Origin of the sequence: Rhodococcus sp. NPDC056516 (assembly GCF_042794655.1) — a bacterium.
Taxonomy (GTDB): Bacteria; Actinomycetota; Actinomycetes; order Mycobacteriales; family Mycobacteriaceae; genus Rhodococcus_F.
Genome location: NZ_JBHTTG010000009.1, coordinates 115,344 through 166,472 on the forward strand (window position 1 = coordinate 115,344; position 51,129 = coordinate 166,472).

At 62.4% G+C, this 51,129-nt stretch carries 47 protein-coding genes and 1 pseudogene; 25 read left to right on the forward strand and 23 right to left on the reverse strand.

What is annotated here, in order from left to right; translation table 11 throughout:
• Positions 1 to 49 precede the first annotated feature (49 nt).
• From ACFQ6Y_RS25985 to ACFQ6Y_RS26005, 5 genes are all read right to left on the reverse strand, one after another.
• Positions 50 to 1,414: a lipase family protein gene (locus ACFQ6Y_RS25985; RefSeq protein WP_378638885.1), complete on the reverse strand. Its 1,365-nt coding sequence runs from the start codon at positions 1,412 to 1,414 to the stop codon at positions 50 to 52.
• A gap of 64 nt (positions 1,415 to 1,478) precedes the next feature.
• Positions 1,479 to 1,928, reverse strand: a complete 450-nt coding sequence (locus tag ACFQ6Y_RS25990) for a GNAT family N-acetyltransferase (protein WP_378638889.1) — start codon at positions 1,926 to 1,928, stop codon at positions 1,479 to 1,481.
• Positions 1,929 to 1,946: 18 nt separating this feature from the next.
• Positions 1,947 to 2,390: a GNAT family N-acetyltransferase gene (locus ACFQ6Y_RS25995; RefSeq protein ID WP_378638893.1), complete on the reverse strand. Its 444-nt coding sequence runs from the start codon at positions 2,388 to 2,390 to the stop codon at positions 1,947 to 1,949.
• Between the two features lie 207 nt (positions 2,391 to 2,597).
• Positions 2,598 to 3,719: a DUF475 domain-containing protein gene (locus ACFQ6Y_RS26000; protein ID WP_003941145.1), complete on the reverse strand. Its 1,122-nt coding sequence runs from the start codon at positions 3,717 to 3,719 to the stop codon at positions 2,598 to 2,600.
• 137 nt (positions 3,720 to 3,856) lie between these two features.
• Positions 3,857 to 4,432, reverse strand: a complete 576-nt coding sequence (locus tag ACFQ6Y_RS26005) for a TerD family protein (RefSeq protein WP_003941199.1) — start codon at positions 4,430 to 4,432, stop codon at positions 3,857 to 3,859.
• Positions 4,433 to 4,675: 243 nt separating this feature from the next.
• Between ACFQ6Y_RS26005 and ACFQ6Y_RS26010 the strand changes: the two genes are divergently transcribed.
• The 9 genes from ACFQ6Y_RS26010 (at position 4,676) to ACFQ6Y_RS26050 (ending at position 14,929) form a co-directional block, all read left to right on the forward strand.
• Complete coding sequence (locus ACFQ6Y_RS26010) at positions 4,676 to 5,821, forward strand: hypothetical protein (protein WP_378638899.1); 1,146 nt, start codon at positions 4,676 to 4,678, stop codon at positions 5,819 to 5,821.
• Positions 5,822 to 5,913: 92 nt separating this feature from the next.
• Positions 5,914 to 7,071 (forward strand): HpcH/HpaI aldolase/citrate lyase family protein, encoded by a 1,158-nt coding sequence (locus tag ACFQ6Y_RS26015; protein WP_230816763.1) that lies wholly within the window; start codon positions 5,914 to 5,916, stop codon positions 7,069 to 7,071.
• The gene (locus ACFQ6Y_RS26020; RefSeq protein ID WP_378638903.1) at positions 7,068 to 8,357 is read left to right on the forward strand and encodes a phosphoribosyltransferase family protein; all 1,290 of its coding nucleotides are present in this window, start codon (positions 7,068 to 7,070) and stop codon (positions 8,355 to 8,357) included. The genes ACFQ6Y_RS26015 and ACFQ6Y_RS26020 overlap by 4 nt, the downstream gene beginning before the upstream one ends.
• Positions 8,354 to 9,463, forward strand: a complete 1,110-nt coding sequence (locus tag ACFQ6Y_RS26025) for a cysteine protease StiP family protein (protein WP_378638906.1) — start codon at positions 8,354 to 8,356, stop codon at positions 9,461 to 9,463. Before ACFQ6Y_RS26020 ends, ACFQ6Y_RS26025 begins: the two co-directional genes overlap by 4 nt.
• 56 nt (positions 9,464 to 9,519) lie before the next feature.
• Positions 9,520 to 10,317 (forward strand): HAD family hydrolase, encoded by a 798-nt coding sequence (locus ACFQ6Y_RS26030; protein WP_378639558.1) that lies wholly within the window; start codon positions 9,520 to 9,522, stop codon positions 10,315 to 10,317.
• 27 nt (positions 10,318 to 10,344) lie between these two features.
• Positions 10,345 to 11,739 carry a TerD family protein gene (locus ACFQ6Y_RS26035; RefSeq protein WP_378638909.1) on the forward strand — a complete coding sequence of 465 codons (1,395 nt, stop codon included), beginning with the start codon at positions 10,345 to 10,347 and terminating at the stop codon, positions 11,737 to 11,739.
• A gap of 159 nt (positions 11,740 to 11,898) precedes the next feature.
• Positions 11,899 to 12,792: an SGNH/GDSL hydrolase family protein gene (locus ACFQ6Y_RS26040; protein ID WP_378638914.1), complete on the forward strand. Its 894-nt coding sequence runs from the start codon at positions 11,899 to 11,901 to the stop codon at positions 12,790 to 12,792.
• Between the two features lie 40 nt (positions 12,793 to 12,832).
• Entirely contained in the window at positions 12,833 to 14,389 is a 1,557-nt protein-coding gene (locus ACFQ6Y_RS26045) for a TerD family protein (protein WP_378638918.1), read from the forward strand.
• An 84-nt stretch (positions 14,390 to 14,473) separates the two neighbouring features.
• Positions 14,474 to 14,929, forward strand: a complete 456-nt coding sequence (locus ACFQ6Y_RS26050; protein ID WP_003941110.1) for a tellurite resistance TerB family protein — start codon at positions 14,474 to 14,476, stop codon at positions 14,927 to 14,929.
• Positions 14,930 to 14,985: 56 nt separating this feature from the next.
• Here the strand turns inward: ACFQ6Y_RS26050 and ACFQ6Y_RS26055 are convergent, their stop codons facing one another.
• Positions 14,986 to 15,507 (reverse strand): 2-oxo-4-hydroxy-4-carboxy-5-ureidoimidazoline decarboxylase, encoded by a 522-nt coding sequence (locus ACFQ6Y_RS26055; RefSeq protein WP_378638923.1) that lies wholly within the window; start codon positions 15,505 to 15,507, stop codon positions 14,986 to 14,988.
• Between the two features lie 362 nt (positions 15,508 to 15,869).
• Between ACFQ6Y_RS26055 and ACFQ6Y_RS26060 the strand changes: the two genes are divergently transcribed.
• The 3 genes from ACFQ6Y_RS26060 (at position 15,870) to ACFQ6Y_RS26070 (ending at position 19,104) form a co-directional block, all read left to right on the forward strand.
• The gene (locus tag ACFQ6Y_RS26060; protein ID WP_378638926.1) at positions 15,870 to 16,202 is read left to right on the forward strand and encodes a hypothetical protein; all 333 of its coding nucleotides are present in this window, start codon (positions 15,870 to 15,872) and stop codon (positions 16,200 to 16,202) included.
• 271 nt (positions 16,203 to 16,473) lie between these two features.
• The gene (locus tag ACFQ6Y_RS26065) at positions 16,474 to 17,124 is read left to right on the forward strand and encodes a hypothetical protein (protein ID WP_378638930.1); all 651 of its coding nucleotides are present in this window, start codon (positions 16,474 to 16,476) and stop codon (positions 17,122 to 17,124) included.
• A gap of 849 nt (positions 17,125 to 17,973) precedes the next feature.
• Complete coding sequence (locus tag ACFQ6Y_RS26070; protein WP_378638933.1) at positions 17,974 to 19,104, forward strand: lipase family protein; 1,131 nt, start codon at positions 17,974 to 17,976, stop codon at positions 19,102 to 19,104.
• A gap of 262 nt (positions 19,105 to 19,366) precedes the next feature.
• Here ACFQ6Y_RS26070 and ACFQ6Y_RS26075 read toward each other — a convergent pair whose 3' ends face one another.
• The 6 genes from ACFQ6Y_RS26075 to ACFQ6Y_RS26100 all read right to left on the reverse strand — a co-directional run bounded on the left by ACFQ6Y_RS26075 (position 19,367) and on the right by ACFQ6Y_RS26100 (position 29,269).
• Positions 19,367 to 20,881, reverse strand: a complete 1,515-nt coding sequence (locus ACFQ6Y_RS26075) for a M28 family peptidase (RefSeq protein WP_378638936.1) — start codon at positions 20,879 to 20,881, stop codon at positions 19,367 to 19,369.
• Between the two features lie 161 nt (positions 20,882 to 21,042).
• Positions 21,043 to 22,389, reverse strand: coding sequence for an MFS transporter (locus ACFQ6Y_RS26080; RefSeq protein ID WP_378638939.1), 1,347 nt, complete (start codon positions 22,387 to 22,389; stop codon positions 21,043 to 21,045).
• Positions 22,390 to 22,451: 62 nt separating this feature from the next.
• Positions 22,452 to 24,215, reverse strand: coding sequence for a sulfatase (locus ACFQ6Y_RS26085; RefSeq protein ID WP_378638943.1), 1,764 nt, complete (start codon positions 24,213 to 24,215; stop codon positions 22,452 to 22,454).
• 110 nt (positions 24,216 to 24,325) lie between these two features.
• The gene (locus ACFQ6Y_RS26090; RefSeq protein ID WP_378638946.1) at positions 24,326 to 26,584 is read right to left on the reverse strand and encodes a glycoside hydrolase family 3 C-terminal domain-containing protein; all 2,259 of its coding nucleotides are present in this window, start codon (positions 26,582 to 26,584) and stop codon (positions 24,326 to 24,328) included.
• Positions 26,585 to 26,631: 47 nt separating this feature from the next.
• Positions 26,632 to 27,924, reverse strand: a complete 1,293-nt coding sequence (locus ACFQ6Y_RS26095) for an MFS transporter (RefSeq protein ID WP_378638949.1) — start codon at positions 27,922 to 27,924, stop codon at positions 26,632 to 26,634.
• Positions 27,925 to 28,036: 112 nt separating this feature from the next.
• Positions 28,037 to 29,269 carry a glycoside hydrolase family 1 protein gene (locus ACFQ6Y_RS26100; protein WP_378638952.1) on the reverse strand — a complete coding sequence of 411 codons (1,233 nt, stop codon included), beginning with the start codon at positions 29,267 to 29,269 and terminating at the stop codon, positions 28,037 to 28,039.
• A gap of 379 nt (positions 29,270 to 29,648) precedes the next feature.
• Between ACFQ6Y_RS26100 and ACFQ6Y_RS26105 the strand changes: the two genes are divergently transcribed.
• Positions 29,649 to 29,828, forward strand: coding sequence for a hypothetical protein (locus ACFQ6Y_RS26105; protein ID WP_378638956.1), 180 nt, complete (start codon positions 29,649 to 29,651; stop codon positions 29,826 to 29,828).
• Between the two features lie 60 nt (positions 29,829 to 29,888).
• Here ACFQ6Y_RS26105 and ACFQ6Y_RS26110 read toward each other — a convergent pair whose 3' ends face one another.
• Entirely contained in the window at positions 29,889 to 30,554 is a 666-nt protein-coding gene (locus tag ACFQ6Y_RS26110; protein WP_378638959.1) for a TetR/AcrR family transcriptional regulator, read from the reverse strand.
• A gap of 210 nt (positions 30,555 to 30,764) precedes the next feature.
• On the opposite strand from ACFQ6Y_RS26110, the gene ACFQ6Y_RS26115 reads away from it, so the two are divergent.
• Positions 30,765 to 31,256, forward strand: coding sequence for an AsnC family transcriptional regulator (locus tag ACFQ6Y_RS26115; RefSeq protein ID WP_378638962.1), 492 nt, complete (start codon positions 30,765 to 30,767; stop codon positions 31,254 to 31,256).
• A 29-nt stretch (positions 31,257 to 31,285) separates the two neighbouring features.
• Complete coding sequence (locus ACFQ6Y_RS26120) at positions 31,286 to 31,462, forward strand: hypothetical protein (RefSeq protein ID WP_378638965.1); 177 nt, start codon at positions 31,286 to 31,288, stop codon at positions 31,460 to 31,462.
• A gap of 423 nt (positions 31,463 to 31,885) precedes the next feature.
• Here the strand turns inward: ACFQ6Y_RS26120 and ACFQ6Y_RS26125 are convergent, their stop codons facing one another.
• From ACFQ6Y_RS26125 to ACFQ6Y_RS26165, 9 genes and pseudogenes are all read right to left on the reverse strand, one after another.
• Positions 31,886 to 32,035, reverse strand: coding sequence for a hypothetical protein (locus ACFQ6Y_RS26125; protein ID WP_378639609.1), 150 nt, complete (start codon positions 32,033 to 32,035; stop codon positions 31,886 to 31,888).
• A gap of 12 nt (positions 32,036 to 32,047) precedes the next feature.
• Positions 32,048 to 32,239: pseudogene (locus ACFQ6Y_RS26130) on the reverse strand (DUF202 domain-containing protein); the annotation flags it as partial.
• Entirely contained in the window at positions 32,236 to 32,625 is a 390-nt protein-coding gene (locus tag ACFQ6Y_RS26135) for a YidH family protein (protein ID WP_378638968.1), read from the reverse strand. The gene ACFQ6Y_RS26135 and the pseudogene ACFQ6Y_RS26130, both read right to left, overlap by 4 nt.
• Positions 32,626 to 32,805: 180 nt before the next feature.
• On the reverse strand, positions 32,806 to 33,441 hold the full coding sequence (locus ACFQ6Y_RS26140; RefSeq protein ID WP_378638970.1) for a PadR family transcriptional regulator: 636 nt from the start codon (positions 33,439 to 33,441) through the stop codon (positions 32,806 to 32,808).
• A gap of 48 nt (positions 33,442 to 33,489) precedes the next feature.
• The gene (locus tag ACFQ6Y_RS26145) at positions 33,490 to 34,518 is read right to left on the reverse strand and encodes a formylglycine-generating enzyme family protein (RefSeq protein ID WP_378638973.1); all 1,029 of its coding nucleotides are present in this window, start codon (positions 34,516 to 34,518) and stop codon (positions 33,490 to 33,492) included.
• A gap of 140 nt (positions 34,519 to 34,658) precedes the next feature.
• On the reverse strand, positions 34,659 to 35,399 hold the full coding sequence (gene ppgK, locus ACFQ6Y_RS26150) for a polyphosphate--glucose phosphotransferase (protein WP_378638978.1): 741 nt from the start codon (positions 35,397 to 35,399) through the stop codon (positions 34,659 to 34,661).
• A gap of 216 nt (positions 35,400 to 35,615) precedes the next feature.
• Complete coding sequence (locus ACFQ6Y_RS26155; RefSeq protein ID WP_378638981.1) at positions 35,616 to 35,921, reverse strand: NAD(P)H-dependent oxidoreductase; 306 nt, start codon at positions 35,919 to 35,921, stop codon at positions 35,616 to 35,618.
• 91 nt (positions 35,922 to 36,012) lie between these two features.
• On the reverse strand, positions 36,013 to 37,992 hold the full coding sequence (locus ACFQ6Y_RS26160; protein WP_378638985.1) for an amino acid permease: 1,980 nt from the start codon (positions 37,990 to 37,992) through the stop codon (positions 36,013 to 36,015).
• 4 nt (positions 37,993 to 37,996) lie between these two features.
• Complete coding sequence (locus ACFQ6Y_RS26165) at positions 37,997 to 38,815, reverse strand: polysaccharide deacetylase family protein (RefSeq protein WP_378638988.1); 819 nt, start codon at positions 38,813 to 38,815, stop codon at positions 37,997 to 37,999.
• A 122-nt stretch (positions 38,816 to 38,937) separates the two neighbouring features.
• Between ACFQ6Y_RS26165 and ACFQ6Y_RS26170 the strand changes: the two genes are divergently transcribed.
• From ACFQ6Y_RS26170 to ACFQ6Y_RS26180, 3 genes are all read left to right on the forward strand, one after another.
• Positions 38,938 to 40,467: an LCP family protein gene (locus ACFQ6Y_RS26170; protein WP_378638991.1), complete on the forward strand. Its 1,530-nt coding sequence runs from the start codon at positions 38,938 to 38,940 to the stop codon at positions 40,465 to 40,467.
• A 133-nt stretch (positions 40,468 to 40,600) separates the two neighbouring features.
• Positions 40,601 to 40,807: a hypothetical protein gene (locus tag ACFQ6Y_RS26175; RefSeq protein WP_378638994.1), complete on the forward strand. Its 207-nt coding sequence runs from the start codon at positions 40,601 to 40,603 to the stop codon at positions 40,805 to 40,807.
• Between the two features lie 26 nt (positions 40,808 to 40,833).
• Positions 40,834 to 41,664 (forward strand): crotonase/enoyl-CoA hydratase family protein, encoded by an 831-nt coding sequence (locus tag ACFQ6Y_RS26180; RefSeq protein WP_378638997.1) that lies wholly within the window; start codon positions 40,834 to 40,836, stop codon positions 41,662 to 41,664.
• Between the two features lie 182 nt (positions 41,665 to 41,846).
• Here the strand turns inward: ACFQ6Y_RS26180 and ACFQ6Y_RS26185 are convergent, their stop codons facing one another.
• Positions 41,847 to 42,338 (reverse strand): inorganic diphosphatase, encoded by a 492-nt coding sequence (locus tag ACFQ6Y_RS26185; protein ID WP_378546204.1) that lies wholly within the window; start codon positions 42,336 to 42,338, stop codon positions 41,847 to 41,849.
• A gap of 103 nt (positions 42,339 to 42,441) precedes the next feature.
• Here ACFQ6Y_RS26185 and dacB point away from each other — a divergent pair, with 103 nt between their 5' ends.
• From dacB to ACFQ6Y_RS26220, 7 genes are all read left to right on the forward strand, one after another.
• Complete coding sequence (dacB, locus tag ACFQ6Y_RS26190; protein WP_378639000.1) at positions 42,442 to 43,851, forward strand: D-alanyl-D-alanine carboxypeptidase/D-alanyl-D-alanine-endopeptidase; 1,410 nt, start codon at positions 42,442 to 42,444, stop codon at positions 43,849 to 43,851.
• On the forward strand, positions 43,851 to 44,924 hold the full coding sequence (locus tag ACFQ6Y_RS26195) for a zinc-dependent metalloprotease (protein ID WP_378639565.1): 1,074 nt from the start codon (positions 43,851 to 43,853) through the stop codon (positions 44,922 to 44,924). Before dacB ends, ACFQ6Y_RS26195 begins: the two co-directional genes overlap by 1 nt.
• A complete protein-coding gene (gene tilS, locus ACFQ6Y_RS26200; RefSeq protein ID WP_378639004.1) occupies positions 44,925 to 45,902 on the forward strand; it encodes a tRNA lysidine(34) synthetase TilS in 978 nt (325 codons plus the stop codon).
• A 3-nt stretch (positions 45,903 to 45,905) separates the two neighbouring features.
• On the forward strand, positions 45,906 to 46,460 hold the full coding sequence (gene hpt, locus ACFQ6Y_RS26205) for a hypoxanthine phosphoribosyltransferase (RefSeq protein ID WP_019746778.1): 555 nt from the start codon (positions 45,906 to 45,908) through the stop codon (positions 46,458 to 46,460).
• A gap of 122 nt (positions 46,461 to 46,582) precedes the next feature.
• Positions 46,583 to 47,245, forward strand: a complete 663-nt coding sequence (locus ACFQ6Y_RS26210; protein ID WP_378639007.1) for a DUF4190 domain-containing protein — start codon at positions 46,583 to 46,585, stop codon at positions 47,243 to 47,245.
• Positions 47,246 to 47,267: 22 nt separating this feature from the next.
• Positions 47,268 to 49,586, forward strand: coding sequence for a PQQ-binding-like beta-propeller repeat protein (locus tag ACFQ6Y_RS26215; RefSeq protein WP_378639010.1), 2,319 nt, complete (start codon positions 47,268 to 47,270; stop codon positions 49,584 to 49,586).
• A gap of 46 nt (positions 49,587 to 49,632) precedes the next feature.
• A partial coding sequence (locus tag ACFQ6Y_RS26220) for a hypothetical protein (RefSeq protein WP_378639014.1) occupies positions 49,633 to 51,129 on the forward strand: 1,497 nt, incomplete at its 3' end.

Consider the following 51,129-nt stretch of genomic DNA (forward strand, 5'->3'; position numbering starts at 1 on the left):
TCGATGGCGCACCAGGACGACAAAGGTATCTGTTGGCGGGATCGCTTCGCTAGCGCGCCGCATGTTCCTGCGGCGCAAGAGAGTTCCCCGGTGCGATGTTCGCGCAGTTGGACGGTGCAGGCTTACCGTTCAATCGGTCGTCGACCCAAGCGAGCGCACCGGGGAGCCAGAGCATGGCGCCGAGGAAGTGGCTGATGGTGTCGTACTGGTCGTACTGAATCGCCAGGCCGGCGTCGCAGTACTTGCGTGCGAGGCTGCGGACGTCGCCCGTGATCATGACGCCGTCTCCTGCGCCGACGTCGGGGCCGCCGGGTTGGGTGCCCTCGATGGTGCCGTTGGCTGCTTGCGCGATGAACATCGGAATGGTCGGTATCGCCGCGGTGCCCATGTTGATCTTGTTCACGACATCGACGTACTCGGGAACCGTATTGGGATCGGCGTACTCGGGTTTGACCAGATCCTGCCAGGTCAGTCCGGGATACTGCGCCAGCACATTGCCGATGGACGCGTCTTCGAGTCGAGCCATGACGTCGCGTCCACGGTCGCTGAGATACTTCCCGAAATCGATGTCGTACGAACGCGCAACGCCGACGACTGCCATGCCGACAACGCCGCCCCACCCGATGCTTCCGCTTGCGTAGCGAAGGTTGTTGGCCGGATTGACCAGCACGCCGCCCTGCGCGGCGCCGATCAAGTTGTCGTTGATCTCCGGTGCATACGCGGGAGCGAGGATCGAAGCCCAGTTGGTGGCGATGGCTCCGCCGGAGTACCCCATCAGCGCGATCTCGGCGTCGTCGGTGATTCCGGTTTCCGGGACATCTCGAGCGGCACGCAGAGCGTCGAGCGTCATCATCCCGTATTCGGGTCCGGCAGCGAAGTTCGCATCCGGGCCCTCGGTGTCCGGGACGACGATCGTGTAGCCCAGTGCGAAGAGCGGCCCGAACAGAGCCGCTTCGATGCTCGTGAAGGTTCCGCCGATGTTGAAGTTGCGCCCGCTGGGAGTCCAGTCACCGATCGGGGTGTTACCCGCGATGGCCCGCGACGGACTGTCGTCGGGGTTCAGCGAATCGTAAAAAGACTGGTACGAAACAACTTTGTTCGGTTGGGCGTTGGCCGGGCGCAAGATCGAAGTGACGTTGGCGGACGGCTGGCCGAGGGCATCGGTCGAGCGATAGAGAACCTGGACTGCCTGTATCGGGGTCGGGATGTTGAGCACGGTGTACGGCACGGTGCGGGTCTCGAGGACTGCACCCGGGGCATACGACGAGAGGGGTGCCGCGCCGTCGTAGCTGTAGAAACCGTCATCGGGGGACTTGGCAAGGGCCGGCTGCGCGAGCGCTACCGGTGCGCCGACGCCTGTCAGTGCAAGCGCGAGTACTCCGACAACTGCGCGAGATAAGACCCTTGACGACATACTCGTCCTCCACATTGGTGTGCCACGCCCCACCCTGAGATCGCGGTGTGACGACCACCATATATTACTCGCGAGTAATGTGGGGATCGGGCAGATCGGGCGCCGTCTCGAGGTCTCGCCGCAGGAAGATCTCGGAGGATTCGCCCGGGAGCAACAAGACTCCGGCGTCGGTGTATCCCATTGTGCGATAGAAGTTCTGGGCTGATTCGTCGGCGAGGGTGGAGGTGAGAACCTGTGAGTGTCCCGCACGGTTCATCTGTTTTTCCCAATATGTGACCAAGGCGCGCCCGGTGCCCTGGCTGCGGTGAGAAGACAGGACGGTCAGCATGTTCATGAACGGAATTTCGTCCCAGAACAAGCCCCAGCGCAGCCACCCGACTGCTTCACCATTGTGCTCAGCGAGGAGCACCCGACCGCGTTTAACCACGGACGTGAGTTCCTCAGCTGCGACGTGCGAGTCATGCTCACGTAAGAACGGCAAGTCTGTCTGTGCTGCGACGCGAATGTTCACCACACAAGTCAGTATCGCCGTTCAGTCGGCGACGGCGACCTTCGGCTTCGACAAGTACACAACTCCGGGGATGTGGTTGGGCTCCGTCCGCAACTGCACGTAGCCCGCCCGGGTGTACAAGCGAATGTTCCGGACGCTCCTACTTCCCGTGAACAACTCGAAACTGGTGATGTGCGCCGGAGCATTCTGTTCCACGTGCTGCAGGAGGCGCCGGCCGAGGCCTTTACCCGCCAAGTCCGGTGCCACCATGAGACGTCCTATCTGCCAGACAGTTCCGTCCGCTGTGCCTCGAACGGCCCCGACGAGCCGGCCGCCGCGTCGTGCGGTCCAGACAGTTGACTCCTCAATCCAGGAGGACCGTGGGAAGGTCCTCCTGGAGTGGGGGTATGTCCATGCTGTTATTGGAAATTGCTTCCGAAACCCAGCAACAGCGTTGTAGAACAAGGATTTCCGCGGCATCCTCATCCGTTGCGCGTTCTATGACTATCTCGTCCATGGTTTCCTTTACGAATCGGTTCTTCGCACCCGCAGGGCAATTGTTCAGCCGCAGGCTGAATGTGGCGCGCGGCTGAACAATTGGCGCGCGGCTGTGAATGCAGAGGGTTTCAATTCAGGCAGAACAAACAAAACGCCCGCGACCAATTGGTCGCGGGCGTTTCGTGAAAAAGAACGTCAGACAGTTGCCGGAGTGTTCTCGTCCAACTTCGGATCTGCATTCGCGATTCGCTTGTTGCGAATGAGGCTGCTGATGAAAGCAGCGCCGATCAAGAAGACACCGACGAGGCCGGTGATGATCTCGTTGATGTGAACGCCGATGGACACCATCAAGATGACAGCCAGAGCGCCGATGGCCCAGTGGGCACCGTGCTCGAGGTAGACGTAATCGGAGAGCGTGCCCTTGCGGACCAGGAAGACCGTGATGGAACGGACGAACATTGCGCCGACGAAGCCGAGGCCGAGGGCGATGATGATCGGGTCCGCCGTGATGGCGAATGCGCCGATGACGCCGTCGAAGGAGAAGGACGCGTCGAGGACCTCGAGGTAGAGGAACAGGAAGAAGCCGGCCTTGCCGGTTGCCTTTGCGAGCTGCGTGGGTCCGCCGGACTTGGCGGTTTCTTCCTCTTCGCCTTCTTCCGGCAGATTGAACAGTTCGCCCAAACCGTTGACCGCGATGTAGGTGATCATGCCCAGAACGCCCGAGATCATGACGGTCGAGACCTTGTCGTCAGCGGCGAGGAACGAACCACTCAGTACCAGGACGATGCCGGCCACGACGACCGAAAGCTGATCGAGCTTGCCGATGCGAGCGAGGGGCTTCTCCAGCCAGGACAGCCAGGTGATTTCACGCTCTTCGAAGATGAAGCCGAGGAAGAGCATCAGCAGGAACATGCCACCGAAGGCAGCGATCTGCGGGTGAGCGTCGGTGAGGATGGTTTCGTAGCTCGGCTCGCCGTTGGCGAAGTACGCGGCGTCGTCAGCAGGCGGGTTGAGCGCGAGGTCGAGCGCAGCTACGGGTCCGAGCCCGGAAGCAGCCCAGACGATCACGAGCGGGAACACCAGGCGCATACCGAAGACAGCGATGATGACGCCGATGGTGAGGAAGATCTTCTGCCAGAATTCACTCATTCTTTGCAGAACAGTGGCGTTGATGACGGCGTTGTCGAACGAAAGCGAGATTTCCAGAATCGACAGGATGATGACGAGGAACAGTGCCTCAGGTCCGCCGTAGATGAACGCAACGATCATCGCGAGGATCGAAATTGCGATGGATAAACCGAATATTCGCAGTACCACGGAGCGTGGCCCTTTCTAGTTGGTCAATGCAGAGTGGTTACTGCAAGCGGTCTCTCACCGCATCCGAACGTGAAAACGGGGAGGGTTCCACAGACTACTGCGGAACCTTCCCCGAGTCAGCTCGTCGAGAGCGAAGATCAGACGTTGACGCCGTAATCGCGCGCGATGCCCGCGAGGCCGGACGCGTAGCCCTGGCCGATTGCGCGGAACTTCCACTCTGCACCGTTGCGGTACAGCTCACCGAAGACCATGGCGGTCTCGGTGGAAGCGTCCTCGGAGAGGTCGTAGCGAGCGAGCTCGTTGCCGTTCGACTTGTCGACGACGCGGATGTACGCGTTGCGGACCTGGCCGAAGGACTGCGAGCGAGCTTCTGCGTCGTAGATCGAGACGGGGAAGACAACGCTTTCGACCTCGGCGGGAACCGCTGCGAGGTTCACGTCGATCTGCTCGTCGTCGCCTTCGCCTTCGCCGTCCGTGTTGTCACCCTTGTGCTCGATCGAGCCGTCGGGCGAACGGAGGTTGTTGAAGAAGATGAAGTGCTGGTCGGAGAGGACCTTCTTGTTCGAGCCTGCGCCGATTGCGCTGGCGTCGAGGTCGAAAGCAGCTCCGGTGGTGGAACGCGCGTCCCAGCCCAGGCCGACGACCACTGCAGTCAGGTTCGGGGCCTCCTTCGTGAGAGAGACATTGCCGCCTTTGGTCAAGCTGACGCCCATTCAGGGGTCCTTTCAAGAGGAGAGACAAGGCCCACTACGACGCGAAGTCGTCTTGGGAGTGTGTTTACCTCCACCACCCTAACCGCAGTTCCGGTGTGTTCGCCGTAACAGCAGAATTACGAACCGAGAAGCGAAGTGCTGGACCCGTAGGATTCAATCGTGGTGGGAAGATGGTCGGAGCGCTTCAATCGGGGGGCAAGAGTGGGGGAGTCGGTCAGTCGTGCGCGGGAGGCGCAGACGGCCATGGTTTCGGCGTTCCTCGACATGGACAAGCGGCAGACAATCGCGTCGGCAGCAGTCGATGCTTCCGCCGAGCTGTACCCCGAGCGAGGGCTGCGCGCGGAGTGGGAACCCGTTCGTGACCGGTGCTACCAGGCAGCGTCGGACTACCTCGACACATCCGAGCGATACGGCAACGACCAGGTACTCCACCAGAACCCGAACGGAGCTCGGGCCGCATTCGAGAAGTCGGTAGCCGAACTCGTCGAAGCGGCACAGGGCGTCGACGCCTTCTACAACGGGAATCGCGCGCACCTCGAGCAGGCGACGGTCACGATGTCCGCCATACCCGTTCTCGGCCAACAGGCCCGAACCCTGGCAAACGCCGTCCGGGAAAAACTTGCCGCTACCGATAAGCGATATCGCGAGTACCCGTCGGTGGCGACGGCCTCCGAACACCTCGACGATGCGGTTGCAGCGCTCGACAATGCGCGCACCTCCGGTCGTGCCGACGCCGTCCGCACCCGGGCCGAGAGTGTCCGCGAAGCGGTATCGGCGCTCGAGGAAGCGCTGGCAGAAGCCCCGTCGACCCAGCACCGTGCCGAGATGACGATCACCTCGGTCTCCACCAGGTTGTCGGCAGTCCGGACGCGAGTGGACCGACTCGACCCGGCGTACTCGGCATTGCTCCGCGAGTTCAACGCCGCGAGTTCTGCTGACCTCGTCGACAACAGCAGTCGCAGCCGAGCGCATATCGATCAGGCCGACATCGATCTCAAGGAAGCGAAGCAGTCGCTGGCTGCGGGAAACCCAGAACATGCACTGGCTTTGATGGCCGAAGCCCGAGTGCACCTCGCCGACGCCGAAGCGTGCGCCGACGCCGTGACGGACCGTCTCGCTACTCTGCGTGCAGTTCGGGCAGATCCGAGCCAAAAGGAACGTGAGGTTCGTTTCCGGTTGAAAGACGCCCAGATGTTCGCTGTTAACCAAGGGTTGGTGGCGGAGTGGGGCTCCGTACTCGATGCTCAACTAGCAAGGATCGAGCGAGCGAGTGCGTCACTGTCGGGAACTCATCCGGACTACTGGTCGTATGTATTACAGCTGGACTCGGTATCGACGTTCATCACCGAAGTTGTCGAGAAAATGCGGGCGCGAGCCGGCAAGAACTGAATGGTCGGGCCGATCGGGGGATCGGAGTTGCTCGACGCGTTGTCACAGGGGGTCGTTTCATGGACTTGATTGCGGTTACAGAGAGAAGAGAAATGCAGCACTTTCAACATCTCGAGGACGACGTGCGGGAGCAACTGTTCCTGCACGCGCCTCGATCGTTCGCGGATTCCGACGAGAGGGATCTGCTCGCGATTGCTCTGGGTGCAACTCTCTACGTTCCTGCCACCCGGGCCGGGTTGGCCGACATCGTGTCCAAGCGTGCGTCCGAGGGCGTCAGCTCGATGGTGCTCGATCTCGAAGACGCCGTCGCCGATCACGAGGTCGAATCGGCGCGAGCAAACGCGGTCGAAGCTCTCGACAAGATCGCGTCCACCGACGCCGTCGGAATGCTGCTGTTCGTTCGGGTTCGTGAAGTCGCGGACATCCACAAGGTCGCGGCATCGTTGACCGAGGGGCGCGCCGCCCTCACCGGGTTCGTCATCCCCAAGTTCGGCAGCGAGTCCGGCCCCGTGTTCCTCGACGCCGTCGCGGATGCGTCAGAGTTGCTGGGTAAGCATCTCTACGCGATGCCGGTGCTCGAATCACCCGCGCTCGTTCACCGTGATACGCGTGATCTCGAATTGCGCACCATCAGTGGGATTCTCGCGCAGCACCGCGATCGAATCCTTGCCGTCCGTATCGGCGCCACCGACATGTGCAGCACCTTCGGCATCCGTCGCGACCGCGATCTGACCATCTACGACGTGCGCGTGGTGGTCGACGTCATCGCCGACATCGTCAACTACCTCGGCCGCGCCGACGGTTCGGGTTTTGTCATCACCGGGCCCGTATGGGAGTACTTCGCCGATCACGAACGCATGTTCCGGCCGATGCTGCGCGCCACTCCGTTCGAGGAACACGACGCCGTCCGGTTCCGTCAGCATCTCGTCAGCCGCGACCTCGACGGTCTGCTCCGCGAGATCGCGCTGGACCGCGCCAACGGTATCCAGGGCAAGACGGTCATCCACCCGTCGCACGTCGCGGCGGTCAATGCGCTGTCCGCGGTCACGCACGAGGAATATCACGATGCCCTCGACATTCTCGGTGCCGACGCCGGTGGAGTTCAGGCCTCCGGCTACCGGAACAAGATGAACGAGATGAAGCCGCATCGCAATTGGGCGCGGCAGACCGCGCTCCGCGCTCACGTGTTCGGTGTGACCAACAAGGGGATCACGTTTGTCGAGTTGCTGACGGCGTTGGTCGATCGATGACAGAGCTTGTCCAGTCCAAGGATGTTCCCTGGGCTACAGCAGAATTCGGCTTGGACCTCGTTCACGGTGATTCGTCACTCGGGCATTCGGTGCCCGATCTGGTGATCCCGGGTCTTCGACGGAATCCGCGCCGGGCGCACCTGCTGGTGTCCACCGTGCTGGGTAAGCACGTGCCCACCGAGCCGTCCGTGGTCATCGGTGCGGCCGACGACCTCGGGGACTTGGTGCGAACCACCCTCGGTGACGGTGTGGACGTCGTCGTTCTCGGGTTTGCCGAAACTGCAACAGGTTTGGGTCACTGCGTCGCAGCTCGCCTCCACGCTCACTGCTACCTGCACTCCACGCGCCGAGACGTACCCGGTGCTACGACGCTCGCCGGGTTCGAGGAGGGGCACTCGCACGCCACGAGTCATTTGATGCAGCCCACGTCCGCCGAACTGTTCGAGAACGACCTGCCGCTGGTCCTCGTCGACGACGAGATCTCCACCGGCGCCACCGCGATCGACGCCATTCGGGCGCTGCATGGTCAATGCCCACGAAGCCGCTACGTCGTGGCCTCGCTGGTTGACATGAGAACCGAGGAGCACCGTGCCGTCAGTGAGGCGGCAGCCGCGGAGTTGGGCGTGCGGATCGATTACGTCTCTCTCGCTTCGGGTTCGACGGTCCTACCCGACGGCCTGACCGAGCGTGTCACGGCGCTGGATGCTCCGGACCTCAACCCGATCGGTGACCGGCGCGGCACATTGTCTCGCCTGGATCTGCCGTGGCCGGCACAGGTCCCCGACGGTGGCCGGCACGGATTTCTCCATGGCGACACCGAGGCATTCGAGTCCGCCGTCGAGGCGGCGGTGTCCATCCTCGGGTCGTCGATCGACCCGTCGCGTGCAGTGATCGTGATCGGTCACGAAGAGTTGATGTACCTGCCATTGCGGATCGCAGCGGGCTTGGAAGGCGCTGGGCGAGCAGTTCGGTACCAGACCACGACTCGCTCACCCGCCTACGTCGTCGACGTGCCGGGATACCCGCTGCGCCGCGGGTTCACGTTTCCGGCACCGGAACTGGGTGAGATCGAGCCTCGATACGTGTACAACGCGCAGTGGCCTGACGCGGCGGTCGACGCGGTTGCGTTGCTCGTGGTGGACGAACCGGCCGACACCGATCGGTTGACCGCGACGGATGGAGTGATCGAGGTGCTGCGAAACTCCGGCACCGACGTCCTGGTCGCCACCGTTCGCGGGGCCGATCCGTCGGCGCTGCGAGATTTCAGAGCAGGAGAATCGACATGAACGAACCATTGGTCGGACCCGATTTCGGTTCGTACGCGCCGGGTGAAGTGAAGTGGCTGCTCAAAGATCTTTCGCACGTGGATCTCGAAGCGGATGTATCCGTGCGCGAGAAGCGTATTCAGTCGGGTGAGGCTCATTATGCCGAATCTCTTCCCATCGAGTACCAACCCGATCAGGCATACCGGGATCTTTTCGAGACGGTGCTCGCCGAGAGCGCTCCACGGTTGGCGCGCGCTGTCGGGACCGTGATGGACCTGGTCTTGGCCGAGCGGGGGAGTGACATCACGCTGGTCTCACTCGCGCGGGCCGGAACACCGATCGGGATTCTGATGCGGCGCTGGGCCCAGCAGACCCGCGGGTTGACGTTGCCGCATTACGCGGTGTCCATCGTCCGTGGCAAAGGAATCGATTCCGTCGCACTCGATTATCTTGCGCACCATCACGACTCGGAGAACGTCGTCTTCGTCGACGGCTGGACGGGCAAGGGCGCCATCGCCCGCGAACTCGACGCAGCGTTGACGGAGTACCACGAGGCAGGCGGAGCGAAGTTCGACTCCGATCTGGCTGTTCTCGCCGACCCCGGACACTGCGTGCGAACGTACGGGACCCGTGACGACTTCCTGATCGCGTCGGCGTGCCTCAATTCGACGGTGTCCGGCTTGGTCTCACGAACCGTCCTCAACGACACCCTCATCGGGCCCGGCGATTTCCACGGCGCCAAGTTCTATGCCGACCTCGCCGACGTCGACGTCTCCAACAGGTTGCTCGACGTGGTCTCGGCCGAGTTCGATTCGGTTCGCGGCGACGCAGCGGATTCTCTTGCTGCAGTGCTCGATTCCGATCGGACGCCGACCTGGGCCGGTTGGGAGTCGGTGGAGAAGGTGCAGGCCGAGTACGGGATCTCGACGGTCAACTTCGTCAAACCCGGTGTCGGAGAAACAACCAGGGTGCTGCTGCGCCGGCTTCCCTGGAAGGTTCTGGTGCGCGAACTCGAAGCCCCGGAACACGCACACATCCGGTTGTTGGCACAGGCCCGTGGGGTCCCGGTCGAGGTCGTCCCGGATCTCGCCTACTCGTGTGTCGGCCTGATCAAGGACATCACGTGAGCCGTGTGGACACCGCTGCGTCCCAGGTCCTGATCGCCACGGATCTGGACCGCACGATGATCTATTCGCAGGCCGCGATCGGCGGCGATCCCAGTGGCTCCGACCTGGATTCGGCACCGAGCCCGCTGTGTGTCGAGTACTACAACGGCGGTCCGCTCTCGCACATGAGCGTCGAATCGATCGAACTGCTGATTACGCTCAGCTCGCGGGTTCCGGTAATTCCGACAACGACCAGGACCATTGCGCAGTTCCAGCGGATCGATCTTCCGGGCGGACCGTGGAAGTACGCGATCACGAGCAACGGCGGAAACATCCTCGTAGACGGCGAAGCTGATCGCGACTGGCGAAACGAGATCGACCGTTCGACCCGTAAGTCCGGCGCCGAGTTGCCGCAGGTTCAGGCGGAACTGGAATCGCGGATCGACTCGAGCTGGGTCAGCTCCATTCGTGTTGCCGACGACCTGTTTCCATACCTGGTCGTCGATCTGGCTGTGATGCCGAGTGATTTCGAAACCGAATGGAATGGGTGGTGCGTGACGCGGGGCTGGAACGTCTCGCGTCAAGGCCGCAAGATCTACACGATGCCCGACGCGGTCTCGAAGTCACGAGCGCTGGCAGAGGTGCGCCGCAGACTGGTCGAGTCGGGTGATCTGGATCAGTCCGCCGTCGTGATCTCGGCTGGTGACGGCGCATTGGATGCGGACATGCTCGAATACTCCGATTTCGCGATCAGGCCCAGGCACGGTGAGCTGGAAGAACTGAATTGGCAACGGCCGACCGTTACTGTGACAGAAAGGTCCGGTATCGCAGCGAGCGCGGAGATCTTGCGGTGGTTCTCTTCCGCGCTCGGGTAATACACGCTCTCTATGAAGGGGATTTAGTTGTCTGTATCGCTTGCCAAAGGGCAGAACGGCCCGCTGGACGTCTCGGATGTAGTTGTCTCGGTTCAGCTGGCTGCGGCCGCTGACCTGTCTGCACTCCTCGTGACGAGCAACGGAAAAGTTCGTTCCGACGCCGACTTCGTCTTCTTCAACCAGCCCACCGGACCCGGCGTGCAGTTGGTTCCCAACCTGGGTGGCATTGCCTCACTCCGAGTCTCACTCGCCGGCGTACCCGCCGATATCGAGCAGGTTCGCGCCGTCATCACGCTCGACGACGCTTCGTCGAACTTCGGGCGCACTGCTGCACCGACCGCTCGGGTCTCCGATGCGGCCGGGAACGTGTTGTACGAGTACGTGATCGACGGCCTCACCACCGAGTCCATCGTCATCGCGCTCGAGGTGTACCGACGCCAGGGTGCGTGGAAGGTGCGCGCCGTCGGCCAGGGGTACGCGGGTGGATTTGCCGCGCTGGTCACCGATCACGGTGTGTCCGTCGACGATGCGCCCGCGCCGCCGCCGCCCACTCCGGTCGCGGCTCCGGCTCCGATCACCCCGCCCTCGTCTGTCGCTCCTACTCCGCCGGCGTACAACCAGCCGCCGCCGCAGCAGCCTTCGTACAACGCGCCGCCGGTTCCGCCGGCCCCGCCCGCGTACAACCAGCCGCCTGCCTACAACCAGGGACCGACGCCGCCGGCCTACCCGCCGGCGCAGCAGCCTGCGTACAACCAGCAGCCGACTTACAACCAGGCACCCCCGGCGCCTCCCGTGCAGAACCAGCCGCCGGCGCAGCAGCCCGAGGTGAGCCTGGTCAAGGGACGTCCCGTCAGCCTGACCAAGGGCCAGAAGGTCACGCTCCGCAAGGAGGGCGGCGTCGCGCTCACCATGATCCAGATGGGTCTGGGTTGGGATCCGATCAAGAAGAGCGGCCTGTTCGGAAGCCGGACGGCCGACGTCGACCTCGACGCTTCTGCTCTCCTCTACGCCGACGGCAATCTCGTCGACGTCTGCTACTACGGTCAGCTGACGTCCAAGGACGGCTCCGTCCGTCACATGGGTGACAACCTGACCGGCGACGGCGACGGAGACGACGAGGTCATGCTCGTCGATCTGCAGCGAGTCCCGGCTCACGTGACCACCGTGATCTTCACCGTGACCTCGTACCGCGGACACACGTTCGAGCAGGTCTCGAATGCTTTCTGCCGTCTCGTGGACAGCACCACCAACTCCGAGCTCGCCCGGTACACGCTCCAGGGCGGCATGGCTTTCACCGGAATGGTGATGGCAAAGGTGTACCGCGTGAACGGTGAATGGAAGCTGCAGGCCATCGGTGAAGGCATCCAGGCCAAGCACGCAGGAGAAGCTGCGCCGCAGCTGGGCCGCTTCCTCACTGCTTGAGTCGAAACTGCATAAGCTCTGACGAATCCGGTTCGGCGGTAGGTGATTTCGATCGCCATCTGCCGAACCGGACATCGTTGTCCACTCTGTGCGTTAACCTCAGGCGGCATGTCGAGCCGTCAGTCGAGCGGCCGAGCGCGAGAGGACTTGGCACAGTAGATGATCATTCGAGGGAAACGTCTCGGTCGGGCGGCGGCTGTCGCAGGCGTTGTGCTGGCGCTCGTGAGCACCGGGATCGCGCAGGCTTCGGTACCGCAGTCGGAAACGCTGTCAGGTGTTTCCGGCGCCGGGATCAAGTACGTCGCCCTCGGTGACTCCCGCGCCTCCGGCCCAAGGCTGGAACCGATGTACCCCGACGCCTGTTCGCGTTCGTACGAGAACTTCGCGGGCAAGATCTCGCGGGCACTCGAGGTCGCCGAGTTCGCCGACGTCTCCTGCAGTGCGGCCCGCGCCGAGAACATCATCGACACCCCGCAACTGATTCCGAACTACTGGCCGGTCCAGCTCGATGCCGTCCACCCGGACACCGACCTGATCACCATCTCGATCGGCGGCAACGATTCCAACAGCATTTTCCTCGGCCCTCTGTGCGTCGCTCCGGGACCAGGAACCGATCGTGGATGTCGATACGACCCGCTCGCGAATTCCGTCGCCCAATCCGGAATCGACCGGGCTGCCGGAGAATTGGATCGCATCCTGACCGCGGTCACGCAGCGCGCGCCGAACGCTCGCATCTACCTGATCGGAGAGGGCGGCATGATTTCCTCTCGCGGATGCTGGCCGAACATCCCGTTCTCCGACGCCGACGCAGCCTGGTTCATGGACTATTTCGCGCGCTACAACACGAAGTTCGACGAGGTCGCTCACGCCCACGGTGTGCGCACTGTCGACATTGCGGCGGCGAGCATCGCCGGCGGACACGACGCATGTGCGAGTGCAGATCAGCGTTGGTTCGAGGGCCTGTTCTCGGAGTCCACGGCGCAGCGCTTGCACTTCACGAACGCCGGGATGACCGCGGTGGCCGATCTAGTGGTGGCGGACGTGCAAGGCTGACCGAGAGAGCCCGGTCATGGCATAGTTCGCTGCTGTGGGTATGACTTTTGTTCCCGGACAGAACGCGCCGCTGCAGGCGCCCGTGGTGACGTTTCGAGCCGAGAGCCAGACGCCGTTCGACGTGTCGGCGCTGGTAGCGGACGCGAACCTGCGGGCATTGACGTCCGCGGACTTCGTTTTCTACAACCAACCGTCCACCGCTGGAGTGCAACTCGACGAGAGTGGCATCCGGGTGGAGCTCGATCGACTTCACCCCGATGCGGCAGCGGTGTTGTGCATCGTGAGCGTGGATCCGGCAGCGACGGCCGCGGGAGCCTTTCGCACGGCGGGGCTCTCCGCCACCCTGAGCGATCAATCCGGTTCGGTCCTGGCCGAATTCGCGATCCCCACCGCAGGTACCGAGACAGCGGTCATCTGCTGGGAGCTGTATCGAAAGTCCGGTGCCTGGAAGATTCGGGCCGTAGGGCAGGGCTATGCGGGTGGTCTGGCGGAACTGATCTCGGTGCACGGCGTCGAGGTGGACGACGAGCCGGCACAACCAGCTCCGACAGCCGCGCCCGCGTGGGACTCCGCCGTGGAGCCGTTGGAGGTGGGCCGCGGCCTCGAGCGTGCGTGGATGATCTTCGAGGACGCCTCGCGATCTGCCGCTTCCTTCGTCTCCAGCAGCGAGTACGCGCTGGCTCGATTGGACGAAGATCTGACCGCTGCCGTCGCAGATCCGTCGTTGCGGAACTCGGCAGCGGGAGTGGCGGCGCGCGATGCCGCACAGAAGCGTCACGACGACCTCGTCTCACTCGCGCGGGACAACCATGCCCGCGACAGCGCTCAGCTTGCACACGAACTCGGCGTGATCGACGGCGTCCTCCCACGGTCGATGGCGTCGTGGAAGTCGGTGTCTTGGGCGGGTACAACTGATCCGGCCCAGATCACGGCCGTCAGCGACGGAATGCGTCTTGGCGAGCTGTCGGCTCCGGACCGCGGCACGCTCACCGTTCCATACTGCGTCCCGTTGCCGCTGCGCCGGCCGATCTGGGTGGACAGTACGTCGAGCAAAGCAGCGCTCGGTCTGATCAGTGCCGTCACCGTGCGCGTCATGGCCGCAGGCCCGATGCCGCTACTCGACGTCGTCGATCTGACCGGCTCGCTCACACCATTGACCGATCGACTGGCACCGATGCTCGCGGGGCCGGTCATCACCGCTCACACCGAGATCTCGGCGCGCTTGCGGGCACTGGCCGAGGCCGTCGACATGGGCGAACTCGCGCGAATGAGTGGCGTCGCCGATGGCCCGAGTTCCCTTCGCCTGTTGATTCTCAGCGATTTCCCGCACGGATACTCCGCCGAAGACGCACAAACCGTCATGTTCCTCGCCGAACGCGGGCCGGCAATCGGTTTGTCGATACTGATTGTCGGAGAGGACGAGTCGAACTTCGCGGAAGAATCCGTCGCCGCACTGTCCGAGGGGTGCCAACATCTTTCGGCAGCAGGGCAGACCGAGGTTCACGATCCCTGGACCCGCACGCAATGGCACTTCACCCCGGACGTGCTCGACCCGATCTCCGAGTCGCGAATTCTGGCAGTGTTCGACCGCACCTAGTGGCCGATGGCGGATTGCCGAGCGCACAGGCAGAGTGGTGGTACGACCACGCGCGGTGTGTGGCGGCAATACTCGAGGAGACTCATGGCATTCTGGGATCAGTTGAAGGCTAAGGCTCAGGAGATGAACGGCCAGCTCAAGACAAAGACCAGCCAGTTCCAGAACAAGGAATTCAAGAACGCGAGCATGGCAATGTGCGCGTTGATCGCCGCCGCAGACGGTTCGATCGATCCGTCGGAGCGTCAGAAGACCGCCGCGCTGATCATGAGCAACGAGTCGCTCGCGGTCTTCCCGCCGGACGAGCTTCGTGAGCAGTTCGACTGGTACTGCAGCAAGCTGTCCTCCGACTACGAGTTCGGAAAGGTCGAGGCAACCGCGACCATCGCCAAGCTCAAGTCGAAGCAGGATCAGGCTCGCGCGGTCATCCAGATCGGCATCATCATCGGCGGCGCGGACGGCAACTTCGACGAGCACGAGCGCGGCGTCGTACGCGACATGTGTTTTGCCGTCGGAATCTCTCCGGCCGAGTTCGATCTCTGATCGATTCAGAGTATGAAAGCGGGTGCAGCGCGAAAGCGCCGCACCCGCTTTTCTTTTCAGTACTCGGGATAACCGTCCTCGGGCCCGAGCATGCGCTCGATCCTCGTCCGCGTGATCTTGGCGAGCTCGTCGACGCAGACCTTGCGCTCGACGGAGCGTTCGTTGGACATGCGCTGGCCGATGTTCTCGAGCAGGTCGTCGGCGTCATGGCCGTGCGAACACCACAGATACCGGAAGCCGAAGTTTCGCTCGTACTCCTCGCCGGCGCGATAGATGGTTGCCATGACGGCGTCGTCCGGAACCCAGATCGAACATTGCTCGAGGTGGGACGGCACGCTGTTCTTGCGCACGCCGACCGGTGGATGGCACTGCAGGGCGCGCTCGACGTCCTCGTCCGAGAGGTTGAGAATCGAGTCCTCGGCTCGCGAGAGGATCTCCGCATGATCGGCGAACGGACGTCCGTCGCTGACCCATCCGGCCCACGTCAGCGAGCAGCAGCACTCGAACAGTGCGTGAACCGCCTTCTGTCGCGGTAGTTCGTTGAAGCGCTCCAACCCGATCGATTGATGTAGCAGCATGTGACCTCCCGGCCCGTTGTGCCTTCAGGCGCGCTCGACATGCCGCACGGTAACCACATGCGCGGCCACTTCGATAATCCGCCGCTTCACCTGGGAAAGGAAGGTTTGCTCACCGAGTTTTCAGGTTCTTAACGCGGCGTAACGAGCTGACCCACACATCGAAGGAGCCTCACCGGTGAAAACCGGTGAGTCTCCAGACCGGGAGCCTCTGGACGGAAAAGACCCGGATCATGACTGACTTCTTCTCCGGCCGGCCCGTGTCAAACCAAGGCGCTCTGATCGCTCGCGCTCGCGCTCGCTCTCGCCACCGGCGCCTTCGTACTTTGTTTCGGTCGACGTTGAGTAGTTGTACGGATTCGCGGGTGTCGCTGCGCGTGCAGGCTCAGGATGTGACCATCTGGCGGAAGATCGGCGTGTTGTTCCTTGCATTGGTCTGGACGCTCGTGGCGGCGGCCTTGGTGTTGTTCGGCCTGTGGGGATCGATCGACGCGAGCTGTGACGGACCTGCGGAACGCGACATGGCCGGTGGCGGATGGCTGGTGATCGCGACGTTGTCCGTATGGTCTGGGGCATTCGTCGTGTGCGCGCTTCGTCTCCGCACCGTGACTGCGGCCGTGCTCGCGACGCTGTCGGTCGTGTCGTCGACACTGGTCGTGGTCAACATGCTCGCCACTGCCTCGGGCCTTTGTTGGTGAATGTCTATTCGCCTTCCTGGTCGTCCACGCGTTCGGATTTTTCGATGATCGCGTGCATAGAAAGAATGCTTATACCCAGCATGATCACCCATTCGAGCTTTCCGAATAGAACCGCGTCAAGAAGTGCAGAAGTGTTGCGGGAAAACAATTTCGGGCTCGGGTCGCATAGGTGATCAAGTGCCCCACCGATTCTTTATCCCAGTTCCGCCCGTTCTGGACAGGCTTTCGGGTTCCGCTCATTAGCCACCGTGGTCTTGGACATACTGAGGTCGTGACGAGCCGAGGAGTGGTCCGTAGTTGGGACGTGGGGGGTATGCAGGGCGTGATCGACTCCGCAGACACGCCGGGCGGTAGCTGGACTTCATGGACATCTGTAGTGGTCCACGGGTTCCCGGGTATGGTCGAAGGTCAGGAAGTCGAGTTCGAGTGGAATCAACTCGACGAGCCGGCAGACGGTTACGACTTTCACACCGTGCAGGCGTGGACAGTCGGCGAGGACCACACGCCGCCGGGACCGCCCGGTTTCAGGGCTTGGGATATCGATCCCGACGGCACCGTTCACGAGGTCACCGATCTAGACATCACCGACCTCGACGATACGATCGCGCCCCCGATCGGCACCCCAGCGATCGGTGTCGTCACCACGTGGAATGGTGAGGAAGGCTGGGGAGTCATCGACTCCGCGGACACTCCGGGCGGTTGTTGGACCTTCTACAGCGCCCTACACCCCGACGAAGTCATCAACGCTCGGCCGGGCGACAGTTTCAGCATCGGCGGAGGGATCAGCGCTCTCGTCGTCGGAGAGCAGGTCGACTTCGAATGGGAGCCGGTCATCGACCAGGACGGATACAAATTTCGTTCGATCAAGGTCAGGCCGCGGCGGGATATCCCCCCGTGGCGCGTCGAACGAATCGGTAGGTAGCTCGACATCGACGGCACGTCGACGACCACCTGCCCTGCCTCGAACGCCGCGAAGCGCTCGCCAACCGCAGCCTTGAGCACCCTCGCATCAAAGTCTTACCTCACTCGCTCCACGTCGACGGACCGATCATGCTCGAGGTAGCCCGCAAACACCACCTCGAAGGCATCGTCGCAAACGGCCATGGCCCTTCTGCTCGATCTCGACAACACTGTCGTCGATCGAGATGGGGCTTTCACGAATTGGGCGTCAAATCTATTGCGCGCCTGAGGTGGTGATTCCACAGACATGAATGAGTTCAGACAGTACGTAATCCCTTCTCGCCGTTAGGTCCAGATCGCATGCGCATCAGCCACCAACGATGTCATCATCGTCCTAGCCGTCCTCCAGCCCGGAATCTGCCGTGAGTGCACATCCCTCACGAACGCGACATAAACCCAACCCGACCACGCAGAAACGTAAGTAAATCGGCGACCCACAACATTTTTGGCGTCACCGGGTTTAACCTCACTGCACCAGATCGCCCGCGCGATGTCCTTGTGGATCGGCGATGGCGGTGCGCTTGGTCATGCCTCTTCGTGCGCATTCGAGCCCGAAGACACCTATCAATCGTGCACCGTGCCACATCAATGCCCTCACGACGCATTTCCAGCCAAACCTTGTGTGCTCGAGCCCGAATAATTCTCGGTACGCACACGGCTCACCTCGGCTTTAAGTTCTTCGTCGCGCACGGTCCGCTGGCCCCTCGACTGCAGGAGCGGCACCGAAGATAGTCGAACCGGTGTACCGGCACCTCCGGTTCGCGCAGAATGGTAGTCGGCGTACACGCGGATGAACCCGGGGAGCGATGCGATGATCCGACAACGACTCGGTCAAGCATTGATGGTGATCGCGCTCGCCTCCGCGGCCGTCTCGACCGCGCCCGTCCACGCGCAGGAATCGTCGCCAATCACGACGCCGGGCACAGTGACCGCGGCAACCTCCCTGCCGCACTCCTTTTGGATCCCCGGCGCCGTCAACGGATCAAAGCTCACCTATTGGTCTACGGGTCCGCTGAACCGGCCCGCGTTGAGTACGGGCGCGCTCTTCCTGCCCCCTGGTGATCCACCCGAAGGCGGCTGGCCGGTCATCTCGTGGGCTCACGGCACTGTAGGTATTTCCGACCAGTGCGCTCCCACCGTGACCGGGACCGTCGGCAGTCCATACCTCACGAACTGGCTCTCGCAGGGCTACGCGATCGTCGCGACCGACTACGTGGGACTCGGCACGCCGGGAACCCACGCGTACCTGGACGGACCCTCGGCGGCGCACAGCGTGATCGACATGGTGCGCGCCGCGCGTGCGGTCGAACCGTCGCTCTCACCGCGGTGGGTGGCACTCGGACAGTCTCAGGGCGGTCAGGCCGCGATGGTCACGGCAGCGATCGCCACACGGTACGCACCCGAACTGGACTACCGGGGCGCGGTCGCGACCGGGGCGCCGTCCAATCTGGAAAACCTTGCACCACTCGTGGGGCCGGACTTTCCCCGCTTGCCACTGACCGGCAGCACCGCGTTCGTCTCGTACCTCTTGACCGGGCTCCGGGCGGCGCGACCCGATCTCGACATCGATCGCTACCTGACACCACGCGGCACGGATGCCCTGGCCAGAGCCGAAACCAACTGCTACCAGGACATGGCATCGGACCTCGGCGACACAGCGATCGGCGATCTGGTGAACCGGCCCCTCGACGATCCCGCGGTGCTGGCTGCTGCTCGCGGCATGCTGGAGATCCCGACGACCGGGTACGACCGGCCAGTGTTCCTCGGGCAGGGGCTGACGGACGAGATGGTGCCGGCGCCGCTGGCACTGAAACTCGCGGCCGAACTCGCCGCCAACCGCCAGCCAGTCACATTCCGCACATATCCGACGGGGCATATCGAGACGATGCGGGCAGCGCTCCCCGAAAGCCTCGCCTTCGCCTCGAACCTCTTGCAGCCGTAGGTGAATTCATGCGGTTGTCGAAACGATCAACTTGTGGAAGCGCTCGGCTGGGGTCTCCAGTCGAGCGTCTGAAGTCTTGCGGTTCGTTCAGATGAAAGTGTCGGTTGTGTCGTGGAAATGCGGGGTAATCGCCGAATAATCTGCCAGCCGTGTACCGAGATGACACCTCTTCGCAGATCTCACGGATTCCGAAATCCCGGTATTCCTCGGACGCGAGAAGTTCGGTCGCGACGACCACCAACGCTCCCGGTGAGCTTTTCGATCAGGTGCTTTGCATTGCGGTGGCGTCCGTCGGCAGTTCGGGCGAGACAGCGAAGAATGCTCCGCCTGTGACCTTGCTGGGCGTTTCCGCAGGTTGGTCACCCGCAGCACGCGTCTTCCTCGCGGCACCGGCGATCGCCGTGGATAAGGGGTTCGCCGCGCGGAGGTCGGAGCCTTTCGCGCTCATCAGAGCATCGAGCAGGGACCGTTGCGCAGCTGCCATGGCGGCAAGTGCGTGGCGGGGTACCTTTTCGACGGTGTCTTCGGGAGAGTGATACCAGGACGGGGCCAGTGTCACGTTGTAGCTCGGCACGTGAGGCGGTAGGTGGCTGATGGTGGACGCTGGCCCCAGGACAGGCTCGGTTGGGACGCCGAAAGCCGCCATGTGCTCCGTGATGTGCGATCGCAGCAGCTCGTTCTCTGCAGCGATCACTCCGTGGACTACGGAATTGCCGGACGCTGCCTGATCGACGTCGGCGGCCAAATGGTCGAGCCAGTTGAACGCAATGGTTCGTAGGAGGAGGTCGTCCTGGTGCCTCTCCACGAAGTGGTAGAGGTCGAAGTCGCCGGTGTCGTGTGCACCGCTGGCGAGGAAAACCATCGTCTTGGCACGCTTCTCGACCGGTAGGGCCGTGTAGTGGCGCATGAGCCCGAGGAGAACCGCGTCGCCTGTAGCGTTGTCGACGGCACCGTCGAAAGTGCTGTCGTAGTGTGCAGCGACGATGACGACTTCGTCTGACAGGCCGGGCAGTATTCCGACGACGTCATCGACGATGGCGCGCAGCCGGTGCTCGCCGGGGCCGAGCGAACCACCCGTCACGACGAGTTCCCCTCCCTTGGGCACGTCGGTGAGCACGTTGCTGAGCTCGATCTCGATTCCGGCGTTGGCCGCGTCCGCGAGGCGGTCGAAATCCATTTGCCCGACGGTGAAGGCGGGAATGCTTCCGAGTTGCGCGGCCCTTTTGTGGGTAGGGAAGTTTTGTGCGAAGTGCATGAGCATTACGGCGTTGCCGGGCGCTCCGGCACGCCGGACGTATCCCGCAGCTCCTTTGTTGACGGCGGCGTTGTAGAGTCCGGCGCCGCTGACCGAGCTGCCGTCCGTGGCGGAGAAGTTGCCGATGTAATTGACGTCGACGAGGAGGATCTTGCCGGTGATGTCGATGTCGGCCAGATCCGGGGTTTCCGTGCGAGCGTCGATGTAGACGGCTTCGCCGCTGACGGTGCCCGGTGCGGAGTACCAGATAGGAATGGAGTTTGCCTGCCACGGCACCTCGTCACTGGGTCCGGACACGGGGTGGGCGGTCAGCGACCACTCCTGCGGGTAGTAGAGATTGAAGGGCCAGCTCTCGACCGTCGTGTCGAGGCCGTGCAGTTCGAACTGCTCCCGGAAGAACGAAGCCGTGCGTTCCGCGGCAGGCGATCCGTTCCTCCTCCATCCGAACCCGGTAATGGTGTGAACATCGGCTATTAGCGACTGCTCGCTGAGCGGATCGTGTCCGTGCTTGTTGCCGTTCATCCTGTTTTCCTTACATACGACGAGTTGCTGAGTGGGCGGCCGAAAGACATTTTGATCGGCAATGTCCATCAGGCGGAAGCCGTTCCTCTGGTCACATCAGAGCAGGGGCCGCAGGCCCTTTCGGCTACGACACCGTCTCCTACCGGCCACGAAGAGTCCCGTTAGATCTCTTGGAGGGCATCCCGCCTGCGTTGCTCCAGTGTTTCTGTATTTCTGGCCACGTCACGGGGGTAGCAGAAGTAGAGGCTGGAAAGCACGGCGGCATTGACAAGCATGAGGACTACCAAGACCCAGAAGAAGACCGTCTGGATACCAAGGGTGGCGGCAAGAATCCCGGCGCCAAGTGAGAAAGTGACCCACCCGATGGTCTCGAAAACATTGAGGAAAATAGCGAAGGCCTGGTTTCGTAATTCCGGGGGGACCACGGCGGCGACAATAGGCCGGTTCGCCGGCGGGTTGGCGCCCTGGCAGAAGCCCAGTAAAACCATGAATATTGCGTACACCGCAATGCCGTCGTAGCGGATCTGGGTCGCGAAGAACGCGACAATGGCGAAGAAAATCTGGGCTCCCTGTAGATAGGCAACCCGGCCGATATGGGGAAGTATCTTGTCGAGACGAGATATTAGAAGCCCGCCTCCAACTGTTCCGGCGAAATAGCCGACTCCGAACGGCAGAAGGACCGTTGCTGCGACAGCATTCGTAAAGCCCCGCTCTGTGACCAGGAATTGAATGCCGAAGACGGCGATCAGCAAGTGGCCGGACAGGAGCCGGGAGAGCATCATGATGGAGAACGAAGGGATCCGGAAAAGTGAAAGCACCGACTGGACGGTGACTTTGGGCATGACGCGGTCGCGGCCGGACAGGTCCGCCAGCTGGCTTTCCGATGCCCCGACGCCAGGGTCCTTCAGCAGGAAAGCGACCGGAAGGGCAGCGAGAATGCAAATAACACCGATGGACCACATGCCATAGCGCCAACCGTCGGTGAGCCCGGTGAACATCGCAATGAGCGGGCCCAGGAAGGCGCTGATCAGGCTCACAAATCCGTAGAAGTATCCAGCTGCCTTGCTTCGCTGGGAGTCCTCAAAGGAGTCGGCGATGATGGCCATGGCGATGGGACCCCCACCAATGAGCGCCGCTGACATGAGCGCGTTGAAGATCAGCAGCTGAGTGAAGTCCTGGGAGAAGCCTGCCGCTATGCCGAAAATGCCGCCGACAATACTGGTCGTGACCAGGGTTTCGCGGCGTCCGATGCGCCCGGCCAGCCATGCCCAGGCCGGCCCGGCGGGGACGGCAACAAATTTTCCGATGGCAGCGAGGACGCCCAAATGGCTGCTTTGCAGGTGGAGCGCGGCGGCGATGCTCGGGAAAAGTGTCGTGCTCAGGCCATGTTCAGTGTTGTCTACGACCGTGATTCCGGTGAGTGTGGCAAGGTTCTGCCATCGGTGCGGCACGCGTCGTGCCTGCGTGGATCCTTCGACTTTGTTGGGGCTGCTGGTTTCAATGTCCATGCGAGTTTTCCGTCTTCGTTGGCAGGCCGTTGGCGAATATGTATGGGGCGGTGGCGATCTTGCTATGGCAAAGGTGCCGGGCCGAGTTCTTCGGCCAGGCGGATTAGGACGGGCAACGGGACAGGGCTGACCTTGGCCAAGTCGTACAAGCTGAGTTGGGCGGGGATGTTGACCAGTTCCGTCCGGACCAGGTGGGGCACATGTTCTTGGAGCACGGCGCGGGATCGTTGGTCCTGAAGTAGCGCCAGAAGGGGAACTGCCAAGGCGGCGCCGTGGTCGTGGAAGTCCGTCAGTGGTGGCAAGTGAACCAGGGCAGCGCGGGCGCGGTCTCCCTGTTCCCTGGCCAGCAAGTGTTCGCTGCCGGGGGCGGCGTCGAACGGCAGGCCCAGTCTGGCGAACTGGCTTTGGGGCGCGTCGCTCTCGTGCATGAGTCGCACCAGCAGTTCCACCATCCGCAGTTCAATGTCGTCGTCGAGGACGGGATTGTTCTGTCCGGGGTCTGTGTGGAGGTCGAACAGCAATGTTCCGTGGGTCCATGAGCTCAACATGGAGGATGTCTGGATGCGAAGCGTGCGCAGCTTCTTGGTGAACGTGAACGGTTCGGCGGCTTGCCAGTCAACGAGTTCGGAGACCGCGAAACGGGAGCGCATGTGGGTGGGCATGAGGGTGTAGTCCTCCAGTGGCCCATTGGAAGGGGCTGCGGCAGCGCGCATGTAGACGTACCGGCCATCTGTGACGTTGACGTGGCCTCCATGGATGCCGAACAGGGCGCCGTCGCGCACAGGGCTGTCGTCGTCGAGGATGGCAGCGAGGTCCTGGCCTTGCATGTCGGGAGTCGGCTCAACGCCGAAGTGCCGCAGCATGGTTGGGGCAATATCTATGGTCTGGGCCAGAGCGCCGCGCCTGCAGTCTTTCCCCTGGGTGCGCGGGTCCCATAGGAACATGGGCAGATGGACCAGTTCGTTGAACCATGGCTGGACGGACTTGGCCCACCAGCCGTGCTCACCGAGCAGGAAGCCATGGTCGGTGTTGACCAGAAGCAGAGTGTCTTTCCACATGTCGTGTTTGTCCATGGCATCGAGGACCCTGCCCAGCGACTTGTCACACATGGATACGAGCGCAGCGTATTCGTAGCGTGCATGCTCCACCTGCTCGAGGGGTTCGCTAACTTTTGCATAGTCAGGCCAGTCGAACTCGGGACCATCGTAGTCGTGCGGATACATGGCCTTGTATGCGTCATGGGTGAAGAAAGGTTCATGCGGATCGAAAAGCTCGATCTGTAGCATCCACTGATCGGCCACCTGATTGGTGTCGATGAAGTGCAGCCCCGCATCCACAGTGAGTGTTTGTGAGTGCTCGGCTTCCGTAGGCATGTAACTGCGGTTGATGGCATCCTGGCGTTTCATTCCAGGACGCCCCTTGTGGGGACCCGGCTTTGGATCGACGACGCCCTTCCACGGGTCGCCTTCCTGGCCGCGGAAGAACTCCCACGTGGTGTAGCGGGGATGGTAGGTGGCCCCACCGTCTTCCCAGTAGTGGGGGTGGTCGGAAACAAGGTGCGTGTGAATTCCGGCCTTGCCGAGCATTTCCGGCATCGAGTCATCAAAAGGCTCGAGAGGGCCCCAGCCGCGGTGCAGGAAGTTGTAACGCCCGGTGTGCATTTCGCGTCGGGCCGGCATACACGGCATGGAACCGGCATAGAAGTTCTCAAACGTCACCGATTGTGCGGCGAGGCGTGCGAAGTTCGGTGCTTCGACAACGGTGTCCGCATACGGGGTGAGCATGTGCCTGTTCAGGCTGTCGAACATGAGGATGATGGCTCTCACTGGGGTCCTTTCGGGCCGGTGGCTGGCAGGGGAACAGAGAGTGACCATGGTGCTGGCGATAGGTTTTCGGCCTGGTCGGGGAAGTGTGAGGGTGTGGCGGCTCCAGTCAGCTAGCTGCTGGAAACGAGTGCCATTAGAGCGTCCAAGTCCTCCTCCGTGACTGGCACTCTTGCGAACTGGGCGAGCTGGCCCAAGCGTGTCCCCATGATCGCCTTGTGCTGTGACGACCCTTCCGGTGCCCCCGCACGGTAGCTGGCAAGCACTGGTTGCTCGAGCAGACTTTGCAGGGCCGGCCCACCGACGGGATGGCTAAGCCACTGCCCGATGTTGGATTCCCTGTCGACTGGGGCCACGAAGTCGTCGCCCTGGATCCGGGCCGCGGCTGCTAGTCGCAGGTCACGGCTCGATGCGCCCACCTGGAACGAGTACTCCAGTTCTTCCACCAGCCATGCAGCAGCAGTAGTGTCGTAATAGGCGAATTCGTCCCTAGGTACCGTGATGACCACCTCGGCGGCTTCGCCGGGTTGCAATTCAATCGGGAAGAAACCCTTCAGTTCACGTTCGGGCCGTTGCACCCGGGAACAGGGTGCTTGCACATATGCCTGGACCACCTCACGTCCGGCTCGGTCGCCACTGTTGCGGACCGTGACCGTCAGCCGTGCACCCCCGTCGTCGTTGTCGACACGGAGATCCGAATACTCAAAGCTTGTGTAGCTCAGGCCATGTCCGAAGGGATAGGAGACCTCGAGTTTGCGGGCGTCGTAGTGCCTGTAGCCGACGAATAGGCCTTCGCCGTAGCTGACATGTCCGCCCTCGCCGGGGAAGTCCAGGTAGGCCGGGGTGTCTTCGAGCCGTAGCGGGATGGTCTCTGTCAGGCGGCCGGAGGGGTTCGCGAGGCCGAACAGCAGATCCGCCGTTGCCGAGCCACCCGCTTGGCCTCCGAGCCAGCTTTCCAGAATTGCAGGGACTCGGTCTGCCCAGCCTGAGAGTCGCACCACAGAGCCGTTCGACAGCACCACGGCGACGTTCCGGTTTGCGGAGCTCACGGCTTCAAGCAGCGCTGTCTGCTCTTCCGGGAGCTCGATGTGCTCCCTGTCGAAGCCCTCGGATTCATAACTTGCGGGCAGTCCGAGGAAGAGCAGGACGACGTCTGCGTCCGCTGCGGTGCGTACTGCCTCGCGGCACAGGCCGGAGTCGCGGGTGGGGTCGGGAGTGTCGTCCAGCGTGAAGCCTGGGGCGAAACGGATTTCTGCGTTGAGGGCCAGGCCTTTGATCGCGTCAAGTGCATTGTCGAGCCGCGTGGGCACCACCTTTGAGCTGCCGGCTCCTTGATAGCGGGGAGTCCGTGCGAACTCGCCGATGACGGCGATCTTCTGCCCGGTTGCCGGATCCAGTGGCAGGATGCCGCCTTCGTTTTTGAGGAGGACTGCGCTGCGGACGGCGGCCTCGCGGGCTAGCGCATGATGTGCGGTGGCATCGAAAATGGTTCCCGGCTGGGCCCCCAATTCACTTTTCACGGCGAGTTCAGCCAGACGCGTCACGCTGCGGTCCAAAACATCCTCGCCCAGTTGCCCGGATCGGACGGCCGCCGCCACTTGGGCCGGGCCGGCGCCGGAGGAGGTCGGCATTTCCAGGTCTAATCCGGCGGCCAGGCCTTTGACCCTGTTGACGACGGCGCCCCAGTCCGAAACAACCACACCGTCGAAACCCCAGTCATCCCGCAGCACTTCGGTGAGCAGCCAGGGGTTTTGGGAGGCGTAGACGCCGTTGATCTGGTTGTAGGAGCACATCACTGTCCATGGCCTCGCGTCCAGGACAACGCGGCGGAATGCACGCAGGTAGATTTCCTGGAGCGGGCGGGTGGCAATATCCGCACTGATCGTCAGGCGGTCCGTTTCCTGGTTGTTCGCGGCGAAGTGCTTCAATGATGCGCCGACGCCCTGGGCCTGGAGACCATTGACCCAGGCCACCCCGAGTTCCCCGCTGAGCAGTGGATCTTCGGAGAAGTATTCGAAGTTGCGGCCGCAGAGCGGGCTTCGCTTGATATTGATGCCAGGCCCTAGGAGCACGTTGACCCCGAAAGACTGGGCCTCTAGGCCCAGAGCGGCTGCCACGCGATGTGCGAGCCCGGGGTCCCAACTCGAGCCAAGTGCGACGGAGGGAGGGAAGCAGGTGGCTGGAGCGCTGCTGGAGAAGCCCAGGTGGTCGGCCTCTTCCTCTTCTTGGAACCTGAGACCGTGCGGGCCGTCCGACATGACGACCGCGGGAACCCCGGCTTCTGGGTAGGCGACGGTGGCCCACGAGCCTGCACCTGAGGTGAGGGATGCTTTCTGATCGAGGCCAAGCTGGGTGGCATTGCTTGTATTCATGGTGTTCTACAACTGTCCTTCTGCAGGGATTTGTTTGGCTTTGGTGGTCATTTGACCGATTTGATTGGCATCACGGACAGCGCGCCGAGGACACCTATTGCGGCACCGATGGGAAACAGCATCGAGTAGCCGAGTGTGAGCACGATGAGACCGGCGAAAGCCGGGGCAAGGATCTGCGGAAGGGTAACGGCCATGTTCACGACGCCGAGGTCCTTGGCGAACGAGCGGTCCGAGGGGAGGACTTCGGAAATCAGGGCGGCGTCGACGGCTTGGAAGCAGCCGAAGCCGCAGCCGGCCAGGCCAGCCATGATCATCATCCCGGTCACGCTGGGAAGCAACAGCGGCGTGAACAAGGCCGTGGCAACAACCAGTCCGGAGACGAGAACGAACGGTTTCCGCCGCCCCAGGTGGTCCGATAGTCTCCCTGCGGCAAGAGTGCTGAGCAACAGGCCGCCCATCGAGACAAGTCCTACGACCGGGATCAATCCAATCGCATCCTCGCCCAGTCCGATGTAGTCCTGGAGGATGTAGAGCTTGTATCCGACGACCACGAAGTAGCCGGTGTATGTCAGCAGCCTGCTGGTGAATGCCCAAAAGAAGTCCGGGTGTTTGACGGGGCTGACCCAGAACGTCTGTGCGAAATTACGCACCACGAAGGGCTCGACGACGGCGTCTCTGCTGGAACGGTCCGGGTTCAACACGACGAAGAGCGTCAGAATGATGATTGCGAATCCGCCGAGCAGCAGATAGGCCGCCGGGATGTTCCGCGAAAGCGAGGACGCTAAAATTTGTCCGCCGAGAGAGCCGAACATCGATCCCAGACCCAGGATGGCAGCGAAGGTTCCACGGACTGCGCGAGGCACTCTATCGGGCATGATCGCACTCAACGGCCCCTGTGCGAAGTTGAAGCTGATCTGGACCATCACCCAGGCGATGATCAAAGACACGAGGCTACTGGCGAATGCCAAGCCGATCAGGGCGAGTCCACCACACAAGGACCCGAGGACGATCCACGGGGCGCGCTTGCCGAAGCGGCTCCGTGTGCGGTCGGACAGGGCGCCGGCGACGGGCTGGGCGATCATGGCCGCGAAGGCACCGAACGTTGAGACAAGGGCCAGTACGGTGACCTTGTCGCTCTCTCCGAAGCTTTGCTGCACCTGCAATGCCAAGAGGATCGACGGGACCGCGCCCCAGATGAGGGAAATGCTGAAGGTTGCAGGGGCGATGGAGGCCATCAGTCTGCGCGGAGTCCTGGCTTCCGCTTCGGGCGCGGTCTGGTGCGAGGGTGTTGCTGTGGTGATCGCGGTTGTACCGCCTGGATTGCCTGACGACGATGTCACGGGCTGTTCCTTTGAACATGGAAAGGGGTGGCGGGAGCATTGTTTTTGAACACCCCTCCATGAGTCGGTGGAGATAAGGGCGCTTGGGAGAAGCTGAAGCTGCGGGGTGAAACTAGACGACGCTTTCGGACATCAGGTCATCGGAAATCAGCTCGATGGCCCGGGACTGACCGGCGGCGCCGAGCCACGCCGCGGACGGCTTCGGTGTACGGACGAACGTCTTCCGATCGACCGCAATCAATCCGAAGGTCGGGACGAAGCTTCCCCATTCGTAGTTGTCCAAGGCGCTCCAGTGGTAGTAGCCGCGGATATCGATGCCGGCGGCCAACGCATCGCGCATGCCCGCCAAGGCTCCGGAGGTGTAGGCGACGCGGACGGCATCATCGCTTTCGGCGATGCCGTTTTCGGTCACGATGATGGGCGTCCGGGGTACAAGTCGGGCAACGCTGCGGATCGATTCACCGAGCGCCGGCGGGTAGTACTCCCACCCTGTCAGCGTCTTCTGTGCACCTTCGGGAACGGGCAGTTGCCCGTCCGGTCCGACGAACACACGGGTGTAGGCCTGCACTCCGATCCAGTCGTCACCGTCAGCGGCGAGGACGAAAACATCCCGTGCGGCGGACGCAATCTCTGCCGCTTTCAATTCACCGCCATCGACTGCATGGTGGTTGGCGATGGCAACCGACCAACCGACCTTGATGTGAGGTGTGAGGCGCCTGATCACTCCAACGGCTCGCCGGTGCGCGTTGATCAAGGCGACAGTGGCGGCCTCGTCGTATTTGTCAGTTCCAACTTCTTCCCAGACGTTGCCCGCCAAAACCGCCTTGCGGATCGCGGCAAACCTCGCCACCATATTGGGTTCGTTGATGGTGCAAATGTGGTCAACATTGCTGGCAAAAATGGGGGCTGCGGCCTCGACAAAACGCCCGAAGAGCTCGACGGCGTCCTCTGATTCCCATCCGCCCTGTTCATCAAACCATCGGGGGACGGTGAAGTGATGAAGTGTCAGCATCGGGCGAAGCCCTCGTTCGATGGCTCCGGCCACCATGCGCCGGTAGTGGGCGATCTCGGCGTTGGAAAACTCACCAGGTGCCGGTTCAATGCGCGCCCATTCGATGCTGAACCTGTAGTCGGTAAAACCAAGCTCCGCCAGTAGGTCCATGTCTTCTCGCCAGCGGTGGTAGCTGTCGCACGCGTCACCGCTCATTTCCCGAAACCGTTCCGGGAGCAGGCCACTGTGTTCAAAGGCCCAAAAGTCACTGTTGACATTCATGCCCTCTATCTGATGGGCCGCGGTAGAGGCGCCCCACAGGAAGGCTTCTGGGAGCTGGAAACTGGTAGGCATAGTGACCCTTCGGTCTATTCGGTGGGATTGGATCTGTCGCCAACGGCCAGGCGTGCACTGCCGCCCTGTGTCACTGCTCACAATTCGCGACGATTTTGAAAACATTACCCCGGTAAGTATTCGATGGGAAGGGCCGGCGAGATTTACCTGAAATTCTTTCGAGCGGGGCACGTTTCCCAACTGCAGGAGTGCCCTGAACTCTCGGCCCGAGAACTGCGCCGATTGGGCGAATGGGGTCGGTTACTGCAGATGTCTGGGCGCCGGGAGAATGGCGCCGGGAGAATGGCGCCGGGAGAATGCAGAGGCGCGCCGCGAACTACGCGCGCGCGTCGAAGTTAGCCAGACCGCCCAAGGTCAAAAAGGGGGTGGGCGTGACTCGTTGCCCACCGAGAACCGGCGCGTCCCCGGTTTCCAGACGCATGCCCCGGCCAAGGCGCCCGAATTCGAAGTCCCTTTCAATAGCCGCACTGCCGCAATAGCGTTGCGGATCACCGTCGCGCAGAGCCGCCCTGATCGCCCTGCCAAGGACAACGCCGAAGCGCTCGACGTCAGGACTTAGCGGTCATGGCACGATCACGTAGTCGTGACCGCGATCAAGTATTGGCCGCTCATGCCGTAATCAGATCTCGTCCGGGTCCGCTTCGGCGCCTTCCACCAACCCGAGAGCCTCAAACAAGTACTCAATGAGCCCCGACATGTCGAGGTCACGCTCGTAGAGCCATTGCAACTGCAGGCCATCGGTGGCAGCGAGGACGAGCGTAGCAATTCGCTCAGCGTCTAAGGCCGCCGGAAATTTACCCTCCGATTGGAAGGCGCGAACCCGTTCCGCACCAAGGCTTCTCAGCTCGCGATATCGTTCCGCGAAAAACTCATGGGCCGCGTGCCCGTCTTCGCTGGCCTCGCCGGAAAGTCGAACGTACAGGTGAACTAGGCCAGGCACTTCGGCATTGGAGCGAATTGCTGTAGTCAATTGCTCGGGTGTCCCGAGCTCGAGATCAGCTTGCTCCGCCCGAGCACGCGATACCTCGTCGCGCTTCCTCAGCACTTCTCGAAACAGGACATCTTTCGAACCGAAGTGATGCATCAATCCTGCATGCGTGATTCCGACTTCCTCGGCGATCTCCCGCACCGAACTGCGCCCGTAGCCGACTCGACCGACGACCTCCAAGGCGGCAGCAAGCAGATCTTCCTTTGTCGCGACACCCTTGGCGTACGAACCCCTCTTGACCATAAATCGATGGTAGTCGCGACCGCTTGCCCGCCACTCCCGGAAAGTGAGTTCCAATGAATCCCATTCGGGCCAGCGAATCCCACAACCTCCGGTCGCGCAAGTTCGAGCAGGCCGACGTCAACAGACGAACAGCAGCCTTCATCGTGGTGGAGGTCACGATGGCGAAGACTGCTGAATGGAGGCAGCGTCGGACGATGCCATCGGAGTGGTCAGTGGAGCTGCGGCGACTGCACCACCAACAAGGTATTAAGCGGCGCCGACGCCTTGGCGACCGATCCTCGCGGAGCTCTTGCTGCACGGCATCTCGTAGATCGCCGGAGCATCGTCCACCCAGACGCAAACCGGCACCCGAATTTTGTCGAAGGCGGTGACTGGCAGCTCCGCTCCCTCGACATCGGCGAACAGGGCCTTATAAAACGCAACCGGCCCAGGGCACACGATGTCCCGGGACTCGTCTCGGACCGTAGTTTTCGTGAGCTGCTGGGAATACTCGCCGAGGACGCACGGATGGGCGTCAGCGAACTAGCCGACGGGCTCGGCGTCAGCCGTCCGACTGCTCGCCGCAGAATCGAAGGAGCACTGGCCCGCCGAGAGATCGTCGTGCGCTGCGACGTCCCACTTGGCCTCACGCGATGGCCGGTATCGGCGGCACTCTGGGCGGACGTACCACCCGAACAACACGCCGACGTAGCGCGCACATTGATCAGACCTTCCCGAGACTCGACTGACCGTCGGTCTGACCGGGGGCGCCGCTAACCTCATGATCTCCCTGTGGATGAGAGGACTTGAAGACTTGCAGCGTCTCGAAACGATTCTCGCTGAACGAGTTCCAGGAATACGAAGCGTGGCGCGCAGTTGCTTTACGGCACATCAAACGCATGGGCACGCGCCTCGGCCCCAACGGTCGGGCAATCGGCCGTGTCCCGGTGGACCCGTGGTTCGGGGTGCTTGATCCTCTCTGAAGTATTCACCCAAACTCGAGCCTGCCAGGGCCAGTGAGGAGATTTCAGATGCCCATGCCGACGATTCGGTCAGTGGCGGCGGGGACTGATCGAGACATCGAGCTGCGCCGGCAGGGATCATGCAGACGCGCTACCGTGGACGACTGCCGGCCATCGATGCGGTCTAGCGAAAGAATCGAGAATGAGGTCGACTCTTCTCCGCAGTGGTGTGACGCCGGCGGTCGAAATGAAAGATCAAGACATAGAACGGAATACGAATCGTCGAGAACGCCATCCCGCAGTGATCGGTCAAAAGGCAACGGACGGTGTGGCGCAATCCGGGCGCAAAATCCTCGTTGCCCCGTCGTCGGCGATCGCGGATGGAGCTCACAATGCACCCCGCTGCGGCTCTTCATGTCGTGCCAGGTCAGGTCAGCGCCCCGGTTACTCGATTCGAGCGTTCAGAAGATGAACCAGCTCGAACAGGCACATCCCGATCATGGCAACAGAGACCGCGATCGGCAGGCGCGCATCCGGGAGATTGCCCCGATCTACTCGACCCTGCGCTTGAGGTGTTCCGAGCGCAAACGTCATGTTCCGATACCTGTTGTGAGATAAGAATATAAGCGCCACTACCGGCCCGAGGGCTGTTGCAGGCACCCCAGTGGCAACCCACGAAAACTGAGGAGTATTGATGCGCGAAATGGCGAGCGCGCACGCCAGAATTGCCACGGCAGTGCGTTGCCATGAGAGGGCAGTCCGCTCGACTTGCGCGCCGTGATCGCGAGCGAGATTCACAGGATTCGCCCCGCGATGGCCAGAGCCAGCAAGAGCACCGCAGCTACCCCCATCATGACTGTCACCGCGACAGCGGTCAGAGGGGCGGAGAGAGGCTGCACTCGCCTGTGCGCTCGTTCATTCCTCCACCACCGGCGCACGCCTCCGACGGCGCACAACAGTCCCAAGCTCACCGAACCGAATGCGAGAAACGAGCTGTGCCCTGCAGCAACGATGTCGTCGAGGGAATCGAGCGCCACACCGAGAGCGAGAAAGGCCAACGAGGTGCGGATCCAGGCGAGAAGAGTGCGCTCGTTGGCGAGACTGAAACGCGGATCGGGCTCGCTTCCAACAGAATAGAGTTTCGCCGGCCAGCGGCGATCGGTATCGTTGGGGTCTGAGGTCATGTCAGCTTCCTTGCGCGTACGAAGTCGATTCACGACTGAGTTGATGCAATCGGGATGTGCGCCCCGCTCCGAGATCGAGGGCTCGATGGTCTTCATAACCGTGAGATCGGCGCCCGAAGTCTGAAAGCTGACGGGAAACCCTTCGCAACGAGCTCCTCCAACGAACAGCGAAACCCAGGACTACGGGCGGGCCTTCGGTGCAGGCGAATCGACCGAACCGCCTTGCCCTCGGTAAGGGACCGAGCTGACCATGCCCATCGCTTCTCTCTCGAACTTCGCGAGAGCGAGCTGGAGCCACGCGATGTAACCCGCGGTTGCCGTGTACCCGTGCTCGTGGGCGGTCGTGTGCAACTCGTGCACCCAGGACGCGTCGATTCCTGGCGCGGGCTGAAGCTTCATCTCCACGAAGGCTTGCCAACCTGGGGATGCGGCTTGGGCGATGCGAAAATCCAGTTCGGTACGGATCAGTTCGATGGCGATGTCCGGGCCCAATTGGCCTGCGAACAGCAAGCGAAGTTTAAAATCTGGATCGGATGGCCGTGGTGACGGTGTGTAGGGTGATCGCGCCCAGTCGAGTAGGGCAGTGTGCCCGGTGTCGGTGAGCCGATAGACCTTGGCATCGGGCTTCCCGTCTCGTGGGTCTACCTCGAATTCGACCCAGCCTTTGCCGATGAGCTTGGGCATCGTCCGATAGATGTGTGGTAGTTGGACTCCGTATCCGAGATACTGTCCGGGGCCGTCCATCCACTTACGGATGTCGTAGCCGGACAACGGACTCATCGCCAACATTCCGAGGACGACGAATTCAAGGCGCATACGGTAACCCCCCGCCAGCGTTGGTTTCTGGCCTTTGACCTCGATGCGTCATTGGCGCACCATCCGGAAACCACAATTGCCCGTGGATGATTCAGGTGTATTTGCTGAGCGAGCAGCGAGCCTGTATCGGTTGCAATAGCTGTGGTGGCACAGGTACGAACCTCCTCTGGTGACACGCGAGGTACCGTCTCGTGGACCAAGGGGATTCTGTCGCGGCGAACGGCGGTAATACGAAGGCGAGAACCAGTCCGCGCACCATTCCCACACGTTGCCAGCGACCTCGAAAAGACCGAAATCGTTCCCGGGGAACGAGCGGACCGGCGCAGTTGTCAGGAACCCGTCGGAAAGGGTGTTGGATTCAGGGAAACGACCATGCCAGATATTGCACCGGTCCTCGCCATCTGGAGTGAGCTCGTCACCCCACGGGTACCTTCTGCCCTTCTGTCCGCCGCGAGCCGAGAACTCCCACTCGGCCTCGGTCGGAAGCCTGCCACCAGCCCACGAGCAGTAGACAACGGCGTCGCGCCACGAGATGTGCACGACAGGATGGTCCCCGAGGCCAGCCTCCATCCAGTGGGATCGGCTCCCACCCGGATGAGCCCAGTCCGCCCCGCGAACATCAATCCACCAGGGAGCCCCCGGAGCTCTACCGAGTATGTCGGACACGGGTGCATTCACCGCCAGATGAAAAACAGCTGAGGACCCGAAATGCTCAGCGTCGGTGACGAAACCGGTATCAGACACGAACTCTGCAAACTCCTCATTTGTCACCGTCGTAGGAGCAATCGCGAAGGGGGCGACTTCAACGCGATGCACAGGCCGCTCGCCGTCGGTGCGATATCCCTCATCGAACGGATCTCCCATGAGAAAATCGCCACCAGTGAGTTCGATGTACTTGCGTGCGTCGGGCTGGGTTCCCAATCGAATATCACTGCTGGTCGTCTCGGAACGTCGAGGCGGTGTACGACTCGGCGAGCAGCAGTGTTCCATGATTGAGGTAGTCCTCCCACGATATGTACCTAAATCATATCGCAAGAGCTTACGGCCCAGTTGAACCCCGTATTGGAGTTCGCTCATGGGTACCAAGGCACATATCAGCCACCTGATCGCACCTTCCAGCTGTTCAGGAATGCGACCGCTTTGTCGAGGAAACCGGAGCCGTGCCGGAGCCGGCGCGGCACCGCCACATCAGTGCCCGGAGGAAAGGGGCTGGGAAGCTATGGACTCGCCGCGAGCGCAGCTCCGGCGATTCCCGCAGTGTTGAGAAGGGTGGCAGGGACGACCTTCGTGCGGTTGGTCAGATGCGGAATCCACTTCTCGTGCTTGCGGCTGATTCCGCCGCCGGCGATGAAGAGGTCTGGCCAGAGCAGGTTCTCGAAGGTGGTCAGAACTCGCGAGACCTCGACGGCCCACTCCTTGTAGCTCCAGTCCTTCTTTTCCTTCACCGACGACGCCGCTCGGTGCTCGGCTTCCTTGCCGTCGACTTCGAGGTGACCGAACTCCGTGTTGGGCAACAGAACTCCGTTGTGCAGCACGGCCGATCCGATTCCGGTACCGAAGGTCAACAAGATCACGACGCCGGAGGTATCCTTGCCCGCTCCGAACGAGTCCTCGGCGATTCCGGCAGCGTCGGCGTCGTTGAGGACGGTGACCTCGCGCCCTCCCAGGGCCTTGCCGAAGAGCGCGGCGGCGTCTGTGTCGATCCACGACTTGTCGATGTTCGCGGCACTGCGTGCGCCGCCGGCGGTCACAACCGCGGGCAAGGTGATGCCGACCGGACCAGTCCACTTGGCCTGCTCGACGATTTCGGCGACAGTGCCCGCGATCGCGTCGGGCGTCGACGGCTGCGGGGTCAGGATCTTGATGCGGTCACCGATCATTTCCCCGGTGCTCAGGTCGATCGTGCCGCCCTTGACGCCGCTGCCGCCGACGTCGATCCCGAAACCTGTGGTTGTCATCGTCCTGCGCTCCTGGTGAATTCGAGAGGCGAGTCTTGCCGCTGCAACGACTGCTCCATGACAGTGCATCACGCGGCTGGACGTCGTCGACTTAGGATTATGCAGCCGCGAGTGCATACATTCCATCCGAAGGTGGGGGAACTCGCCCGGAGTGCACTGGCCAGACACTGAGCAACCCATCGTCTTCGGTTGCATTGAATCGCCGCGTTGGAGAATTCACCGTGAGACTCTGGTGGACGTCATCGCACTAGGCTCCAGATCGGGGCCAGCGATCGCACTTTGCTGATTCCGTGTGACGCCGTTGTCATCGACGTCAGCCCGTCCTACAGGTACTACCAAACAAGCATCCCGCACCACTTGCGCAGCGACATAAACCAATACGGTCTCCAATGTGTTCACGGCGCCGCGTCCGCGGCCCGGTGCGGCGACGTTGATCCATGCCACGGGTTTGTCGGCTATTTCGGTTCCACCGGATGTCCAGGTGAGAAGGTTCTTGAAGCTACCAGCCGATCTCCGTCGCATCGTCCACTCCAGTTGTCCGGGCCACCTGCGGGTCGAACGGCTTTTCAAACTGCACTCGCGCGGGCGTGTGGGCGGTCAGTGGGAGCCTGCGTCAACCGACGTGGACGTGGGGCCGCCTGGACTGGTCGGGTTCGGCGCGGCGGAGGACCTCACGGGTCACGGGAGCGGTTTCGCCCTCTCCGATGAAGAGGAATCGGAGCAGGTACATGATCGGGTTTCCCTCGGTCCACTCGAAGTAGACGTCGGGAATCACTCCGGTGATGTCCCTCGTTCGCAGGAGAACCGCCGCGATGGTGTTGGGGACGGCCGGACTGTCGACCCACAGAATCCGGTGCTCACCGCGCTGTCGGCCGTGGACGAGGAGGTCGGTGCTGAATTCGGAGGAGTCCGTGACGTTGACCTCGATGAAGATGATCGACTCGCCCTCGGGGATGTTGCTTTCGGCGCGCTGCTGCGATTCCTTCTGCCGATACTCGTCCTCGTCGAGGCGGTCGACGTCGTGCGCCACCATCGCGAGGTAGCCCTTCTCGGCTGCCTCGGTGATGAATTGCAGCGCGGTCTCGTCGAATTCGACAGAGGTGGCGCGAAGTTCGAAGGCTCGCGAGATTCGGGAAAGGAAGGACACCACCATGATCGCGGCGATGAAGAACGACGCCACTTTCACACCGTCCGGGCGTTCGAAGATGTTCGCGATCGTCGTGTAGACGAACAGAACTGCGACAAAACTGAACCCTACGAACAGTTTTCGCTGACCGTGCTTGCGGGCGGACAGGGCAACGGCGACGGTCGCCGACGAGATCAGGACGAGGACGCCGGTTGCGTACGCGGAACTCTGAGCGTCGACGCCGGCGTCGAAGTAGATCGTGACGGTGACGGCGATGACGCTGAACACGAGGACCAGAGGACGCACGGCGCGGGCCCACGACGGCGCCATGCCGTAGCGGGGGAGATACCTGGGGACGAGGTTGAGCAACCCTGCCATTGCCGACGCACCGGCAAACCAGAGGATCAGGATCGTGCTGAGATCGTAGACGGTTCCGAAGATCTCACCCAGATAGTCGTGTGCGAGGAATGCAAGGGCGCGACCGTTGGCAGCGCCGCCGGGTTGGAACTCGTTCTCCGGGATCAGGATGGTGGTGACCAGGCTCGACGTCAGCAGGAATCCACTCATGATCAACGCTGCCGTGGTGAGCAGGCGTCGTGCACCTTTGATGCGGCCACGTGGATTCTGTTCGGTGTCGTGCGGATCGCCCTTGATCTGCGGCATGACCGCGACCCCGGTTTCGAAGCCGGACAGGCCGAGCGCCAACTTCGGGAAGACGATCAGCGCGATCAGGATCATCATCGCCGGATTTCCGTGCTCGGTGGTCATGGCGCGCGTCCAGTCGGTGACCAAAGACGGCGCGGTCGCGATGTGCCATAAACCTACGGAGATGACCACTACGTTCAAGGTGAGGTAGACGGCGACCAATCCGACCGCGATACCGATTGCTTCGGTGAATCCGCGGAGGAATACCGCGGCGAGGAGCGCGAGCAGAACCAGGGTGACGGCGACTGTGTGTCCGGAGAGAAATGTTGGTGCAAAAGGATTCTCGACGAGGTGCGCCGTGGCGTCGGCAGCCGAGAGTGTCATGGTGATGAGGAAATCGGTGGCCGCGAAGCCGAGAAGCACGAGAACGAAGATCTTGCCGCGCCACTTGGGCAGCAGCTTCTCGAGCATGGCGATCGAACCCTCGCCGTGCGGACTCTCGCGAGCCACACGCCGGTAGACCGGCAGCGCACCGAACAGCGTCAGCAGGATCAATACGACTGTCGCGATGGGAGCCAACGTGCCGGCCGCCAGTGCCGCGATACCGGGCTGGTAACCGAGAGTGGAGAAGTAATCGACACCCGTCAGGCACATCACCTTCCACCACGGGTGGCGCTTCTCCTTCTTCGGCGCCATGCGGTGTGGCCCAAGATGTCCGGCGGGCTCCTCGGTGATGTCCGCGAGCAGCCAGGCCTCGGTGCGTTGTTTCACCGACGGAGCCGTGTTGTCGGCCGGGACCTCGTTTTCGGCGGCGGTCACCACGGCGTCACGGCCTCAGATACACATCGTTGAGCGTGACCGTCCGCAGGTTCCGGCTTCGGATGATGTCCACCAGTTGCGGATACACGTGGGTCACGGGCAGATAGTTGAGGTGTCCGATCACTATGGCCCCCGGGTTGAAGTACTGGTTCGCCATTTGGAGGATGTACTCCTCGGTAATCAGCGAAGAATCCGACAACGATCCGTACCAGAGGGTCGGCACGGTGTATCCGACGCTCGCGGCCACGGAATCGACTGTTGCGTTGTGCCTTCCGTACGGCGGCCGAAAGTACGGCGCGGCGTCCACACCGTAGGTGTTGCGCAGGAACGTGCTGTTCTTCGTCAGCTCGTCGGCGATCTGCTGCTTCGACACGGACGTCAGGTCCGGGTGCGAGTAGGTGTGATTGCCGAGCTGAATTTGCCCGCTCTCGACCAGCGGCTTGAGAAGTCCAGCGTTTTCGGTCCACGAGTTGTATTGCCCGTTGACGAAGTACGTCAAACGGATGCCGGTGTCTTTAGCGAACTGTGTGTAGAGGCGGACGACTTCGGAGCTGGCCCCGTCGTCAACCGTCAGAGAAAGCAGATCACCGCCACCGGGTAGTGCAGTCAACGATCCGCCGGCAGGCAGCGCCACCCGGGCAGACGGCGGTGGAGGCGGTAACAACGCGGGCGGGAGATCCGCGCCAGGCACGGGATCCGCTGGTTCGTCGGCTGCGGCGATAGCCGTGCCGACCGAACGTGACGAACAAGCGGTTCCCATGGTCACCGCGGCGGTTCCGGTCAAAGTTGCTGCTGCGAGGGCACTGAGGAAGCGTCGGCGGTCCACAGGGCGGAGCTTAGAGCAGATTCGCCTAATTCGGACTTCATTCTCAGCGTTCTTTCAGCGAATGACCAGCCGTGTCCGGTATCGACAGGTTCTACTCAGGAACGGTGGATAGCGTGTCGGCCGTGGAACCGCGATCCCGACACTCGGCAACCAGGCACAGGCGTAGGCGTCCACCGCAGCGGTCGACGCTCTCGGTGGGGCGCAAGCTGGCGGCGGCGTCCTTGTCGACGACGATTCTGGTCGGCGTCGGAATCGGGTGGTACGTGCAGTCGGATCTGACGTCGGGGCTGTATCGATCGGACGCGCTCTCCGCTCTCGGTGACGACGCCGGCAGTTCACCAGGCGGGGATACCAACATCTTGTTGATCGGGCTCGACAGTCGCAAAGCGATGGACGGCAGCGACCTGCCGGCAGAGTTCGTCACCGACAAGCTGCATGCGGGGGACAGTGATGTGGGTGGATACAACACGAACACGCTTATCCTGCTCCATGTTCCGGGCGACGGCGGCAAGGCCAGTGCGGTGGCGATCCCACGCGACGATTACGTCGCGGTACCCGGCTACGGAATGGCCAAGATCAAGGAAGCCTACGGAATGGCGAAGGCTGATGCTGACGCCAAACTTGTAGCAGACGGTGTGACGGATCCTGCTGCACGAGAACAACAAGCACGCGAAGTCGGAAGACGGTCGACGCTGACAACCGTGCAGAATCTGCTCAAGGTTCCGATCGATCACTTTGCCGAAGTGAACCTGATGGGCTTCTACGACGTCGTCTCGGCCATCGGCCCCGTTCAGGTGTGTCTCAACAATCCGGTGCAGGACGACTTCTCGGGTGCCAACTTCCCCGCGGGGGTCCAGACTCTCGATGCGTCACAGGCACTTTCGTTTGTCCGTCAACGCCACGGTCTGGACAACGGGGACTTGGATCGCACGCACCGGCAGCAGGCATTCATCAGTGCGGTGATCGCCAACCTGAAGGGCTCAGGAGTCATCGGCAACATTCCGAAGATGACGGCACTGGCCGACGTGGTTAAGAAGGACGTGGTGATCGATTCTGCCATGGATCCCGTCCGATTCGCTTCTCAGGCAAGCGCTCTCGCGGGTGGCAACATCGATTTCTACACCCTGCCCATCGAGGGATACGAGACCGTAGATGGTCAGGACGTCAACACTGTCGATCCGGCACGTCTGCGTAGTGAAGTGTCGAGGATCTTCGCGGGAGGTGACTCGGCATCTGCACCTGCGATGGACACCGCGATCTCGACCGGGAACGAAGTTGTGGACATCCGCAACGGAACCGCGACGGACGGGTTGGGCGCCGCGTTGGCGTCGGCGATGAAAGCGTCGGGCGTCGAAGTCGGGGAGGTGAGCACCGCAACTCCGACGGCAAAGTCGGTGGTCAGCTATGGGGTCGGCGCCAAAGCCGTCGCAGAGGCGCTGGCCGAGCAGTTGGGTGTGGTCGCGGTGTCGAACGAGCAGGCAGCGGCCGAATCAGTGTCTGTACTGATCGGTGAGGACAATGCGCAGACCGCGTTCTCGGCCGCTCCGGTGCAACCCGGTCCGTCGGTATCGGCCGGCACCGTTCCCGATGCGGGAGCGCAGGGATCACCCATCCGAACCGACGCGAATGGCGGTATCCCCTGTGTGGACTAACTCTCAGGTAATTCGTACGAAACTCACGCTGACTTCTTTGCCGAGCGGGTCTACATTGGAGAAGTCGAACTCAGTCGGGTACTTCACCTTTGGGGTACCTGACTGAGATTGCGTAGTTGAAAGGATCACCGATATGGCTACAACAGCAGCGGTACAGAATCCGACACGCTCACGCGCCAGGACCATGTCCTTGTCCGAGTACGTGACCGAGCATCCCGCGCAGCGCGTTTTCCCGCCGACCAGTGAGCGGGCGGCCAGGATGGCGATGCTGATCATGTTCGCTCTGATGGCCGTCACCCTCGTCGTACTGGTACTCGACGAGGCAGGGGTCTTCGGCTGAGCCCGAGCTTTAGTTACTCTTGAGTAATGACTGAACAGAAGAGCTGGAATGCGTTCACCGTCGAGCGCGAAGACCACATCGCCCAGGTGACGCTGATCGGGCCGAGCAAGGGCAACGCGATGGGTCCGGATTTCTGGAGTGAACTCCCCGAAATCTTCGCCGACCTGGACGCCGACCCCGAGGTGCGTGCGATCGTCATCGCCGGTTCCGGCAAGCACTTCTCGTTCGGACTGGACTTGCCGGCGATGAGCGGTGAATTCGGTGCCGTCCTTGCGGACAAGGCTCAGGCAGGCCCGCGCACCAAGTTCCACGACATGATCAAGCGCATGCAGTCGGGCATCAATGCCGTCGCAGACTGCCGCAAGCCCGTCGTCGCAGCTGTGCAGGGCTGGTGCATCGGAGGCGGCGTCGACCTCATCACCGCGGCCGACATCCGGTACGCGAGCGCCGACGCCAAGTTCAGCATCCGCGAGGTCAAGGTCGCGATCGTCGCAGACATGGGCAGCCTCGCGCGACTGCCCGCGATCATCGGTGACGGACACCTGCGTGAATTGGCTCTGACCGGCAAGGACATCGACGCAGCGCGCGCCGAGAAGATCGGTCTCGTCAACGACGTTTTCGAAGATGCCGACGCGGTACTGGCCGCGGCGCGCGCGACCGCCAAGGAGATTGCGCTCAATCCGCCGCTCGTCGTCCACGGGATCAAGGACGTGCTCGATCACACCCGCAGTGCGAGCGTGAACGACAGCCTTCGCTACGTCGCAGCCTGGAACGCGGCGTTCCTGCCTTCGCAGGATCTGACCGAGGCCATCACCGCCGTCTTCCAGAAGCGCCCGCCGGTCTTCCAGGGTGAGTAGAAACTGCAAGGGTGAGTAGAAACTGCAAGGGTGAGTAGAAACTGCAAGGGTGAGTAGAAACTGCAAGGGTGAGTAGAAACTGCAAGGTGAGTAGGAACTGCAAGGGCGAGTAAAAACAGCACAAAAATCCCCGCGCATCTTCCGATGTGCGGGGATTTTCGTAAGGCCTGAGAACTTAAAGCTCAGTGCCCGCCGTCGGCGGCGAGACGCTTGATCGAAGCCTCGATCTCGGCCTCTGCCTCGGCGCGGCCGACCCAGTTTGCAGCCTCGACGTGCTTGTTCGGCTCCAAGTCCTTGTAGTGGACGAAGAAGTGCTTGATCGCGTCGAGCTCGAACTGCGAGATGTCACCCAGATCCTGGATGTGATCCCAGCGGGGGTCACCGGCCGGAACGCAGAGGACCTTGTCGTCTCCGCCGGCCTCGTCGACCATCTTGAACATCGCGACTGCGCGAGCCTCGACGACGACGCCGGGGAAGACCGACTCAGGGAGCAGGACCATGGCGTCGAGCGGATCGCCGTCCTCACCCAGGGTGTTTTCGATGAAGCCGTAGTCGGCCGGGTAGCCGAAAGCTGTGTAGAGGTAGCGATCGAGTTTGACGCGACCGGTTACGTGGTCGACCTCGTACTTGTTGCGCTGACCCTTGGGGATCTCGATGGTGACGTCGAACTCCACGCCGATTCCTCGCTGTCGTGTCGGTAATGATTCGTCGGAAGGATATCGGGTCAAGGATAAGGTTGCCTGACCACCCAGTAGGCAGAGCACAGACGGAGGGGCGTTGGCGGGCCAAGGAAAGAAGAAGATCGGCTCGTTGGAAGAGAGTCGACGGCGTAACTTCCGCATCCTTCTGGCGGTCGGTGCAGTGGTTGTACTGGCCGTCGCCGGAGTTGTCGTCGTGAAACTCGGTACGTCGAACGACACTGCCGGCAGTGCGACCGTGACTACGTCGCCGCAGCCTGCACTCGTGACACCGTCACCTCAGGTAGTGCCCGTCCCGACGGACGCACCGATTCCGAGTGCGTCGGGAATTGCCGCGGCGATCGGCCCGGCTGTGGCCAACCCGGATCTGGGGAAGTTCACCGGAGTTGTCGCTGATGCGATCACCGGAAACATTCTGTGGAGCGCAGACCCGTCGACGCCCATGACGCCTGCGTCCACGACGAAGGTGCTCACCGCATCGGCGGCACTGCTGAAGTTGCCGCTCGACCACCGGCTGTCCACGACGGTGGTGCCCGGAGCGAGCCCCGGCCAGGTCGTTCTGGTCGGCGGCGGTGACCCGACTCTGACCGCGACGCCGAAGGGGGAGAGCGGGTACTACGCCAACGCCGCCCACATCGCGGATCTCGTCGACCAGATCAAGGCTGCCGGTACGCCGGTGACCAGCGTCGTGGTGGACTCGAGCTTGTTCAAGGGTGACAACATGGCCACCGGCTGGTTTCCCGCGGACATCGCGGCGGGCTACATCACGCCGATCGAATCGGTGATGATCGAAGGCGGTCGGTACGACGGCACTCAAGACGAGTCACCGCGCTCGGAAACTCCTGCATTGGACGCGGGCAAGGTTCTCGCTCAGGCGCTCGGTGTCGATCCCGCCAACGTGAGTCTCGGCGCGGCGCCTGCCGGTGCCAAGCCGATCGCGACCGTGCAGTCGGCACCGCTGAGCGACCGGTTGCTGCAGATGATGGAACATTCCGACAACGTGCTCGCCGAGACCATCGGGCGTGAGGTTGCGATCGCCTCCGGAATCGAAGCGTCGTTCACCGGAGCAGTCGACGCGACCGGCAAGACCCTGCAGGCCGCCGGGTTCGACTACACCGGAGTTTCGCTGCACGATTCCAGCGGGTTGTCCGTCGACGATCTCATTCCCGCTCAGGTACTCGATCGCGTCATGACCGCTGCGGCCGGTGACGGTGATCCGAAACTGCGTCCCCTGCTGGACTACCTTCCGGTGGCCGGCGGAACAGGAAGTTTGTCCGACCGCTACGCGTCCGGAAACCGAACCGGTGCGGGTTGGGTACGGGCCAAGACGGGAACTCTCTCGACGGCCAGTGCGTTGTCAGGGTTCGTGGTCGATCAGAACGGGCGAGTGCTCACCTTCGCACTGATGTCCAATGACCGGCCGCCAGAAGTGAGCCGTCCTGCCCTGGACGCGATTGCCGGAGCATTGAGGAATTGCGGGTGCCAATAGTGGCCGAAAAGACTCCACAAGATGATGAAGCCTCGGCTCCGCTCGGTGGTGCCGTCGACTGGAGTCTGGCCGCCAAAGCCGGGATAAAGCTGGCGCGCGGTGGCCCGGCGATGTCTCGCTACACGGCCGAGACTGCGACGGCGGAACTCGCCGAAGCGTCCAAGCGCGCAGAACTGCCGGTTCGTGAAGTGACCGGTTTGGCCGACGGTCTACCGGTCCCAGCCGCTGACGTGTTGGACCGGGCTGGATGGATCACGGCAGCCTCGCGGTCGATGGCGCATCTCACCGGCGCCGACCCCGACGGCAGTGGCAATCTCATTGTCGGAAAGCCGGCGGGCCTGCAGGCCGGCGCAATGCTGGCGTACCTGTCTTCGGCGATCCTCGGCCAGTACGACCCGTTCACCGGTGAACACGGCACGCTGCTTCTGGTCACACCGAACATCGTCTCCGTCGAACGGTCCCTTCGGCTGAACCCGAGCGACTTCCGGTTGTGGGTCTGCCTGCACGAGGTCACGCACCGGGTCCAGTTCTCGTCCTCGCCCTGGCTCGCGGATTACATGAAGGAATCCGTCGAAACGCTCGGTGCGACGGTGGACGAGTCGATGACCGACGTTGTCGGTCGCCTTGCTGCAGAGCTGCGCTCGCGGAAGGAACCCGACTCCAGTGACGGCGCGACGGCGGGCGGCATCATCGGCCTGCTGCGCGCCTCGCAGGCAGAACCCCAGCGTGACGCGCTGGATCGGATGCTCGTACTCGGCACCCTCCTCGAAGGGCATGCAGACCACGTGATGGACGCCGTCGGTCCCGCTGTGGTGCCGTCGGTGTCAACTATCCGCGCGGCCTTCGACAAGCGTCGGCAGCGCAAGTCCAACCCCGTGCAGCGGATCATCAAGATGCTGCTCGGCATGGACGCCAAGATGGCGCAGTACGTACGTGGCAAGGCCTTCGTCGACGCGGTGGTTCTCACGGTCGGCATGGAGCAGTTCAACACTATCTGGACCGGGCCGGAAACCCTGCCGTTGCTCGACGAGATCGACAACCCCGACGCGTGGGTGAAGCGCGTTCTCGGCTAGATGCTGCTGCCCGAGACGCCTGCCCTACTGGCGCTGCGACAGGCCGTGCGGGCCTGGACAGTCGCATTCGAGCCACGACGCCGGGTGATCGTCGCCCTGTCCGGGGGAGCCGATTCGCTGGCGCTCACCGCAGCAGCCGTGGCGGAAACCGAATCGGTCGACGCATTGATCGTGGACCATCGCCTGCAAGACGGTTCCGATGCCGTCGCACGCTCGGCCGCCGACCAGGCGCTGGCGCTGGGTTGCCGGACCGCGACGGTGCTGACCGTCGACGTAGCCGAAGGTGGGAGTCTCGAGGCCGCTGCGCGTGAGGCTCGGTACAACGCCCTGCACGGCGCCAGAACTGACCTCCCGGTTCTGCTTGGACACACGCTCGACGATCAGGCGGAGACCGTGCTTCTCGGACTCTCCCGCGGGTCCGGTGGGCGATCGATTCAAGGTATGGCGGCATTCGACGCTCCCTGGGGGCGGCCGCTACTCGGCATCCGTCGATCGGTGACCGGGGCGGCTTGCGTCGACCTGGGAATCACGCCGTGGGAGGACCCGCACAACAACAATCCCGAGTTCACTCGCGTGCGTCTGCGGCACGAGGCGTTGCCGCTGCTCGAAGAAATTCTCGGCGGGGGAGTTCCCGAAGCGTTGGCCCGAACCGCGACGCAGTTGCGTGAGGACGGCGAGGCGCTCGACGAGTACGCCGAGGCCCTACTCCTACGGGTTGTCGTCGACGGGGAAGTGGAAGTGGACACACTTGCCGAAGCGCCCACCGCAATCCGTCGACGCGCTCTGCGCGCCTGGCTGCTGCAGGGCGGCGCAAAAGCATTGACGGACAAACAGTTACGCGCAGTCGACGCCCTGGTGACCGACTGGCGGGGGCAAGGCGGCGTCGCGATCGGCGGCGGAACACCGGAGGCGAGGTTGGTGGCGGCCCGGCGACGTGGCAGGCTGATCCTCGGATTCGAAGACCGACGAAGGGTTTGACGCGTGTACGAGGGCGACATCGCATCGGTACTGATCTCCGAAGAACAGATCCGTGCACGAACGGCGGAACTGGCTGAGGAAATCGCCAAGCGTTACCCGGCAGGCGCCCCCGAAGGGGATCTCCTGCTGATCGGCGTCCTCAAGGGAGCGGTCTTCTTCATGACCGACTTCGCCCGCGCCCTGCCGATCCCGTCGCAGATGGAATTCATGGCCGTCAGCTCCTACGGATCCTCGACCTCGTCTTCGGGCGTCGTCCGCATCCTCAAGGACCTCGACAAGGACATCGCCGGTCGCCACGTGCTGATCGTCGAAGACATCATCGACTCCGGTCTCACGCTGTCGTGGTTGATGCGCAACCTCAAGACGCGTAACCCCGCTTCGCTCGAGGTCGTCACCCTGCTCCGCAAGCCTGACGCGGTCAAGATCGACGTCGACGTCCGCGACGTGGGCTTCGACATCCCCAACGAGTTCGTCGTCGGTTACGGCCTCGACTACGCCGAGCGGTACCGCGATCTGCCGTACATCGGCACCCTGGACCCCGAGGTCTACGGCGGCTGAGCCTGCTCGTCGGTTAACACTCTCCACACTTCAGCCTCTCTGCATCAATCCTCCGAACGGACGACAGACAGGTCTGTGAGGCCTCGCTAGATTCACGGAATGCGCTATCGACGGCCTATTCGGTGACTCTTCCGCCACCGCCTCCTCCACCGCCGCTGCCGCCCGAGGGCGAGCAGCAGTACTGGAATGCGCAACCGCAAGGCGTTCTGTACCAACCGCCGACCACCAACGGTTTCGCAATTGCAGCCCTGGTTGGGGCGCTCGTACTGGCGCCGGTCGGAATCGTGCTCGGCCACATTTCGCTGGCGCAGATCAAGCGAACCGGTGAGCAGGGGCGAGGACTCGCAATCGCCGGTCTGGTGATCGGCTACATCTTCACCGCACTTCTGGTGTTGTCGATCGTGTGGATGTTTCTCATTGCCAACGCCTTCACCCGTGCGTTCGACGACTACGACAGCGCGTCTTCTCTCTACTACACATCTGAAACGTCGAGTACGACGTATTCGACCTATTCGACCACCACATCCAGGACGGTAGCGCCGACGTACAGCGGAAGCGACACGGCGACGGTCATCGCAAATGCCTCGGTAGGCGACTGCATCGTCCGAAGGCTCGGAGCGGACAAGGGCGACGGGACAAGCGAGACGTATGTCAGTCCGGTCTCGTGCAGCTCGAGCAGCGCCACTCACCGAGTAGTCAGCCGCGGCACGTCCACGTCTGCGTGCGCCGCCGATTGGGTTCGTAAAGAGAGTCCGGTCGTAGTGCTTTGCCTGGCGGACGAATGATCGACAGAGGAAGTCACGGCCGATGACGTTGCCGCCCGCGCCCCCGCCCCCGCCACCCCCGCCACCGCCAATGCAGGCTCCGGCTACCGGACATCCGCCGGCCGCTCGCTCTCGTGGCCGGGGATGGATTGTTGCCGTTACGGCTCTTACCGCCGTCGCGGCCCTCGCCGCGGGCACCGTCACCGTTGCCACGATTCTCCGGTCGGGAGACTCCGACGGACCGGTGGCAGGCCAACTGGTCAACACCTACCCCACTCGGCCGACGCCAGGATGGTCGTTGGACGTTGACGAAGTTCTGCCGGGCGGAAGATTTCTGTGGCCTGATTCGCTCGGTGCGAGCTATGGAACGGCAAGATTCATCGAGTTGGGACAGACTCTGATCACAACGGTCGGACCACAACAGGGTCAGCAATCCCAACTCGTTGCTGTCGACGCCGAAAGCGGATCCATTCGATGGCAAACGCCGGTCGCCGGCACGGTGTCGTGTGCGACCGCCGCGATCGATGCAGCCCTACCTTGTGTCGTCAGGAATCCTGGTGGAACAGCGCGAGTCGTTTCCTTCTCGCTCGACACGGGGACGATTCGTTCGAGTGTCGACACAGATACAGCCACCCTGGTCGAGGTTTCCGACGGGGCACTCTTCACCGTGGGCGGCAACCAGTCCGGGCAAGTTATTTCGCGCGGAACCCCCACCGACCTCGACGCGGCGTGGACAACGACAACTCCACAGGAAACCGACTGCGTCGGATCCGGCGATTCGCATTCGTTCGAGATCGTGGACGGCATCGTCTACTACTCGAGCATCGGATCGACGGCGCTCAGCGCGGTCGACGGCGCGCTGCTTTCGAATCCGAATCTCGGTGGCTACGAGGCGCTTCCAGGTCAGGGCTTCGCCGGCGTCCTCTGCGCGACGCCATTTCCGTCGGACGGATACTCCAGCATCGTGTCCGACCGTGACGGGACCGAGAGATTTCGAGTTGGCGAAGACAGACCGGCATCGCCGTGGCTTGTCTCGGCATCGAACTCTCGTCCGTACATCGGTTCGCATGGCGCGTACAACATCAGTGACGGCACCGAGTTGTGGTCGGTCACCGGCGGTGATCGCTTCTCGTTACACAGAATCGTCGGCGACATCGTGCTGGGCAACGACTCGGACACACTTTCCGCCTACCGAATCGACACCGGGGAGCAGTTGTGGTCGACCAAGATCGGTGACTACTTCTCTTTCTCGGTCTCGGACGGTGAGCGAATTCTCGTCCATCCCAACGACGGCAGGGTTCTTGCCGTCGAACTCGACGACGGCTCCATCAGTTGGTCACTCGATTCCCACACCAACCACTGGTCGTGGTCGAAGGCCCACGACGGACTCGCCTCGATCTCCAATGACGAATTCGTCTACTACCCACCGACCGGCGGACCGTCGGGAGCGCCAGGCAAACTGCCCGCTGTCCCTGAAGCAGACGGAGGCGACGAGTACGTCACGAAATGCGGACGGACACCGACCCTGACGCCGGTTGAATACCGCACGCAGGCAGAGGGTCTCGTCGTTCGAATGGAAATGAAAGCATCATGTCCCGGCGGAGACATCGTCTCCACCGACGCGCTTCGTGTGTCGATCACCGACACCGGCCAGAGCGTTGCGTCGGCGGTGTTCGACTTCTCCGAAGCACCGATCTATCTTCCCCGAACCGATGGGACGAACACGACGAACTCGATCCAACGCGAGTTCCTGTACGACCTCGGTAGCTTCTGGAGGCTGCCGAACACTCTCGGTGAGTCTTCGAGTCTGACCAATTCGAGAGCGTCAGGTGCTCAACTCGTCGAGTGTGAGGACGAAGGGACGAGTGATACCAACCTGACATCCGGGCCGGCATCGCGAAGTGACACCAATACACCGATTCGGCCCACGCGTAGTGCACAGCCGACCACGGGCGACGTCGAATCCGCGAGTCTCGACGCCCTCCGGGCCCAGACCGACGCCGATCGTCCGTTTGTCACCGGTGACCTCGCGAACAGGTGGGTGGCCCAGATCTCCTCCAAGCGGGTCGGACTCGATGCAGCGGATATCAATGGCGCTCAGGTGCATTGGACTGCTGCCCAGATCCTGCGACAGCATCTCGAACTTCGTCTCATGTATCCGGAGGTACGTCTGCTCTGGAGTGACGAATGGCGGACCTTCGATCTCCGTGGTTGGTGGATCACCGTCGCAGGCTTGACGTTTGCCGATGCGGATGCGGCCAACGGGTGGTGCGATTCGAAGCGGATCGCCAACGATCAATGCTTCGCCAAGATAGTCAGTAACGATCGTGATTCGTCGGGAACCACCAAATATCGGCGATAGTGCCTGACCCGTTCGGCGCACTTCCCACATCTGAGGAGCTTGGCGAATGACCGAAGACAACTCGCGTCAACCCGGTGAACCATCGATAAACAGTTTGCCCCAGTCACACGGCATGTATCCACCGCCCCAGAGCTATTCACCGACCCGATCTGCGTTCGAGGATATTCGGATCGGTGACTACACCCGCGACGGGACAGCCGCGGCACTGCTCTTCGTGTCGCTCTTCTTACCGTGGAGTGCGACCGTCGGAATAGCCCGCGTCGGTTCGAGTGCTCTTGTGGTGCTTCTGGTTCTGCCGACACTGCTGTCGCTGGCGTCGCTGTCACTACCGTACGTGGCGCGACTCGGAATGCTCGGGCCGAATTGGAATGTCGGGCAGATACGAGTGTTACGTCTGGCGTCCAACGGACCCCTCATTGCCACTGTCGTGGGCCTTGTCGCCTACGACGTCATTCGTGGAATGTTCCGATTCAGTGAGAGTTCGAGTATCTTCACCGGCAACGGGGTCGGCGCCGGAGCGTGGTTCGGGCTTGCCGGCGCCCTGCTCGCCGCTCAACCGCGAGCAGCAGAAATTCGCATCGACCCTCGAACCGCGCCGCGATGGTTGGCGTTGGTGAAGCCGCTTGTGTTTGTGGCTTGGGGGTCGTCAGTGGCCTCGGCGCTACTCGCGCTGATCTACATCCTGGTCTCCGCCAGTCGCTACCGATATTACGACGGGCCGCAGACTTTCGAGAGCCTGATCGTTCTCTTCGTGTCGTCGGCCGTTCCGATCGTCGTGGTGGGTGTTGCGGCAGTCGGTCTCGCCAGACGGTTTGCGTCCTGGCGCCTCACCATCGCCGCGCTCGGCATCGCTCTCCTCGCAGCCGGATTACTCCACTCGATCAGTGAGGGCACAAGTGTCGAGCTGTTCCACACGGTCACGGCTAGTCCGTACTACGGCATCACGTTCTTGATTGCCGCAGCCGCAATTACATTCATTCCATTCGGTGTTGCGTCCGTCGGCGACGGGACGCACCCCGGATACGTCTGGCTCGCAGCGGCACGAAACGGCATGCTGTTGATCGCGGTGTGGAGCTTCGGTGTTGGATTCTCTCAGATCGCAATGGCAGCAACACAATTTGGCATCGTGCCGTGGGGAGATGCGTTAGTGCTCGCTGTTCTCGCGATACTCGTCGGGATTCTTGCCGTCGTCGGAGTCAGAGCGCTGTCGCTCCGCTATTCTTCGTCTGATCCTCGCCCGTCGCGCGAGGTTGTTCTCGGAGTCTGTGTCGCGCTGCTCGTTCTGATGATTGCTCGTCTAGTTGTACAGTCGACCATGTACGGCGAAATATATTACAGTGCATGGATATTCGATCTTGCTCTGGCGGTGCTGGTGGTTCTGCTTGCTCTCGCTCTCACAGTCTCACCGGCTGTTCGGAATCTGTATGCGGGGGTGCAACTGTTCGCGTCGGCCACCACGGTTACCGCTGCGGTACCGAGTCTTGGACAGCCCGTTCAGCCTTCGAGGCGTGCTCTCGAGGCTGGAGATCCGCGGACTCCGGCG

Bases quoted from the DNA above. Each gene is read 5' to 3' on its own strand.
- ACFQ6Y_RS26050 (WP_003941110.1), top strand. From the start codon at position 14,474: ATGGCATTCTGGGATCAGTTGAAGGCTAAGGCTCAGGAGATGAACGGC.
- ACFQ6Y_RS26155 (WP_378638981.1), bottom strand. From the start codon at position 35,921: ATGCGACGGAGATCGGCTGGTAGCTTCAAGAACCTTCTCACCTGGACA.
- ACFQ6Y_RS26025 (WP_378638906.1), top strand. From the start codon at position 8,354: ATGAACGAACCATTGGTCGGACCCGATTTCGGTTCGTACGCGCCGGGT.
- ACFQ6Y_RS26015 (WP_230816763.1), top strand. From the start codon at position 5,914: ATGCAGCACTTTCAACATCTCGAGGACGACGTGCGGGAGCAACTGTTC.
- ACFQ6Y_RS26010 (WP_378638899.1), top strand. From the start codon at position 4,676: ATGGTTTCGGCGTTCCTCGACATGGACAAGCGGCAGACAATCGCGTCG.
- ACFQ6Y_RS26045 (WP_378638918.1), top strand. From the start codon at position 12,833: ATGACTTTTGTTCCCGGACAGAACGCGCCGCTGCAGGCGCCCGTGGTG.
- ACFQ6Y_RS26125 (WP_378639609.1), bottom strand. From the start codon at position 32,035: ATGACGTTTGCGCTCGGAACACCTCAAGCGCAGGGTCGAGTAGATCGG.
- ACFQ6Y_RS26135 (WP_378638968.1), bottom strand. From the start codon at position 32,625: ATGACCTCAGACCCCAACGATACCGATCGCCGCTGGCCGGCGAAACTC.
- ACFQ6Y_RS26055 (WP_378638923.1), bottom strand. From the start codon at position 15,507: ATGCTGCTACATCAATCGATCGGGTTGGAGCGCTTCAACGAACTACCG.
- ACFQ6Y_RS26215 (WP_378639010.1), top strand. From the start codon at position 47,268: ATGACGTTGCCGCCCGCGCCCCCGCCCCCGCCACCCCCGCCACCGCCA.
- ACFQ6Y_RS26145 (WP_378638973.1), bottom strand. From the start codon at position 34,518: ATGAGCGAACTCCAATACGGGGTTCAACTGGGCCGTAAGCTCTTGCGA.
- ACFQ6Y_RS26080 (WP_378638939.1), bottom strand. From the start codon at position 22,389: ATGGACATTGAAACCAGCAGCCCCAACAAAGTCGAAGGATCCACGCAG.
- ACFQ6Y_RS26175 (WP_378638994.1), top strand. From the start codon at position 40,601: ATGGCTACAACAGCAGCGGTACAGAATCCGACACGCTCACGCGCCAGG.
- ACFQ6Y_RS26070 (WP_378638933.1), top strand. From the start codon at position 17,974: ATGATCCGACAACGACTCGGTCAAGCATTGATGGTGATCGCGCTCGCC.
- ACFQ6Y_RS26090 (WP_378638946.1), bottom strand. From the start codon at position 26,584: ATGAATACAAGCAATGCCACCCAGCTTGGCCTCGATCAGAAAGCATCC.
- tilS (WP_378639004.1), top strand. From the start codon at position 44,925: ATGCTGCTGCCCGAGACGCCTGCCCTACTGGCGCTGCGACAGGCCGTG.
- ACFQ6Y_RS26180 (WP_378638997.1), top strand. From the start codon at position 40,834: ATGACTGAACAGAAGAGCTGGAATGCGTTCACCGTCGAGCGCGAAGAC.
- ACFQ6Y_RS26100 (WP_378638952.1), bottom strand. From the start codon at position 29,269: ATGCCTACCAGTTTCCAGCTCCCAGAAGCCTTCCTGTGGGGCGCCTCT.
- ACFQ6Y_RS26005 (WP_003941199.1), bottom strand. From the start codon at position 4,432: ATGGGCGTCAGCTTGACCAAAGGCGGCAATGTCTCTCTCACGAAGGAG.
- ACFQ6Y_RS25995 (WP_378638893.1), bottom strand. From the start codon at position 2,390: ATGAGGATGCCGCGGAAATCCTTGTTCTACAACGCTGTTGCTGGGTTT.
- ACFQ6Y_RS26040 (WP_378638914.1), top strand. From the start codon at position 11,899: ATGATCATTCGAGGGAAACGTCTCGGTCGGGCGGCGGCTGTCGCAGGC.
- ppgK (WP_378638978.1), bottom strand. From the start codon at position 35,399: ATGACAACCACAGGTTTCGGGATCGACGTCGGCGGCAGCGGCGTCAAG.
- ACFQ6Y_RS26020 (WP_378638903.1), top strand. From the start codon at position 7,068: ATGACAGAGCTTGTCCAGTCCAAGGATGTTCCCTGGGCTACAGCAGAA.
- ACFQ6Y_RS26140 (WP_378638970.1), bottom strand. From the start codon at position 33,441: ATGCGCCTTGAATTCGTCGTCCTCGGAATGTTGGCGATGAGTCCGTTG.
- ACFQ6Y_RS26075 (WP_378638936.1), bottom strand. From the start codon at position 20,881: ATGAACGGCAACAAGCACGGACACGATCCGCTCAGCGAGCAGTCGCTA.
- ACFQ6Y_RS25985 (WP_378638885.1), bottom strand. From the start codon at position 1,414: ATGTCGTCAAGGGTCTTATCTCGCGCAGTTGTCGGAGTACTCGCGCTT.
- ACFQ6Y_RS26030 (WP_378639558.1), top strand. From the start codon at position 9,520: ATGATCTATTCGCAGGCCGCGATCGGCGGCGATCCCAGTGGCTCCGAC.